At 62.9% G+C, this 56,578-nt stretch carries 53 protein-coding genes, 1 pseudogene and 1 CRISPR repeat array (1 of these 55 cut by a window edge); of the genes and pseudogenes, 26 read left to right on the top strand and 28 right to left on the bottom strand.

Annotated features, from left to right (window positions below):
• The first annotated feature begins 104 nt into the window (after positions 1–104).
• Positions 105–3,938: direct repeats of the CRISPR family, unit length 33 nt; unit sequence GTCGCGGCCCGCACGGGTCGCGCGGATAGAAAC.
• A gap of 156 nt (positions 3,939–4,094) precedes the next feature.
• Together KG088_RS15360 and brnA are read left to right on the top strand one after the other, a co-directional pair.
• Positions 4,095–4,358 (top strand): BrnT family toxin, encoded by a 264-nt coding sequence (locus KG088_RS15360; protein WP_213826812.1) that lies wholly within the window; start codon positions 4,095–4,097, stop codon positions 4,356–4,358.
• The gene (gene brnA, locus KG088_RS15365; RefSeq protein WP_213826814.1) at positions 4,348–4,617 is read left to right on the top strand and encodes a type II toxin-antitoxin system BrnA family antitoxin; all 270 of its coding nucleotides are present in this window, start codon (positions 4,348–4,350) and stop codon (positions 4,615–4,617) included. Before KG088_RS15360 ends, brnA begins: the two co-directional genes overlap by 11 nt.
• A gap of 44 nt (positions 4,618–4,661) precedes the next feature.
• Here brnA and KG088_RS15370 read toward each other — a convergent pair whose 3' ends face one another.
• Complete coding sequence (locus KG088_RS15370) at positions 4,662–5,684, bottom strand: aldo/keto reductase (protein ID WP_213826816.1); 1,023 nt, start codon at positions 5,682–5,684, stop codon at positions 4,662–4,664.
• Positions 5,685–5,884: 200 nt separating this feature from the next.
• Here KG088_RS15370 and KG088_RS15375 point away from each other — a divergent pair, with 200 nt between their 5' ends.
• Positions 5,885–6,919 (top strand): glycosyltransferase family 9 protein, encoded by a 1,035-nt coding sequence (locus KG088_RS15375; protein ID WP_213826818.1) that lies wholly within the window; start codon positions 5,885–5,887, stop codon positions 6,917–6,919.
• 32 nt (positions 6,920–6,951) lie between these two features.
• Here KG088_RS15375 and KG088_RS15380 read toward each other — a convergent pair whose 3' ends face one another.
• The 3 genes and pseudogenes from KG088_RS15380 to KG088_RS15395 form a co-directional block, all read right to left on the bottom strand.
• On the bottom strand, positions 6,952–7,356 hold the full coding sequence (locus KG088_RS15380) for a hypothetical protein (RefSeq protein ID WP_213826820.1): 405 nt from the start codon (positions 7,354–7,356) through the stop codon (positions 6,952–6,954).
• Between the two features lie 305 nt (positions 7,357–7,661).
• A pseudogene (locus KG088_RS15390) lies at positions 7,662–8,168 on the bottom strand (aldo/keto reductase); the annotation flags it as partial.
• A 616-nt stretch (positions 8,169–8,784) separates the two neighbouring features.
• Positions 8,785–9,141, bottom strand: coding sequence for a hypothetical protein (locus KG088_RS15395; RefSeq protein WP_213826823.1), 357 nt, complete (start codon positions 9,139–9,141; stop codon positions 8,785–8,787).
• 82 nt (positions 9,142–9,223) lie between these two features.
• On the opposite strand from KG088_RS15395, the gene KG088_RS15400 reads away from it, so the two are divergent.
• The 3 genes from KG088_RS15400 (at position 9,224) to KG088_RS15410 (ending at position 12,146) form a co-directional block, all read left to right on the top strand.
• Positions 9,224–10,501: a C45 family autoproteolytic acyltransferase/hydolase gene (locus KG088_RS15400; RefSeq protein WP_213826826.1), complete on the top strand. Its 1,278-nt coding sequence runs from the start codon at positions 9,224–9,226 to the stop codon at positions 10,499–10,501.
• A gap of 32 nt (positions 10,502–10,533) precedes the next feature.
• A complete protein-coding gene (locus tag KG088_RS15405) occupies positions 10,534–10,722 on the top strand; it encodes a HigA family addiction module antitoxin (RefSeq protein ID WP_319941452.1) in 189 nt (62 codons plus the stop codon).
• A 345-nt stretch (positions 10,723–11,067) separates the two neighbouring features.
• Positions 11,068–12,146 (top strand): IS3 family transposase gene (locus KG088_RS15410; protein WP_213826828.1). Its coding sequence is split into 2 segments (ribosomal slippage): positions 11,068–11,323 and positions 11,323–12,146, totalling 1,080 coding nucleotides; the frame shifts between segments, so codons are not numbered across the junction.
• Positions 12,147–12,353: 207 nt separating this feature from the next.
• Here the strand turns inward: KG088_RS15410 and KG088_RS15415 are convergent.
• The 3 genes from KG088_RS15415 to fabI are packed head-to-tail and all read right to left on the bottom strand — an operon-like array spanning position 12,354 to position 15,823.
• The gene (locus tag KG088_RS15415; protein ID WP_213826830.1) at positions 12,354–13,580 is read right to left on the bottom strand and encodes an acetate/propionate family kinase; all 1,227 of its coding nucleotides are present in this window, start codon (positions 13,578–13,580) and stop codon (positions 12,354–12,356) included.
• Position 13,581: 1 nt separating this feature from the next.
• A complete protein-coding gene (locus KG088_RS15420; RefSeq protein WP_213826832.1) occupies positions 13,582–15,009 on the bottom strand; it encodes a bifunctional enoyl-CoA hydratase/phosphate acetyltransferase in 1,428 nt (475 codons plus the stop codon).
• A 40-nt stretch (positions 15,010–15,049) separates the two neighbouring features.
• Positions 15,050–15,823, bottom strand: coding sequence for an enoyl-ACP reductase FabI (gene fabI / locus KG088_RS15425; protein WP_213826833.1), 774 nt, complete (start codon positions 15,821–15,823; stop codon positions 15,050–15,052).
• Between the two features lie 189 nt (positions 15,824–16,012).
• On the opposite strand from fabI, the gene KG088_RS15430 reads away from it, so the two are divergent.
• The gene (locus tag KG088_RS15430; protein ID WP_213826835.1) at positions 16,013–16,627 is read left to right on the top strand and encodes a DUF4202 domain-containing protein; all 615 of its coding nucleotides are present in this window, start codon (positions 16,013–16,015) and stop codon (positions 16,625–16,627) included.
• A 47-nt stretch (positions 16,628–16,674) separates the two neighbouring features.
• Here the strand turns inward: KG088_RS15430 and KG088_RS15435 are convergent, their stop codons facing one another.
• The 3 genes from KG088_RS15435 to KG088_RS15445 form a co-directional block, all read right to left on the bottom strand.
• A complete protein-coding gene (locus tag KG088_RS15435; RefSeq protein ID WP_213826837.1) occupies positions 16,675–17,049 on the bottom strand; it encodes a DUF6746 family protein in 375 nt (124 codons plus the stop codon).
• Positions 17,050–17,170: 121 nt separating this feature from the next.
• Positions 17,171–18,262: a C45 family autoproteolytic acyltransferase/hydolase gene (locus tag KG088_RS15440; protein ID WP_213826839.1), complete on the bottom strand. Its 1,092-nt coding sequence runs from the start codon at positions 18,260–18,262 to the stop codon at positions 17,171–17,173.
• Positions 18,259–19,023, bottom strand: a complete 765-nt coding sequence (locus KG088_RS15445) for a dienelactone hydrolase family protein (RefSeq protein WP_213826841.1) — start codon at positions 19,021–19,023, stop codon at positions 18,259–18,261. The genes KG088_RS15440 and KG088_RS15445 overlap by 4 nt, the downstream gene beginning before the upstream one ends.
• 138 nt (positions 19,024–19,161) lie before the next feature.
• Here KG088_RS15445 and KG088_RS15450 point away from each other — a divergent pair, with 138 nt between their 5' ends.
• Positions 19,162–20,367 carry an ABC transporter substrate-binding protein gene (locus KG088_RS15450; protein ID WP_213826842.1) on the top strand — a complete coding sequence of 402 codons (1,206 nt, stop codon included), beginning with the start codon at positions 19,162–19,164 and terminating at the stop codon, positions 20,365–20,367.
• Positions 20,368–20,465: 98 nt separating this feature from the next.
• On the opposite strand, the gene KG088_RS15455 is transcribed toward KG088_RS15450, so the two are convergent.
• From KG088_RS15455 to KG088_RS15490, 8 genes are all read right to left on the bottom strand, one after another.
• A complete protein-coding gene (locus KG088_RS15455; RefSeq protein ID WP_213826844.1) occupies positions 20,466–21,764 on the bottom strand; it encodes a branched-chain amino acid ABC transporter permease in 1,299 nt (432 codons plus the stop codon).
• On the bottom strand, positions 21,764–22,768 hold the full coding sequence (locus KG088_RS15460) for a branched-chain amino acid ABC transporter permease (protein WP_213826846.1): 1,005 nt from the start codon (positions 22,766–22,768) through the stop codon (positions 21,764–21,766). The genes KG088_RS15455 and KG088_RS15460 overlap by 1 nt, the downstream gene beginning before the upstream one ends.
• A gap of 30 nt (positions 22,769–22,798) precedes the next feature.
• A complete protein-coding gene (locus KG088_RS15465; protein ID WP_213826848.1) occupies positions 22,799–23,503 on the bottom strand; it encodes an ABC transporter ATP-binding protein in 705 nt (234 codons plus the stop codon).
• A 57-nt stretch (positions 23,504–23,560) separates the two neighbouring features.
• A complete protein-coding gene (locus KG088_RS15470; RefSeq protein ID WP_213826850.1) occupies positions 23,561–24,325 on the bottom strand; it encodes an ABC transporter ATP-binding protein in 765 nt (254 codons plus the stop codon).
• An 88-nt stretch (positions 24,326–24,413) separates the two neighbouring features.
• On the bottom strand, positions 24,414–25,859 hold the full coding sequence (locus KG088_RS15475; protein WP_213826852.1) for a sodium-dependent transporter: 1,446 nt from the start codon (positions 25,857–25,859) through the stop codon (positions 24,414–24,416).
• A 131-nt stretch (positions 25,860–25,990) separates the two neighbouring features.
• Positions 25,991–26,305, bottom strand: coding sequence for a hypothetical protein (locus KG088_RS15480; RefSeq protein WP_213826854.1), 315 nt, complete (start codon positions 26,303–26,305; stop codon positions 25,991–25,993).
• A 132-nt stretch (positions 26,306–26,437) separates the two neighbouring features.
• Positions 26,438–28,288, bottom strand: a complete 1,851-nt coding sequence (gene typA, locus KG088_RS15485) for a translational GTPase TypA (protein WP_213826855.1) — start codon at positions 28,286–28,288, stop codon at positions 26,438–26,440.
• Positions 28,289–28,506: 218 nt separating this feature from the next.
• A complete protein-coding gene (locus KG088_RS15490; RefSeq protein ID WP_213826857.1) occupies positions 28,507–29,046 on the bottom strand; it encodes a glycosyltransferase in 540 nt (179 codons plus the stop codon).
• Between the two features lie 567 nt (positions 29,047–29,613).
• On the opposite strand from KG088_RS15490, the gene glnA reads away from it, so the two are divergent.
• The 6 genes from glnA (at position 29,614) to KG088_RS15520 (ending at position 36,928) form a co-directional block, all read left to right on the top strand.
• Entirely contained in the window at positions 29,614–31,020 is a 1,407-nt protein-coding gene (gene glnA, locus KG088_RS15495) for a glutamate--ammonia ligase (protein WP_213826859.1), read from the top strand.
• A gap of 185 nt (positions 31,021–31,205) precedes the next feature.
• A complete protein-coding gene (locus KG088_RS15500) occupies positions 31,206–31,790 on the top strand; it encodes a DUF4124 domain-containing protein (RefSeq protein WP_213826861.1) in 585 nt (194 codons plus the stop codon).
• A gap of 497 nt (positions 31,791–32,287) precedes the next feature.
• Positions 32,288–33,331, top strand: coding sequence for a nitrogen regulation protein NR(II) (gene glnL, locus KG088_RS15505; RefSeq protein ID WP_213826863.1), 1,044 nt, complete (start codon positions 32,288–32,290; stop codon positions 33,329–33,331).
• On the top strand, positions 33,324–34,736 hold the full coding sequence (gene ntrC, locus KG088_RS15510; protein WP_213826865.1) for a nitrogen regulation protein NR(I): 1,413 nt from the start codon (positions 33,324–33,326) through the stop codon (positions 34,734–34,736). Before glnL ends, ntrC begins: the two co-directional genes overlap by 8 nt.
• Positions 34,737–34,796: 60 nt before the next feature.
• Positions 34,797–36,143 (top strand): deoxyguanosinetriphosphate triphosphohydrolase, encoded by a 1,347-nt coding sequence (locus tag KG088_RS15515; RefSeq protein ID WP_213826867.1) that lies wholly within the window; start codon positions 34,797–34,799, stop codon positions 36,141–36,143.
• Between the two features lie 2 nt (positions 36,144–36,145).
• The gene (locus KG088_RS15520) at positions 36,146–36,928 is read left to right on the top strand and encodes a ribonuclease T2 family protein (protein ID WP_213826869.1); all 783 of its coding nucleotides are present in this window, start codon (positions 36,146–36,148) and stop codon (positions 36,926–36,928) included.
• A 1-nt stretch (position 36,929) separates the two neighbouring features.
• Here KG088_RS15520 and KG088_RS15525 read toward each other — a convergent pair whose 3' ends face one another.
• The gene (locus KG088_RS15525; RefSeq protein WP_213826871.1) at positions 36,930–37,841 is read right to left on the bottom strand and encodes a nuclease-related domain-containing protein; all 912 of its coding nucleotides are present in this window, start codon (positions 37,839–37,841) and stop codon (positions 36,930–36,932) included.
• Between the two features lie 107 nt (positions 37,842–37,948).
• On the opposite strand from KG088_RS15525, the gene KG088_RS15530 reads away from it, so the two are divergent.
• A complete protein-coding gene (locus tag KG088_RS15530) occupies positions 37,949–38,824 on the top strand; it encodes an NAD-dependent protein deacetylase (protein WP_213826873.1) in 876 nt (291 codons plus the stop codon).
• Positions 38,825–38,826: 2 nt separating this feature from the next.
• On the opposite strand, the gene KG088_RS15535 is transcribed toward KG088_RS15530, so the two are convergent.
• Positions 38,827–39,201, bottom strand: coding sequence for a translation initiation factor Sui1 (locus KG088_RS15535; RefSeq protein ID WP_213826875.1), 375 nt, complete (start codon positions 39,199–39,201; stop codon positions 38,827–38,829).
• Between the two features lie 191 nt (positions 39,202–39,392).
• Between KG088_RS15535 and KG088_RS15540 the strand changes: the two genes are divergently transcribed.
• The 4 genes from KG088_RS15540 to KG088_RS15555 all read left to right on the top strand — a co-directional run bounded on the left by KG088_RS15540 (position 39,393) and on the right by KG088_RS15555 (position 43,228).
• A complete protein-coding gene (locus KG088_RS15540; RefSeq protein ID WP_213826877.1) occupies positions 39,393–39,527 on the top strand; it encodes an ion channel in 135 nt (44 codons plus the stop codon).
• Positions 39,528–39,708: 181 nt separating this feature from the next.
• Positions 39,709–40,905 carry a hypothetical protein gene (locus tag KG088_RS15545; protein WP_213826879.1) on the top strand — a complete coding sequence of 399 codons (1,197 nt, stop codon included), beginning with the start codon at positions 39,709–39,711 and terminating at the stop codon, positions 40,903–40,905.
• 112 nt (positions 40,906–41,017) lie between these two features.
• Positions 41,018–41,401: a DUF6394 family protein gene (locus tag KG088_RS15550; RefSeq protein WP_213826881.1), complete on the top strand. Its 384-nt coding sequence runs from the start codon at positions 41,018–41,020 to the stop codon at positions 41,399–41,401.
• Positions 41,402–41,467: 66 nt separating this feature from the next.
• Positions 41,468–43,228: a potassium channel family protein gene (locus KG088_RS15555; RefSeq protein ID WP_213826883.1), complete on the top strand. Its 1,761-nt coding sequence runs from the start codon at positions 41,468–41,470 to the stop codon at positions 43,226–43,228.
• A gap of 94 nt (positions 43,229–43,322) precedes the next feature.
• Here KG088_RS15555 and KG088_RS15560 read toward each other — a convergent pair whose 3' ends face one another.
• On the bottom strand, positions 43,323–44,360 hold the full coding sequence (locus KG088_RS15560; protein WP_213826884.1) for a sodium:calcium antiporter: 1,038 nt from the start codon (positions 44,358–44,360) through the stop codon (positions 43,323–43,325).
• A gap of 203 nt (positions 44,361–44,563) precedes the next feature.
• Positions 44,564–45,247 carry an HAD family hydrolase gene (locus KG088_RS15565; RefSeq protein WP_213826885.1) on the bottom strand — a complete coding sequence of 228 codons (684 nt, stop codon included), beginning with the start codon at positions 45,245–45,247 and terminating at the stop codon, positions 44,564–44,566.
• A 307-nt stretch (positions 45,248–45,554) separates the two neighbouring features.
• Here KG088_RS15565 and KG088_RS15570 point away from each other — a divergent pair, with 307 nt between their 5' ends.
• Complete coding sequence (locus KG088_RS15570) at positions 45,555–45,983, top strand: hypothetical protein (protein WP_213826886.1); 429 nt, start codon at positions 45,555–45,557, stop codon at positions 45,981–45,983.
• On the top strand, positions 45,904–46,569 hold the full coding sequence (locus tag KG088_RS15575) for a histidine phosphatase family protein (RefSeq protein ID WP_250148303.1): 666 nt from the start codon (positions 45,904–45,906) through the stop codon (positions 46,567–46,569). The genes KG088_RS15570 and KG088_RS15575 overlap by 80 nt, the downstream gene beginning before the upstream one ends.
• A gap of 39 nt (positions 46,570–46,608) precedes the next feature.
• Here KG088_RS15575 and KG088_RS15580 read toward each other — a convergent pair whose 3' ends face one another.
• Positions 46,609–46,890, bottom strand: coding sequence for a hypothetical protein (locus KG088_RS15580; protein ID WP_319941453.1), 282 nt, complete (start codon positions 46,888–46,890; stop codon positions 46,609–46,611).
• Positions 46,891–47,155: 265 nt separating this feature from the next.
• Here KG088_RS15580 and KG088_RS15585 point away from each other — a divergent pair, with 265 nt between their 5' ends.
• A complete protein-coding gene (locus KG088_RS15585) occupies positions 47,156–47,446 on the top strand; it encodes a DUF4235 domain-containing protein (protein ID WP_213826889.1) in 291 nt (96 codons plus the stop codon).
• A 34-nt stretch (positions 47,447–47,480) separates the two neighbouring features.
• Here KG088_RS15585 and KG088_RS15590 read toward each other — a convergent pair whose 3' ends face one another.
• The 4 genes from KG088_RS15590 to KG088_RS15605 form a co-directional block, all read right to left on the bottom strand.
• Positions 47,481–48,647: a phosphoglycerate kinase gene (locus KG088_RS15590; protein WP_213826891.1), complete on the bottom strand. Its 1,167-nt coding sequence runs from the start codon at positions 48,645–48,647 to the stop codon at positions 47,481–47,483.
• A gap of 64 nt (positions 48,648–48,711) precedes the next feature.
• Positions 48,712–49,770: a type I glyceraldehyde-3-phosphate dehydrogenase gene (locus tag KG088_RS15595; protein ID WP_213826893.1), complete on the bottom strand. Its 1,059-nt coding sequence runs from the start codon at positions 49,768–49,770 to the stop codon at positions 48,712–48,714.
• A 72-nt stretch (positions 49,771–49,842) separates the two neighbouring features.
• Positions 49,843–50,565, bottom strand: coding sequence for an LrgB family protein (locus KG088_RS15600; RefSeq protein WP_213826895.1), 723 nt, complete (start codon positions 50,563–50,565; stop codon positions 49,843–49,845).
• Positions 50,558–50,914 carry a CidA/LrgA family protein gene (locus KG088_RS15605; RefSeq protein ID WP_213826897.1) on the bottom strand — a complete coding sequence of 119 codons (357 nt, stop codon included), beginning with the start codon at positions 50,912–50,914 and terminating at the stop codon, positions 50,558–50,560. The genes KG088_RS15600 and KG088_RS15605 overlap by 8 nt, the downstream gene beginning before the upstream one ends.
• 155 nt (positions 50,915–51,069) lie before the next feature.
• Here KG088_RS15605 and KG088_RS15610 point away from each other — a divergent pair, with 155 nt between their 5' ends.
• From KG088_RS15610 to KG088_RS15620, 3 genes are all read left to right on the top strand, one after another.
• Complete coding sequence (locus KG088_RS15610; RefSeq protein ID WP_213826899.1) at positions 51,070–51,540, top strand: Hsp20/alpha crystallin family protein; 471 nt, start codon at positions 51,070–51,072, stop codon at positions 51,538–51,540.
• 75 nt (positions 51,541–51,615) lie between these two features.
• Positions 51,616–52,005 carry an Hsp20/alpha crystallin family protein gene (locus tag KG088_RS15615; protein WP_213826901.1) on the top strand — a complete coding sequence of 130 codons (390 nt, stop codon included), beginning with the start codon at positions 51,616–51,618 and terminating at the stop codon, positions 52,003–52,005.
• Positions 52,006–52,161: 156 nt separating this feature from the next.
• Entirely contained in the window at positions 52,162–53,214 is a 1,053-nt protein-coding gene (locus tag KG088_RS15620) for a class I fructose-bisphosphate aldolase (RefSeq protein WP_213826903.1), read from the top strand.
• 95 nt (positions 53,215–53,309) lie between these two features.
• Here the strand turns inward: KG088_RS15620 and tkt are convergent, their stop codons facing one another.
• Entirely contained in the window at positions 53,310–55,364 is a 2,055-nt protein-coding gene (gene tkt, locus KG088_RS15625; protein WP_213826905.1) for a transketolase, read from the bottom strand.
• 223 nt (positions 55,365–55,587) lie between these two features.
• On the opposite strand from tkt, the gene metK reads away from it, so the two are divergent.
• On the top strand, positions 55,588–56,578 hold the 5' portion of the coding sequence (metK, locus tag KG088_RS15630; RefSeq protein ID WP_213826907.1) for a methionine adenosyltransferase. It continues 230 nt past the right edge of the window; the window shows 991 of its 1,221 coding nt (coding positions 1–991); its start codon is at positions 55,588–55,590; the stop codon falls past the right edge of the window.

Below are 56,578 nucleotides of genomic sequence, written 5' to 3' on the forward strand. Positions count from 1 at the left end.
CCAACAAGGAAAGGTCATGCGGGTCGGGGGGACAATCTGTTGTGATGATTTACGGACTTATAGCGCCGGCGTCGACACGGGCACGTCCACCACCACAACATCGGGTCGCGGCCCGCACGGGTCGCGCGGATAGAAACTGCCTCGGCGGTTTGGTGCTCTTGCCACATCTGAGGTCGCGGCCCGCACGGGTCGCGCGGATAGAAACGTTCGCAGCTCGGGCCGATCCTCGAGGAGTTGGAGTCGCGGCCCGCACGGGTCGCGCGGATAGAAACTTTGCCGGTGACATGCGCTCGGCCTTGACCTACCGTCGCGGCCCGCACGGGTCGCGCGGATAGAAACGTTAATCTTGCTGTTGAGGTGTCCCATGAATGATGTCGCGGCCCGCACGGGTCGCGCGGATAGAAACATGGCCAGGGCCGCACCCTCTACATAGGCAAGCGGTCGCGGCCCGCACGGGTCGCGCGGATAGAAACATCTACCCTGATCGGCGTGACTTTAAACCCGAGTCGTCGCGGCCCGCACGGGTCGCGCGGATAGAAACCTCCTCATGTTGTTTCAAACATCATACATGAAGGTCGCGGCCCGCACGGGTCGCGCGGATAGAAACGGTCATCACAGGCTCGCCGGCCTTATCGGTCACCGCGTCGCGGCCCGCACGGGTCGCGCGGATAGAAACAAGGCGTGGTTGGTCGCGATCTACCGCAGCATCAAGTCGCGGCCCGCACGGGTCGCGCGGATAGAAACGCCGGCTGAGTCGAACTGATTACCACCGCTCTCCTGTCGCGGCCCGCACGGGTCGCGCGGATAGAAACTACAACGAGGAGACGGGGCAGCTCACGCGGCGCTGGAGTCGCGGCCCGCACGGGTCGCGCGGATAGAAACGCCATCACCCTCGGAGTCAAATGCAGTCACACCGAGTCGCGGCCCGCACGGGTCGCGCGGATAGAAACGGGATCGAGCAGGGCCGGCTGACCAGTAGCTTGCAGGTCGCGGCCCGCACGGGTCGCGCGGATAGAAACTGACAGCGAGGACGATGTTTACAGCAAGTTCAGCAGTGTCGCGGCCCGCACGGGTCGCGCGGATAGAAACGAGGACCCCTCTATCTGGCTGAGCCAGGAAAACGCGTCGCGGCCCGCACGGGTCGCGCGGATAGAAACTTGACCTGGATGGCATCGATACCGACGGTAATCCCGGTCGCGGCCCGCACGGGTCGCGCGGATAGAAACGCCTCGTCGATGCGGGCGATGGACAGCGCGCCAGGTCGCGGCCCGCACGGGTCGCGCGGATAGAAACTCGCCCAGCTCGTCTTCCCATGTCTCGCCGAGCGGTCGCGGCCCGCACGGGTCGCGCGGATAGAAACCTTCGCGATGCGCGTAACCATCCCCCGGTCGGCAGGGTGGTCGCGGCCCGCACGGGTCGCGCGGATAGAAACGCCGAGATCAGCACCAAGCCATCCACGCTGCGTGAAAGTCGCGGCCCGCACGGGTCGCGCGGATAGAAACGCCTGCCATGCCTGTCATGACGCGCTCGATGGGGTCGCGGCCCGCACGGGTCGCGCGGATAGAAACGTACAGGTCTTTACCAATGACGGCATCGGGGCAAGTCGCGGCCCGCACGGGTCGCGCGGATAGAAACTTCACAGGAACCTCGTAAACGCGATGCCAGGATGTCGCGGCCCGCACGGGTCGCGCGGATAGAAACATGCCGTCACCGGCGCCGCATCCTGAACAGAAATAGTCGCGGCCCGCACGGGTCGCGCGGATAGAAACGTCTAGTTGTGCAATTAGATCGCCAGAACCGCCGAGTCGCGGCCCGCACGGGTCGCGCGGATAGAAACAGGACTTACGGAGGCAATTATGCCACAGCAGCTCAGGTCGCGGCCCGCACGGGTCGCGCGGATAGAAACGCCGATCCGCAGGGCGCCGAATCCCACGAGATCAAGTCGCGGCCCGCACGGGTCGCGCGGATAGAAACCCTGCTCGCTTTGCGGGATGACGCCGTGTGACGCGTCGCGGCCCGCACGGGTCGCGCGGATAGAAACTTTGCCTGCTCTTTGCTGTCGTGAAAGCCCAGCCGTCGCGGCCCGCACGGGTCGCGCGGATAGAAACCTAAACGGTGCCGGCTTCGATGTGACGGCCGTTGCCGTCGCGGCCCGCACGGGTCGCGCGGATAGAAACCACTACTCTCCGTGTCCTTTGCGCTCCGCCACGGGTCGCGGCCCGCACGGGTCGCGCGGATAGAAACGGGCCGCAAGCTCAACGGCTACGCTGATAGCGCGCCGTCGCGGCCCGCACGGGTCGCGCGGATAGAAACTTCCTGATTTAGTTCGCACTGCTACTACATGGGAGTCGCGGCCCGCACGGGTCGCGCGGATAGAAACTGGTGCGTAGTCTTCGTGACATCTCACGGCGCTGGGTCGCGGCCCGCACGGGTCGCGCGGATAGAAACTCCCTGGACGCGTTACGAATTGGAGCTGCACAGCCGTCGCGGCCCGCACGGGTCGCGCGGATAGAAACACCTGTACGTTGACCTGTCCGATCTGACGAACAGGTCGCGGCCCGCACGGGTCGCGCGGATAGAAACGTTCTCAAAATAATGAGGTTCTAACTATGGCTGTGTCGCGGCCCGCACGGGTCGCGCGGATAGAAACATCGCCCTCGCCGCCGTCGCGGTCTCGATCTCGGGTCGCGGCCCGCACGGGTCGCGCGGATAGAAACTGGCTCTCCTGTATTTCAGCGGGCAAATGATAACGGGTCGCGGCCCGCACGGGTCGCGCGGATAGAAACGGCGCGGACCAGCGAGCGCATCTCCTGCTCAAGCTGTCGCGGCCCGCACGGGTCGCGCGGATAGAAACGCATACGCCCACATGGGCCACCTGCACCACATCGAGTCGCGGCCCGCACGGGTCGCGCGGATAGAAACGCCGTGGTAGACGCAATACACCAGCGCTCCGTACTGGTCGCGGCCCGCACGGGTCGCGCGGATAGAAACCTCAGACACCAAAGGCGCCACAGACCCGACCAGCGTCGCGGCCCGCACGGGTCGCGCGGATAGAAACTTTTACAGCATTGTCTTCTAGCGCATCTTTATACAGGTCGCGGCCCGCACGGGTCGCGCGGATAGAAACGGGCCGATCAACTCGGGAAGATAGATATCCAGATTGTCGCGGCCCGCACGGGTCGCGCGGATAGAAACACGCAGCACGATCTGCGAGCAAAGGTAGGCAGCGAGTCGCGGCCCGCACGGGTCGCGCGGATAGAAACAACACGCCCGTGCTGTACGGCACGACTGATGCGTTGTCGCGGCCCGCACGGGTCGCGCGGATAGAAACGCCCGGCAAGCCGAGGTCGAGATCGTCAGCGGCGGTCGCGGCCCGCACGGGTCGCGCGGATAGAAACGCTCTGCGCTTCTTGTTCTTAAGGTTGCTGTACTGGTCGCGGCCCGCACGGGTCGCGCGGATAGAAACGACGCCATGGTCGAGAGCGCCTGGAAGCAATCCGAGTCGCGGCCCGCACGGGTCGCGCGGATAGAAACATATCGGCATCCTTAATGTTATGCGGATAACTGCATGTCGCGGCCCGCACGGGTCGCGCGGATAGAAACGCCGTCGGCCCGCTGATCCGCACCATCGGCGAGGTCGCGGCCCGCACGGGTCGCGCGGATAGAAACGTGCAACTCGCGGGTTTCGATATTGCGCTGTCCTCGTCGCGGCCCGCACGGGTCGCGCGGATAGAAACGTCGTGCGGCGGCTAAAATTACACGTTTAGACATGTCGCGGCCCGCACGGGTCGTGCGGATAGAAACACGGCCCTCAGATAACCATTGCAGGATATCAAACCGTCGCGGCCCGCACGGGTCGCGCGGATAGAAACTGTCATACCGGAGAACATCGAACGACGCCCCGCGTCGCGGCCCGCACGGGTCGCGCGGATAGAAACCGTGTCGCCTATGTCGAGACGGCCAAGGGGTCCGGGTCGCGACCCTTGCGGGCTGCAGTTCGCTGCCGCCCAGGCAGCTCAGACATCCGTGTCCGCGGCCAATGACGCTCTTCATTCGCCTTGCTAGAATGAGTAAAAAAGGAATACTTTATACTCATGAGCGATTTCGAATTCGACGACGCCAAGAGCCAGGCCAATCTGGAAAAGCATGGGATTGACTTCCATACGGCTCAGGAACTCTGGAAAGATCCTGATCTTCTGGAGTTCAAGGCTAACTTTGACGATGAACCCCGGTTTCTTGTCATCGGCTGTATTGCTAAAAAACACTGGTCTGCCGTGATCACTTACAGGAACCAGAGAGTTCGCCTGATCTCTGTCAGACGCTCCCGCAAGAAAGAGGTAGAGCTATATGAAAGCTAAGGACTTCGATAAAAAATTTGATGAAGGCAACGAAGACATTGTTGATGACCTTGAGCTTTCGAGCGGCCGTCGCGTCAACCAAGTCCAAAAGCGTATCAATGTCGACTTTCCGACTTGGGTCGTCGAGTCTCTGGATCGTGAAGCCGCTCGTATAGGGGTTACTCGGCAATCAATCATCAAAGTCTGGTTGGTGGAGCGCCTACAGGCCGAAGCTGCTAACAAGCCGCTGGAGAGTGAGGGCTCAGACGGAGCAAATTAGTGGGGCGACATATTGCCATCGCGCAAGCAGATGAGATAAAGCCATTATCCTGTTGATGTTTCTGACGCCGCAAACTCCTCGGTATCGATCTCCGCTTGCTGGGCATCACTGTAGCGGCCGCCGGCCACCTGGTCTGGTGTCATCATGGTGTTCAGGCGGACAACGGTCTCTGGCGCCAGGCGGATATCCTCCGCCGCCAGGTTCTCGCGCATATGCGCGCTGGAGCGCGAGCCGGGAATCGGAATGATGTCGTCTCCCTGCGCCTTGAGCCAGGCCAGCGCCAGTTGCCCCGGCGTCACGCCGAGTTCCTGCGCGATGGCTGTGAAGTCCGTCAGCAGGCTCAGGTTACGGGGATAGTTCTCATCACTGAAGCGCGGCATGTTGCGGCGCATGTCGCTCTCCTCGAGGCTTGCCGGCTCCTTGACGGTACCAGTAAGGAAACCTCTGCCCAACGGGCTGAAAGCGACCAGCGCGATGCCTAACGTTCGGCAGGCGTCGATCAGCGCGATCTCGGGGTTGCGTGTCCATAGGGAGTATTCGGACTGCACCACCGCAACGGGATGCTCGGCATTGGCGCGGCGCAGGGTAGTCGCTGACACTTCGGATAGCCCGACGGCGCGTATCTTGCCTTCCTGCACCAGGCGCCCCAGTGCCCCGACGCTCTCCTCGATGGGCACCTGGCGGTCCAGGCGGTGGAGGTAATACACGTCTAGATGGTCGGTGCGCAGGCGCTGCAGGCTTGCCTCGCACTGGTGTCGGATCGTGTCGGGACGACCGTCGACGACTTTCTTGCCGATCTCGGGATCGATGGCCATGCCGCACTTGCTGGCCAGCAACACCTGGTGACGCTTGCCCTGGAACGCCCGGCCCACTAGGCGTTCGTTGGCGGTGGCGCCATAAAGGGTCGCGGTATCGAAGTGGCGATAGCCCATCTCGAAGGCGGCATCGAGGGCGCGCAGCGCCTCAGGCTCGGGGACGGGCGTACCGTAGCCATGGGAGAGGTTCATGCAGCCCAGGCCGATGGTGGGTGAGGCAACGTCCTTGAGACGAGCAAAGAGTGTCGACATGGCAATCCCTGTAAGGCGGCAGACAAGAGACACACCGGGAGGGCGGTGTGCGTATCTTGCCATCATGCCGAGGCGGGCCAATATGTTGCAAGAGCAAGGACGTCACTGGGTGAGTGCGTTAGAGTGTTTCCCCGCGTGCCAACGAACGACTATCGGCAGAGTTCCACCAACGCCGGTTGGGAAAGCGAAACGGAGTTGATGTGATCCATTCCATCTGCATTATGCGACTCTCCGCCATCGGCGATGTCACCCACGTGGTGCCGGTCGTGCTGAGCCTGCAGGAACAAGTGCCGGGCATCGAGATCACCTGGGTAATTGGCAAATTGGAAGCCAAGCTGATTGGCGATTTGCCCGGGGTAGAGTTCGTCGTTTTTGACAAGAAAGCCGGCCGCGAAGGCTATCGGGATTTACGCCGTGCCATGAAGGGCCGGCATTTCGATGCCTTGCTGCATATGCAGGTGTCGATGCGTGCCAATCTGGCCGCTGCCCTGATTCCGGCGGCGATCAAGGTCGGCTACGACAAGGCCCGCAGCAAGGACCTGCACAGCCTGTTTATCAATCGCCGTATCCCGGCGCAGCCGCAACAGCATGTTCGCGATTGCCTGGCGAGTTTTCTTGAACCCCTCGGCCTGGCGCCGGCGCCGCCGGCATGGCAGATACCTCTGACAGATGCCGACCATGCGTTCGCTCGCCAACACCTGGCGCAGGACCGGATGAACCTGGTGATCAGCCCCTGTGCCAGCCACACCTTGCGCAACTGGCCATCGGAGCGCTATGCCGCGCTGGCCGACCATGCCAAGGCAGCGCATAACGCTAACGTGATTCTGGTAGGTAGCCCGGCGGCGTTTGAAAAAACCGTCTGCCAGGAGATCGAAAACCAGATGAGCGAGGATGTCGTCAATCTCTGTGGCCAGGACACCCTCAAACAGCTCGCGGCCCTGCTGGCCGGTGCGGATTTGCTGGTTTCACCAGACACTGGCCCGGCCCACATCGCCAGTGCCATGGGCACGGATGTACTCGGGCTTTATGCCGCCAGTAATCCCGATCGCTCGGGACCTTATCAATCACTGCCCTGGTGTGTGAACCGCTACCCGGAGGCGTTGGAGACCTTCACCGGCAAAACCGTTTCACAGGCTCGCTGGGGGGCAAAAGCTGAGTTCGAAGGGGCGATGGAAATGATTTCGATCAACGATGCGACCGACATGCTGGATCGGTGGGTGACGGCAAGACGTTAACGGTAAATTGCCGCGACTCCCCTGGCGAGCCGTCATTTCCTTGCGGTGTAATCCTGATAGGACTTTTCTTCCACGAACCGCGAGCCAAGGGCCAGGTTCACTGCTTTCTTGATGGCGGCCCGTTGATCATTGGTGACATAGACGGCACGCGCCAGTTCGATAAAGCGGGGGCCGAAATCCTGCGCCGCTTCCTGGTCGCGGATGTCGTCCTCGATCACCCACAGCTCTTCATTGACGGCCTTGAGTCGGGCGCGCAACTCGGCAATTGCCGATGGGTCTTGAACCGCTTCATCCCAGGTGCGGCTCAACTCTTCCAGTTCCAGCCGCACGTTCCTGACCTTGGCTGGGTCAGCGATGCGCTCGGATTTGATTTCCAGAATGGTCATTTTATCAAGCACTTCGCCGAAGGAGACCGGCACTTGGATGACATCTTTCATAGGGGGTCCTTTGGGTCGTTGGGGGTTCAATTCGCCTCAGGGACGAAGGCCATTGCCTCGTCAAAGCTATATAGGCATCTTTCGGGAAAGTCGCTCAGATCGATTTCAGCCTCAATGGCGGCTGCTCTCCTGGCGTCATCGTAGTCCGTCGGCATCTCTCGGCTCCCGAGGACTCATCGGTGATGTCCATTGACCCATGGTAAGCGCCGTGGCGCCGTCGGACCACGAGAAGACATCTTGCGATCGCGAGGAGCACAACACCCGATCCCCGCCCGCGGGCTTCATCGTACTCGGTGTCAGGATGACCCGCTGGCTGCCGCCATCAGTCGGCTGACGCCATCAGTTGATTGGCATGCCAAGCGATCATGCGTTCCTCGTCGGTGGGGATGACCCAGCGCGCCGACGATTTCCTCGATGGGTACCCGGCGATCCAGGCGGTGAAGGTAATAGAGGTCCAGATGATCGGTGCGCAGGCGCTGAAGGCTGGCTTCGCACTGGCGTCGAATCGTGTCGGGTCGCCCGTCGGTCACCTTCTTGCCGAGCTCAGGGTCGATAGCCATGCCGCACTTGCTGGCCAGCAGGGCCTGGTCACGCTTGCCCTGGAGCGCCCGGCCCAGCAGTTGCTCGTTGGCGGTGGCCCCGAAGAGGGTCGCGGTATCGAAGTGGCGATAGCCCATGTCGAAGGCCGCATCGAGGGCGCGCAGCGCCTCGGGCTCGGGAACGGGGGTTCCGTAGCCATGGGAGAGGTTCATGCAGCCCAGGCCGATGGTGGGCGAGGAAACATCCTTGAGGCGGGCAAAGAGAGTCGACATGGTGATCCTCGTCAGGGGGGGCAGATAATTTTGCCGGCCGGCCGGCAAAGGGTCGAGCCATCATGCCGAGGTGAATGCAGGAGACGCAATATGACGGTAAAGGTGGCTTCCCGCTCTTGCTGCCAAGCCTGATAAAAGAGAACTCTCAGCTCCACAGAACCCAAGGCGTCACCGCGTCGCGGTTGGCGATCTCAATTTGCTGGGCACGAGGTTCTGCTTCCGCATGATGCGGGTTAACGCCCAATTCGCGCAGTGCATAGAGTACCAGGGGACCAGGGCAGTTCAGTTGCAGCTTTACCTGAATCCGTGAAGTCGGCGCTGGCACTCTCCCTATCACCGACAGCGAGCATTTTTTGATCACTCGACCCGCATATCGCGAAATACGCGAGCCTGATGTCACCGACAATGCCTGGGCCCATCGCTCCGGATGGCCCGTTTTTTCACGCTTTTCTATCGCCCAGCGTGGTGGGAAAGCGGCCGTCGATGCTGTCGACGCCGGCAATTTCGAAGCACTGCCCGATGATTGACAGCCCGGCATGGCTGGTGAAGGAGATATTGGCTATATTGCCATGAAGATCAGCGGGTTAGAAGGCTTTCAGGGTGCCAGCTTCACGGATTACAGTTTGTAATAAGCTTCCCCCAGCCTTCTGACGCCTACTTCTTCCAGATCATTGACGACTTGCCAGCGCGAGATGCCCTGCTCACGCAACCATATTTCCAGCCGGTCCAGATTACTCCATTCACGACCCTGGCCACGCGCGTTGTGCACGCGCGCCCAAAGGCCATCGACCAGTAAGGCCACGGCCCAGACATAGGGATGTTTTTCCGGGTTACCGAAGCCGCCGCTCTGGTGCTCACGTTCGGTGCGGTAAACCGTGGCGGTGTTCTGGATGCGCCACAAACTGAATAGGCCAGGAATATCAGTCGATTTTACGCGTCGTTGTGGCGGGCCCTGAAAATCAATATGATCCATAGTGTTGACAGTCTCCCCATAAGCACCTACAGTATGCATCATAGTGACAGCCAACCTGTTACGCAAATACCAGGAGAAGAAAATGCTACCCACTACTTTTCGCGCACGTAAAATCGAGACGATCGATACGCAATGGCATGCTGTTTTTGATGACTACTGGCCAGCTTATAAAGCTTGGTATGGTCAAAAAAAGCGTGATGATATTAACCCGAGTGCACTCAAACAGGGGCATCGACAGCTTGTGGCGATTATGCCGGAAATGCGGCCGCTCTACGAAAGTTTTTTGGAGGCAAGTAATGATTGCCCTGTCGCGGCCCAGTTTTTGACGGGATATCAGCCACCGGCATATCTGGTGAGCTGTTCACAAGCGGTGTTACTGAATGAAGAACCGTTACTAATACGTAATTATGACCTTAGTCCAGATTTGTCCGAGAACCTGCTGACGCAATCGAATTGGTTGGGGAAAGAGATTATCGGTACCAATGAGTGCCTTTGGGGGCTGAATGATGGCATGAACAAGTCAGGGCTTGTCGCTTCGCTGACCTTTGGCGGAAGCAACAAGGTGGGAAAGGGTTTCGGCATCCCATTCATAATGCGCTATGTGCTGCAGACCTGCGAGAACGTCAAGCAAGCTATAAAGGCACTGCAACGGGTACCTTCACACATGGCATACAATGTCACCCTTGTCGACAAGCAGGGGGATTTGGCGACCGTGATGTTAGCCCCTGGTCAGCCCTCGATCGTTACCCGCGAACGTTGTATTACCAATCATCAGGCACGAGTAACCTGGCCACAGCAGGCAGTGTTTTCAAAAACGCTTGAGCGCAAACAGTTTCTGGATGAATCGCTAGCAAGCGGCAAAATGAATGAGCAGCAACTTCGCAACGCATTTTTAGCCGCGCCATTGCTTTCTGGCAACTATCCGCAACAGTTCGGGACGGTTTACACTGCTGTCTACAAACCATTGAGTGGAACGATGTCGTACCACTGGCCTGGGGAAAAAGCTTGGCAACATAGCTTTGCCGATTTCCGGGCATCGGCTAAAACGGTCAGCCTTGGTAAGCAAGCAAACCTTGGTAAGCAAGCAAACCTTGGTAAGCAAGCAAACCTTGGGAAGCAAGCAAACCTGGGGATGGTTCATGCTGATCTTATCGAGAATGCTGATTCGGATCACAGTTTGCCGGCGAGTATTCGACAGCAGCTGTTGCAAAGTCTCGTGTACTTACCAGTCTCGGTGGTAGGGCAGCCGGATGCACTGGACAAACTGAAACAGCATCTTCAGGCAGATAATTCTTTTTGTTGGAAAGGCTATGCTGAGCAGATAGCACAGGTCTGGCATTATCCTGTGCCTACAAATTAGCCTTACCAACCGTAATAAAGCGCACATACGGCGTGAGCCGAAAGACGCTTAGCGCTGTTCTCAATGACAACACGGGTATCAGTCCTGAAATGGCTATTCGGCTATCCATCGCCTTTGATACTTCGGCGGAAAGCTGGCTCAATCAGCAGTCCCAATACGAGCTTTGGCATGCCGAACAGCATCGCCATGAGTTGCGTGTCAAAAAGTTGTCTGCTGCCTGATAAAGAGACATAACCAGTCACGCCAGCGGACGTGCTAACGCGCACCACTGCGTTCAGCGTTGGGCGTCTAAGGAATAGCTCATGGAATCTGCCATCTTCGGACTTGTGGGTGTCGATCTCGGTGCATTGCTGACTGTTGCCAGAGAATGATGGTTCCAACCTCGAAAGACTCGAAAGGATGCCGAGTACTTGTCAATTCAGGTTTCGTGCGAACTCGAACGGTATATAGCCAAGTGCGTGGAAGTAGTTGGCAACGATGGTTTATGCAGACCTTTCCCCCAGAAGATGGTCCACCGCCAATGTGAGATTTCCGCTACGTTTACCCTGATAGCAGGAAATCTCGCGATGAAGCGTAACCGACATACCGAAGAGCAGATAATCAGCATCCTCAAGGCCAACGAGCGCGGCGTCTCGGTCGCCGAGCTGGCCCGACAGAACGGCGTGACCGAGCAGACCCTTTACCGCTGGAAGGCCAAGTACAGCGGTATGGAAGTCTCGGAGGCCAAACGTCTGCGTGAGCTGGAGGCCGAGAACGCCCGGCTCAAGAAGCTGCTGGCCGAAAGCGCCCTCGACAATGCCGCGCTCAAGGAGATCGTTGCGGGAAAGTGGTGACGCCCGAAGCGAAGCGGCGTGCGGTGAAGCACCTGGTGACAGGCGGCTGGCTCAGCCAGCGAGGCGCCTGCCGATTGCTGGGCCTGGCGAGATCCGTGGCTCGGTACCAGGCCATGCCGCGTGACGATGAGCCGCTTCGGGCACATCTCCAGACCTTGGCGACCTGTTATCCCCGCTACGGCTACTTGCTGCTGCATGCCTTGTTGCGTCAGGAGGAGCTGGTGATCAATCGCAAGCGTACCTACCGGCTGTACTGCGAGCATGGCCTTCAGGTTCGGACCCGGCGGCGCAAGCGGCTGATCCGGCCGAGGACACCGATGCCACTGCCGGACCGCCCCAACCAGCGCTGGTCGATGGACTTCGTGTCGGATCAATTGGCCTCGGGACGCCGGTTTCGCGTGCTGAACATCGTGGACGACTTCAGCCGGGAGTGTGTCGGGCAACTGGCGGATACGTCGATTTCAGGACGGCGCCTGGCCCGGTTTCTGGACGAGATTGCTCAACAGCGCTCACTGCCGGCCTCGATTATCTGCGATAACGGGCCGGAGTTGACCAGCAAGGCACTGTTCTTCTGGGCGCATGAGCGGAAGGTGACGCTGGCCTTCATCCAGCCGGGCAAGCCGACGCAGAATGCATTCATCGAAAGCTTCAACGGCAAGTTCAGGGACGGCTGTCTCAATCAGCACTGGTTCCTGAGCCTGGCGGATGCACGACACGAAATCACGCAATGGAGAACCCACTACAACCACGTCAGACCGCACAGCTCGCTGGGCTATTTACCACCGGTAGCCTATGCCGAGCAGCGCGCATAAAGGAGCGGTTTCTCACATTGTTAGCGGACCTAAACCAGGGGGAAGGTCACTGAGGACTCATCGGTGATGTCCTTTGAACATGATAAGCGCCGTGGCGCCGTCGGACCACGAGAAGACGCCTCGCTATGGCGGGGAGCTCGGCGCCTGGTCTTACGCAGTCGCGGGCTCAATCGTAGCGTCTTCAGGATGACCCGTTGGTTACCGCCATCAGTCGGCTGACGCTATCAATTGATTGGCATGCCAGGCGATCATGCGTTCCTCGTCGGTGGGGATGACCCAGGCGCCGACGCGGCTGTCGGTGCGGGAAATGCAGGCCGCATCGCGATGATTGGCGTCATCATCCAGCTCGACGCCGAGCCAGGCGCAACCCTGGCCGATGGCCTGGCGCACCGGCGCCGCCCGCTCGCCGATGCCGGCGGTGAACACCAGATGATCCAGCCCACCCATGGCAGCGGCGAGGCTGCCGATCTCGCGGACGATGCGATACACGAACAGGTCGATCGCCTCCCGGGCCTCGGCGGTATCGCTTTCCAGCAGTTGGCGCATGTCGCTGCTGATGCCGGAAACACCGAGCAGGCCGGAGCGTGAGTAGAGCAGCTCGCTGACCTCGTCGACGCTCATGCCTTCTTCGCCGAGCAGGTGCAGGACCAGGCCGGCATCCAGGCTGCCGCAGCGGGTGCCCATGGGCAGGCCGTCGAGTGCGGTGAAGCCCATGGTCGAGGCCATGCTCCGGCCGTTGTGTATGGCGCACAGGCTGGCACCGTTGCCCAGGTGGGCGACCACGACGCGCCCGGCGGATTGGCCGTTCAAGTGACGCGGCAACATGCGATTGATGTAGTCGTAGGAGAGCCCGTGAAAGCCATAGCGAATCAGGCCTCTTTCCGTCAGTTCGCGGGGCAGGGCGAAGTGCCTGGCCACGGCCGGCTGGGTGGTGTGAAAGGCGGTGTCGAAACAGGCGACCTGGGTGACCTCGGGGAGGCGCTTGGCCAAGCGCCGGATCGGCTCGAGGCCATAGGGCTGGTGCAGCGGGGCCAGGGGCTCGAGGGTCTGCAGTTCATCGACGATGTCCGCGTCGAGGACCACCGGGTCGTGGAAGCGGCGACCGCCGTGCACCACGCGATGGCCGACCACGGCGATATCGTCGAGATCGGGACGCTCGCCGATCCAGTCGAGCAGACGCATCAGCGCATCGTGGTGATCCAGTGTGGGGGGCAGGTCACTGAAGTGACCGGCCTGCACCGTCTGGCTTTCAGCGTCTTTCAGGCGAGCGGCGGAGGCTGACTGGCCTTCGCCTAGCCCCTCGCCCAGCCCGGTGAGCTTGCCTTGATAACGCAGCACAAGGCTGTCGAGGTCGTCTTTGTCCGCGCTGGGCGGGGTAAACAGGGCGAACTTGAGGCTAGACGAGCCGCTGTTGATGACCAGAATGTCGCCCATGTCATTTCTCCTGTTTCCGTGCGCTGCCCTGGTGTTGCTGGTAGTCGGCCAGCAGCAATGCCAGGGCGCAGGAGGCCATGCGCGTGATGGCTTCGTCGGCGCGGCTGGTCAGCACGATCGGTACCCTGGCGCCCAGCACGATGCCGGCGCCGGTGGCGTCGGCGAGGTAGGTGAGCTGCTTCATCAACATATTGGCCGCCTCGAGGTCCGGGGCGACCAGGATGTCGGCGCGCCCGGCCACCGGCGAGACGATGTGCTTGGCCTCGGCGGCGGCCTCGGAGACGGCGTTGTCGAAGGCCAGCGGGCCATCGAGAGTGCCGCCGGTGATCTGGCCGCGCTCGGCCATCTTGCACAGCGCGGCGGCGTCCAGGGTGGAGGTGATCTTGGGGTTGACGGTTTCGACCGCCGAGAGGATCGCCACCTTGGGATCGTCGTTGCCCAGCGCATGGGCGAGTTCGATGACGTTCTGCACGATGTCGCGCTTGTGGGCCAGAGTGGGGTAAATGTTGATGGCGGCATCGGTAATGAATAGCGGACGCGGATAGGTCGGCACGTCGAAGGCCATCACGTGGCTGATGCAGCGTTCGGTGCGCAGGCCGCTCTCGCGCTTGAAGACCTCGCGCATCAGCTCGTCGGTATGCAGGGCACCCTTCATCAGCGAGGCGGCGCGACCTTCGCGGACCAGGGCCACGGCCTTTTCCGCCGCGGCGTGGCTGTGCGGCGTGTCGATCACCTCGACGTCACGGATATCGACCTCGGCGGCGTCGGCGGCCGCCTGGATCTTGGCGGCAGGCCCCACCAGCAGGGGTTTGATCAGCCCGTGCTCGGTGGCGGCGACGGCACCCAGCAGCGATTCGCGATCCACCGGGTGGACCACGGCCATGCTGATGGGCTCGGGGTGATCGGCGGCGGTGAGGATCTCGTGCAGGCGGCCGCGCTCGGCGAGACGCACCTCGGGCATGGCGGTGCGCGGCCGCCGGATCTTCTCGGTTGGGGCGAGCACGTGGGCCTGGCCCTCGATGACCGCTTTGCCCTTCTGATTTTCACAGCGGCAATCCAGGTCGAGCTGCTTTTTCGCCTCGTCCTTCGCCGTGACCCTGACACACACCTTGAGCACGTCGCCGAGATTGACCGGCGCGTGAAACGTCAACGTCTGCCCCAAGTAGATGGTGCCGGGCCCGGGCAGCCGGGTGCCGAGCACCGTGGAGATCAGCGCGCCGCCCCACATGCCGTGGGCGATCACCTCCTGGAAGCGCGTACTACGGGCGAAGTCGTCGTCGACATGCGCGGGGTTGATGTCGCCGGACATGATGGCAAACAGCTTGATGTCGTCCATGGTCAGGCGCTTCTCGAGACATGCCTGGTCGCCGACCTGGATCTCGTCGAAGGTGCGGTTCTCGATATAGCCATCGTCGTGTGTTGCGTCCATCGGTCTCTCCTTGATCGCTTAGTTCGCTGCAACACCCGCTTTAGTAACGGATGTGGTCGCCGGCATCGACATAGTGCAACGAGCCTGTCGTCGCGGCGCCGGCCGGGGAGGCCAGGTAGACGACCGCGTTGCCGACGTCGCGCACCGTGGCCAGCCGGCGCAGCGGGGCATGTTCTTCGCTTTCCTGGGCCAGTGCCTCGAAATCCTTGAGGCCAGAGGCCGCGCGGGTGCGTATCGGCCCGGGGGAGACGGCATGCACGCGAATGCCCTGGGGACCCAGCTCGGCGGCCAGGTAACGGGTGGCGGACTCCAGTGCGGCCTTCACCGGGCCCATCAGGTTATAGTTGTCCACGACCCGCTCGGCACCGTAGTAGGACATGCACACCAAGGTGCCGCCATGTGGCATCAGTGACTCGGCGCGTTTCGCCATGCGCAGGAAGGAGTGGCAGGAGACGTCCATCGCCAACTTGAAACCATCCCGCGAGCAGTCCACCACCCGGCCATGCAGGTCATCCAGTGGGGCAAAGGCAATCGAGTGCACCACGAAGTCCAGACGCCCCCAGCGCTCGTGGGCTCGGTCGAAGAGGGCGTTAAGTTGGTCGTCGTCCTGCACATCGCAGAGCCGCAGTTCAGGGTGGCCCATCTCGCCACTCAGCGGGGTGACGAAGCGCTCGGCCTTGGGGCTGGCGTAGGTGACCAGCATTTCGGCGCCTGCCTCGTGCAGGGCCTGGGCGCAACCGTAGGCGATACTGTCCTGGTTGGCCAGGCCGGTGACGATGCCGACCTTGCCTTGCAGAGAGAAAGGATGCGTCATGAGTGGCTCCACGATTCGTTGCATTGCAGCATAGGCTAGCCTAGTAATGTGACCGCTGCAGTACATGGATGTGAATCATGCATTGATGTGAATCAAGAGATTCATGCCATATTGCAAGCTTCGCAACTTATCAACAAGATAGGTTGGCTCCCCACCCCCTGCGATCCATGCGACTCGAGGAACTTTGATATGGCTTCCGACACGGTTTCGGACATCGAATCAGCGACGCCCTTCGACAAGACCCTAGCCGCCCTGGACGCTCTCCACGCCGAAGACCCGCGAAAGGTCGAGGTGGACGGCGAGCGCCTTCCCCAGGAGTTATGGCACGGGTGGCGCATGAGCGCCTGGCTCGAGCGGTTGCACGCCTCGCCGGATGAGCTCACGCAGTTGGCGGTCCGCGGGCAGCACCTGCAGCGATGGCAGGTATCGCGCCACGAGTACCCCGAAGGCCGGGTGGGCTATCTCACCTGGCGGCGCGATCAGGGCAAGCGTGCCGGTGAAACGACGGCAAGACTCATGCAGGAGGCCGGCTACGCGCCCGATGAGGCCGACCGGGTGTCAGGCATGATCCGCAAGCAGGGGCTGGGTCGCGACGCGGGCACCCAGGCGGTGGAGGATTGCGCCTGCCTGATGTTTCTTGAGAACTATTTCGGCGACTTCGCGAAGACCATCGAGCACGATCATCTGGTGCGCATCGTGCAGATGACCTGGAAAAAGATGTCGCCGCGCGCCCATGAGCTGGCGCTGGGGCTGCCGATGAGTGACGAGGCGCGCGGGCTGGTCGAAGAGGCGCTGGCGGGTTGATGCCTGGCCCGAGACTGGTCCGAGAGAGTAGTGGGCCGGGCGAGGGATCATTCGATCAGGGTCCGGGCGGCCTCGAGGTAGGCACTGCCGTGGGTGTGAACGCGTTCTGCATCCATTGTCTCGGAGCCTAGGTGTACCTCCTCCAGATCGACGGCCATGGCATCGAGTTCCTCGTCGATCTTGGCCAGGGCGTTCTCCAGGGTGTAGGTGAGCTCGTGGATGGTGCCGAACTCCGCATCGCTCAGCTCGTCCTGAGCGAGCAATTCGGCCAGTTGTTGGTTGGTTTCGGAGAAGTTGGCCACGGCCTCGCCAAGGGTGACGGCTGCCTCGCCTTCGAAGTGGTCGGGGCGCTCTTGTTCTTCGGCGTTGGCGGCGGTACCCAGCAGGCCGAAGCACAGGGCGGTGAACAGCAGCTTTTTCATGAGGCGTCCTCGCTGTAGGTGAGAATCGTTTACAGAAAGAACTCTAGCGCCTTGCTCGCTTGATAACAAGCTTTATCGTTTGCGCCTGCGTTTCATTTGGTATATGTTGCGCCCCGCCGAGTCAGGCCGCCGGCAGGGTCACGGCGAGACTGGTGTCGGTTTCGCAGGGCTTGCCATGGCGCAGAGTGAGGCGGCGCGCCCCGAGATTCATGACCACCGAGAAGAGGGTTTCCATGCGTTCTTCCGGCGGCTGGTCGGGGTCGTAATGACGACAGATCGACAGCGGGGCGCCCCGGTGGTCGCTGAGGATATCGAACAGTCGCGATTCCACCACGGCGTCCTCAGCCGGAAGCCGCTCTCGAAGCAAGTGGTCGAGCCGGGCCAGCCGGGGTCGCGAGTCGGGTCGCGGGAAATCCTCGACCTGGCAGGCCTCGCCGCGGGCGAAGAGGTGGTTGGTGTGGGTGAGCACGTCGCGCTCGGGTGCCAGGCGGCCTGGCTCGCCAGGATGGACCTCGAGCCCCACGGCCTGGCCCTTTTCACTGTCAACTGGGGCGCTGGCGATCAGGAAATGGGCCGGGGCGCAGACGCGATCGCGGGTGGCCACCGCCACCGCGCCTTCCATGTCGTGGCATTCGAGGATCTTGCGCAGGGCGACGTGAATCGGCAGGCCTTCGCCACAGGTGCGCGAGCGGATGGCATTGAGGCAGACGCCGACGCCGGCGGCGTTCATGCCGATCTTGGCGACCATGCCGGCCTCGCCGATGCTGATCAGCGGTGCGGCCTGCTCGCCGCGGATGTCGAGGGCCACCACGTTATGTAGCTGGTCGGCTCGCCAGTCCCAGTTCTGGGCCAGCCACTGGGTGCCACCGCGGGCCAAGGCGAAGGCCGAACAGCCGCCGCTCGCCCGGGTCAACGAGATTTCGCTACGACAGTTGAGGGTGAGGACATCCGCCAGCTCGACCCCGGCACCGCGGGCGATGCCGTCCATCTCGTCGAGAATCGCGGGAAAGCCGCGCTCGATCATACGCTCGAAGCGCCCGACCTCACCCCGCGCCTGGGCCCAGTCCAGGCCGACGAAGTCGAAAAACAGCCGATCGTAGACCTCGATGCTGCGTTGTATGAGACCGGCATGGGCGAGGCCGTGGGCCTCGCCCATTTCCCGCCGAGAACCGGAAAGCTCGGTCACGCGAAGGGCCGTCGTGGGCTGAGTCATAGGGCCTCGTCGAGCAGGTCGAGGAAGGCCGCCCAGGATTTATCGTCGGCGCGTTCCTGGTAGCTGTCGTTGCCGAAGACGGTGAAGGCGTGGGGTGCTCCGGAATAGACCTCGATCTCGTAGGTGGCGTCCGCTGCCTCGAGTTCCTCGCTCAGGGTGGCGACCTGACTCATGGGAATGGACTCGTCGGCACCGCCATGGGCGATCAGGATCGGACCGACGTCATCGGGCCATTCCTGGCCGTCGGGCGTGGACAGGCCACCATGGAAGCTGGCGTAACCGACCACTTCGTCGGCCTCTTCGGAACGCGCGATCTCGAGCACCACGGCGCCTCCGAAGCAGTAGCCCATTACCACGGTCGGCTCGGCGGCGCCCTGGGCGCGGGCCTCGGCCAGCCCGGCCAGCGTCAGCTCGCGCATGCGTTCGCGGTTTTCGTAGAGCCGGGCGGTCTCGGCCTTGCGATCCTCAGCCGCATCGGGACGATTGCCCTGACCATAGAGGTCCACGACGAAGGCATCAAAGCCCAGTTCGGCGAGCATGTCGGCGCGGCGGCGCTCGTAGTCGGTCAAGCCGGCCCAGTCGTGAACAATCAGCACGGTGCCCTTGGCCTCGCCCTCGGCGCTGGAAAAATAGCCCTCGAAGGTCTCGTCGTCGACGTCGTAGGTGATGTCATCGCCGGCGGGGCTTGCCGCGTGGGCATTCAGGGCCAAGGCACCGAGGGTGGCCGCCAGCGCCAGGGAAGCGCGAGTTGAAAGAATCATGGTGTCTCCTGAGTCAGTCCGTCATCGACAGTATAGGCCTCGTGGCCGAAGCGTTGGCGTTGATCGCTTGTGTTTTACTGACAAGACTTCCAGATTAGGAAGGTGTGTATTCCCTGTCACTAAAGCGAGACAAGAACCATGAAAAAACGCGTATTGGCGATGGCAGTTACCGCCTCCACCATGGCACTGTCAGGCATGGCCCAGGCCGAGGTGAAAATCGGCTTCCTGGGGGGATTCACCGGCGGGATCGAGAGCCTGACCCCGCCTATCTTCGACGGTGCGCAGTTGGCGGTGAGCCAGATCAACGAGCAGGGCGGACTCCTGGATGGCCAGCAAATCGAGATGCCTACCGGTGACACCACCTGCAGCGATTCCTCGGCCGCCTCGAACGCCGCCGACCGTATGGTCAATAGCGAAGAAGTGACGGCCATCGTCGGTGCCCTGTGCACCGGCGCTACCATCGCGGCGGCCAACAACGCGGCGATTCCCGGCGGTGTGACAATGGTATCGCCGGCCTCCACGGCGCCGGCGGTCAGCGAATTGGACGACAACGACCTGGTGTTTCGCACCGTACCCTCGGATGCCTTCCAGGGTGAGATGCTGGCCAAGCTGCTGCTCGAAAAGGGCATCGAGGAAGTGGCCGTCACCTACGTCAACAATGACTACGGCCGCGGCCTGTCGGATGCCTTCACCGCGGCATACGAGGATGGCGGTGGCATGGTGGCCGAGAACCTTGCCCACGAGGACAATCGCGCCGATTACCGTTCCGAGCTCGGCACGCTGTCTGCCACGGGGGTGCCGAACCTGGTAGTGCTGGCCTATGCCGACACATCCGGTCAGACGGTCCTGCGACAGGCCTACGAGAGCGGCATGTTCACCCAGTACGTGGGCGCCGACGGCATGGTCGGCGACAGCCTGGTCGAGGCCATCGGCGCAGACGTGCTGGAGGGCATGATCGCCACTCGTCCGGGAAGCCCGGACCTTCCCGGCACCGACATGTTCATCGAGCAGGCCGAGGCGGCGGGTATCGACCCCAGCGCGGTGTTTGCCGCTCAGGCCTACGATGCCGCCTTCCTGCTGGCTCTGGCCATCGAGCAGAACGGCAGCGCCGAGCGCGAGGGTCTGTCCGAGGCGCTGCGCAGCGTGGCGATGGAGCCCGGTGAGGTGATCCTGCCCGGCGAGTGGGAGAAGGCGAAGGAGCTGATCGCTGCTGGCACCGAGATCAACTATGAGGGCGCTTCCGGCACCCACGAGTTCGACGAGAACGGCGACGTGCCGGGCGTGGTGGTCGAAATGGTCGTGGAGGACGGTAGCTTCGTCAGCAAGGGTGAAGTGGACCTGTAACGTCAGAACCGGCAATGTCCCAGGCAAGGCCTGAGAGAACCTGGAAAACCCCTGGCGGTTGCCCGCTAGGGGTTTTCTCGTCTACGACTCAGCCGGGCTCAGCCGTGGTGCTTGACCTTCTCGGGTAGCAGTCCCTTGGGCGCGAAGCGCAGCACCAGGGTGATCAACAGGCCGATCACGAACACTCGGGCCTGCAGGGCGCGGCTGTCCATGTTGGTCGGGGTGTCCCAGCCAAGGCCGGCGCCGAGGGCCATCGCCATGTCCATCAGGAACAGCGCCATGGGCGCCGACATGATCCAGATGATATAGACCGCCACAGCGCCGAAGATGGTGCCCAGATTGTTGCCGGGCCCGCCGAGAATCACCATGACCAGCACCAGGAAGGTGTGGTTGAGCGGCAGATAGCCCTGGGGGTCGAAGATGCTGTTGAAGCTCGCCAGCGCCGCACCGCCGATGCCCATCAGGATGCAGCCCAGGACGAAAATCTCCAGTCGCCGCTTGTTGATGTCCTTGCCCATCGCGGCGGCGGACACCTCGTTGTCGCGGATGGCGCGGATCATGCGGCCCCAGGGGGCATGATAGGCGCGCGTCAGCAGGAAGAAGATCACCGCGATCATCACCGCCGTGATCGAGAAATACAGGGCCCGCGCCAGGGTGAAGCCTACCTCGCCTGGCCCGGGGACTGGCCATGGCAGCGGCGACACGGTGGCGGTGCCGCGGGTCAGCCAGTCGGAATTCTTGAGGAAGGCCTTGATGATCTCGGCGATGCCCAGGGTGGCGATGGCCAGATAATCGCTGCGCAGCCCCAGGCAGATTCGACCGATGAAGTAGCCGACGCCGCCGGCCAGCGCCCCGCCGACCACCCAGCCGACCCCGACCGGCAGGCCTAGGCCGCCGATGAAGCCCGCGCGCGACTCGATCTGGCCGGTGACGTCGCGGAACACATTGATCACCACCAGGTAGAGCACCACTGCCAGCAACACGGCGATGACGGTGCGCAGAACTTTCGGCACCCCCACCCGGTCGAGACGCGTGGCACCGAACACCAGCAGCACCGCCCCGATCATGTAGAGCAGCGCCAGGCCCAGTTCGCCGGGCAGTTCGGAGTCCCAGAACGCCGGGTTGACCGGAATGCTGAAGAACATGGCACAGAAGCCACCCAGGGCCACGAAGCCCATGACCCCGGCGTTGAACTGGCCCGCATAGCCCCACTGAATGGTCAGGCCCAGCGCCAGGATGGCATAGCAGGCCGCCTCCACCAGCATGCGGGTGCCGTAGGCGCTGCCCATCACGGCATAGACGCCCAGCACGGCCACCAGCACCGCGGCGAACAACACCACCTCGCGCATGGGGAAGCGGCGTGGAGCGGTGACGGTATCGGCGCGTTTCGTTTCCATCAGATCACCTTGCCCTTGAAGATGCCGGTGGGACGCCAGATCAGGATGGCGACCAGGATAAAGAAGGGCACCACGATCTTGTACTCGGTGCCGACGAAGGCCAGGTTACCGGATTGCAGCAGCCATTCCGGCAGGCTGTCGCGGAAGGGCCGCAGCATCACGCTCCAGTTGAATACCGCCAGGGTCTCGGCGAAGCCGACCACGAAGCCGCCGGCGATGGCGCCGTAGGGCCGGCCGACGCCGCCGACGATGGCCGCGGCGAAGATCGGCAACAGCAGGAAGAAGCTCAGGTCGGGCTTGAAGGTGACATCGAGCGACAGCAGCGTGCCGGCGATGGCAGCGAGCCCCCCGACGATTACCCAGGTCACGGCGACAATGGTGTTGGTGTTGATGCCCGAGGCTTGTGCCAGGTCGGGGTTGTCAGACATGGCGCGCATCGCCTTGCCCAATCGCGAGCGGCTGAGGAAGAGATGCAGCGCCACCACGGCGACGATGGTCAGTACGAACAGGTAGAACTGCGGCTCGGTGATCACCACCGGGACTCGCACGCCCTCGATGGGCAGGGCGAGCCGAAAGATCTCCTTGCGGTCATCCACGTAAAGACTCTGGCCACCGGTGCCGGAAAACAGCCGGATGAGGCCCTGGAGCATCAGCGTCACGCCGAGAGAGCCGATCACCAGCACGATCGGCTTGACCCCGTGGGCCCTCAGCGGCTTGTAGAAGGCGCGGTCGATGCCCACGGCGAGCAGCGCCGTCAGTGCCATGGCCAGGGGCAGCATGACCAGCGCCGTCGGCACGCCGAATGCCGCCCCCGCGCCGGGAAACACGCTGGTCAGCAACAGCACCATGAAGGCGCCGAAAGTCATCATGTCAGCATGGGCGAAGTGGGCGAAGCGCATGATGCTGAACACCAGGGTCACCCCGACCGCGCCGATGGCATAGATCGAGCCCGATACGCTGCCGGAGACCAGCACATTGTTGATGAAAAAGACGAGTTCATTCACGAGATGGATCTCCAGTACTGGCGTCGAGGACTAGCCACCGAGGAAGCTCTTGGCGACTTCCGGGTCGGCCAGCAAGGCGGCGCCGGTATCGGTGAAACGGTTCTGGCCGGCGGCCAGCACGAAGCCCTTGTCGGCGATGGCCAGCGCCTGCTTGGCGTTCTGCTCGACCATGAGGATGCCAACGCCGGCGGCGTTTATCTCCTTCACTCGCTCCAATATCTCGTTCATGTACAGCGGCGAGAGCCCGGCCGTGGGCTCGTCGAGCAGCAGCACGTCGGGCTCGGCCATCAGTGCCCGGCCCATGGCGACCATCTGACGTTGGCCGCCGGAAAGCTCACCCGCCGGCTGATGGCGCTTTTCAAAGAGTGGCGGGAAAAAGCCGTAGACCTTGTCGAGCATGCGCTTGACATTGCCGGGCTTGAGATAAGCGCCCATCTCCAGGTTTTCCTTCACCGTCAGGCTCGGGAAGACATTGTTCTCCTGGGGGACGAAGCCCATGCCCCGTTCCACCAGCTGGTTGGGTGGCAGGTTGTGGATCGGCTCGCCGCGCAGCAGGATCTGGCCCTGATTGACGAACAGCAGGCCGAACACGGCCTTGAGCATGGTTGACTTGCCGGCACCGTTGGGCCCGACGATGACCCCGATGTCGTCGGCTTCGATGGTCATGTTCACCCCGTTGAGGATGTTCATGCCGCCATAGCCGCCATGCACGTCGCGTGCGTCGAGTAATGGCATGTCTCTGCGTTCTCTTTATGTTGTCGGTATTATCTTGGCGATTTGTTGGCGGGTGCGTCAGGCCGTGCCGAAATAGGCTTCGATGACCTCGGGGTTGTTCTGGATGTCCTCGATGCTGCCCTCGACCATCACACTACCTTGAGCGAGCACGATTACCGGGTCGCAGAGCCGCGCGATCATGTCCATGTCGTGTTCGATGACCAGGAAGGTGTAGCCCATCTCGCGGTTGAGGCGTTCGATGTTGTTGACCAGATCACCCAGCAGGGTGCGGTTGACCCCGGCGGCGATCTCGTCGAGCAGCACGACACGGGCGTCGGTCATCATGGTGCGGCCGAGTTCCAGCAGCTTCTTCTGGCCGCCGGAGAGGTTGCCGGCCAGTTCGTTGCGCACATGATCGAGGCCGATGAAGTCAATCACTTCCAGCGCTCGTCTACGCACTTCGGTCTCCAGCATGCCCACCAGTGAGGGCTTGAACCAGGCATTGAACAGGCTCTCGCCGGGCTGGTGGGGGGGGACCATCATCAGGTTCTCCAGGGCGGTCATCTCTGAGAACTCGTGAGCGATCTGGAAGGTGCGCAGCAGCCCCTTGTGGAAGAGCTCGTTGGCGGGACGGTTGGTGATGTCCTCGCCGTCGAGCAGCACTCGGCCGCTGTCCAGCGGCAGGGCGCCGGCGACGATGTTGAACAAAGTGGACTTGCCGGCACCGTTGGGGCCGATCAAGCCGGTGATCGATCCCTGTTCCACCTGAATCGAGCAATCATTGATGACCTTGAGGCCGCCGAAGGCCTTGTTGACGTGCTGCACGTCGATGATGGCTGCCATGGTCTGTTCCGCCAGGTTGTCTTTTCGTCATCAATCCCTCTCCGCGGGGCGAGCCCCAGACCGCCGCCTTGGGCGGCGGCAAGAGGGGTCACTTCTCTTGGCTGGATTCCACCACGAAGGTGCGGCCGGCAGCGAAGGCGCCAACGATCACAATGGCGCCGATGGTCGGGATCAGGTAGCCCTCGACCTGAGGGATGGTACGCAGGAAGACGAAGGAGACGGCGGCCGGGCCGACGAAGCGCACCAGGAAGCGCCAGAGGCTGAACCAGCGCTGGTTGGTGCGAAGCTCCATCATGACCTCGCTCTGCGTCAGTGCCCAGCCGGCGAACAGCGCGATCAGCAGGCCGCCCAGCGGCATGAAGATGTTGGTCAGCAGTTCGATGAACTCGAAGGCGCTGCGCCCGAACAGGGTGTGGAACAGCGTGCCCTCGGCCCAGAGGTTAAAGCTGAGCACGGTGAGCAGCCCCATCGCCCAACTGGCCACGACCATGAGCGCGACCGCCTGGGGGCGGGTCATGTCGAAGCGCTCGACGAGATAGGCCGCCACCGGTTCGATCAACGAGATCGAGGAGCTGATGGCCGCACCCAGCACCAGGATGAAGAACACGCCGCCCACCAGGGCACCGAACGGCATCTCGGCGAAGGCCAGCGGCAGGGTGACGAACATCAGCCCCGGGCCCTGTCCGGCGTCGAGGTCGGCGCCGAATACCAGCGCAAAGATCGCCAGGCCGGCGACCATCGCCACGGCGGTGTCGACAAACGCCACGGCGATGGCGGTGCGGGTCAGCGAGGCCGCGCTGGACATGTAGGCGCCGTAGGCCATGATCGCGCCCATGCCGAGGCTTAGCGTAAAGAACGACTGGCCCATGGCCTCGAGCCAGCCTTCCAGGCTCAGGTCAGCAAGGTTGAAGGTGAACAGGAAACTCGCCGCCGCGCCGATGTCGCCATTGGCGATGCTGTAGAAGAGCACCACCAGCAGGATCACGAACAGCGCTGGCATCATGATGCGCAGGCCACTCTCGATACCCTTGTGGATGCCCATGCCGACGATCAGCCCCGAGGCGATGATGAACAGGGTGTGATAGAGCGTCAGCAGGCCCGGCGAGGCCAGCAGCGCATCGAAGCCGGCACTGATGGTTTCGGCATCGGCACCCACCAGGCTGCCCGTGAACATCTGCCAGGTGTAATGCAGCGCCCAGCCGGCGATCACCGAATAGAAACTCAGAATCAGGAAGGCCGAGGCGGCACCCAGCCAGCCGATGGTTTCCCAGGCGCGCGAGGTGTTGTGCGTCCGGGTCAGATGGCGCATGCCCATGATCGGGCTTAGCCGACTGGCGCGTCCCAGCATGGTTTCGGCGATCAGGATGGGGATGCCGACGGCGAAGATGGTCAGGGCATAGATCAGGATGAAGGCGCCACCGCCGTTCTCGCCGGCCAGGTAAGGAAAGCGCCAAAGATTGCCCAGCCCGACCGCCGAGCCCACGGCGGCCAGCAGGAAGGTGCCCTTGTGTGTCCAGACGTTGTGCGTGCTCATGGAGTTTCCGGGTGATGATGTATGTCAGCCTTGTGGGCCAGACGTGCAACTTTGCGATATCAGCCCCGCCATGGCTAGTGGGCAAGCGTTTAGCGCGCGTTTAGGGCGACTAATGGCCTCGTCTGGCGCGATCAGTCCTCGTCGTTGCTGGCATCGTGTTGTGGCTCTAGCGCGCGGCTGGCATCGGGTAGGCGCACGGTATCGCCCAGGACGAGCTTGCCATGGGATTTCAGCCGGCGGCCATTGTCGGCCGAGATCAACGCCACCACCTCGCCGATGCTGGTGCCATCGATATAGGCCTCGACCTTGACGCGCACGATGGCGCCTTCATGGCGGGCCGAGAGAATGTCGCCGGGTCCCGGCTCGTCGAAGCCGACGGGATTATTCGCGAAGTGCTGAAGGACACTGTTGGCGCCGGGGTCATCCCAGTCCACGTGCTTGTGCATAGTCTCGCTCCCTTAACATGATGGGCTTAACGTGATCGGACAGCCTCCAGCATAGCTGCCCGATTCCCAAACGCCATGGTAAACCCGCGAGCCCACCGGGAGTGGGCTCGGACAGGCGGTGCAGCGCGTGGGTTACTTCTTGCTGGCGCGCTTGCGCTCGTTCTCGGTGAGGTGCTTCTTGCGCAGACGAATGTGATACGGCGTGATCTCGACCAGTTCGTCGTCATCGAGAAACTCGATGGCTTGTTCCAGCGAGAACTTCACCGGCGGGGTCAACACGATGTTCTCGTCATTGCCCGTGGAGCGCATGTTGTCGAGTTTCTTGCCCTTGGTGGGGTTGACCACCATGTCGTTGGCGCGGTTGTTGATGCCGATCAGCATGCCTTCATAGACTTCGGTGGCATGGTCGATGATCAGCTTGCCGCGCTCCTGAAGGGCGAACAGCGCATAGGCCAGGGCCTTGCCGCCGACCATGGAGACCAGCACGCCGTTGCGACGCTCGACCGCGGCGTCCGGTTTGAGCGGGCCATAGTGATCGAAGCGGCTGGTAAGAATGCCGGTGCCGGAGGTCAGAGTCAGGAACTGGCCGCGAAAGCCGATTAGCCCACGGGCGGGGATGATGAAGTCCAGGCGCACGCGGCCCTTGCCGTCGGGGTTCATGTTGGAGAGCTCGCCCTTGCGATAGCCGATCTCCTCCATGATGGCGCCCTGGTGCTGCTCTTCGCAGTCGATGATCACTTCCTCGTACGGCTCCTGCTTGACGCCGTCGATCTCGCGGATGATTACCTCGGGACGACCCACGGCCAGCTCGAAACCTTCGCGACGCATACTTTCGATCAGCACCGAGAGGTGCAGCTCGCCGCGGCCGGAGACCTTGAACTTCTCCGGGGTTTCGCCTTGCTCGACACGCAGCGCGACGTTGTGGATCAGCTCCTGCTCCAGGCGCTCCTTGATGTTGCGGCTGGTGACGAACTTGCCGTCCTTGCCAGCGAACGGTGAGTCGTTGACCTGAAAGCTCATGGAAACGGTTGGTTCATCCACCGACAACGGCGGCAGCGCCTCGACGTTGTTGGTGTCGCAGAGGGTGTCGGAGATCGCCAGGTTATCGATGCCGGTGATGCAGACGATATCGCCGGCGGTGGCCTCGTCGGTCTGCACGCGCTCCAGGCCCATGTGCGTCATCACTTGGCCGATCTTGCCCTTGCGGACATTGCCTTCCTTGCTGATGATGCTGACCTGCTGATTGGGCTTCACCGAGCCGCGGCTGATACGCCCCAGGCCGATGACGCCTACGTAGCTGGAGTAATCGAGGGCCGAGATCTGCATCTGGAAGGTGCCATCGAGCTCGACCTTGGGCGGCTCGACGATATCGACGATCGACTGGAACATGGGGGTCATGTCCTCGGCCAGTTCGTCGGGGTCGGGGCCGGCGACGCCGTTGAGCGCCGAGCAGTAGATGATCGGAAAGTCGAGCTGCTCGTCGGACGCGCCGAGATTGTCGAAGAGATCGAAGATCTGGTCGATGACCCAGTCGGGGCGCGCGCCGGGACGGTCGATCTTGTTGACTACCACGATGGGCTTGAGGCCCTTGTCGAACGCCTTCTGGGTGACGAAGCGCGTCTGCGGCATCGGGCCGTCGACGGCATCAACCAGCAGCAGCACGGAGTCGACCATCGACATGACTCGCTCGACCTCGCCACCGAAGTCGGCGTGTCCTGGCGTGTCGACGATGTTGATGTGGTAATACTCGCCGCTCGGGGCCTGCCAGCGTATCGCCGTGTTCTTGGCCAGGATGGTGATGCCACGTTCCTTTTCCTGGTCATTGGAGTCCATGATGCGCTCCTGCCCCTCGGCCTTGCGGTCCAGGGTGCCGGACTGGCTGAGGAGCTTGTCGACCAGGGTGGTCTTGCCGTGGTCGACGTGGGCGATAATGGCGATATTCCTCAGCGCGTTGATATCGCTGAGGTTTTGAGCGTTACTCATTGACGATGTTCCGAATCATGTACGCAGTGCGTTACAGCAGGTGATGTGGCTGCCTGGCACGGTGCTGGTGAGAAGTGTGAGGATTGTACAGCCAAGCGCGGCAAGGCGCTACGCTATCGGCGGGCGATATTCAAGCGGTGATGCGTAATTCGCCCGGTTATGCATGGCCAAGAATTGCCCACAACCATGCGGGTGACTACCTTAGGCGGCGGGACCATTCAGCCGGGGTCGTTATCCACGCGAGCCTGGCAGGCGCGGAGCCGCTCGATCAGGTCGGGGAGGGCGTCGGCATCCAGCGACGGGTCGCAGCCGCCGATGCGGTCGAACCACACGCGCGAAACACACAGGGTGTCACTGAACGGATGAGAATGCAGTCGTCGCCACAGGCGTGCCAGACGACTTGAGGGTTGCCTTGTTATGACCACTGCATCGCGCTCATGATGCTCTATGCTTTCGATTGTCCGGATGAGCCAGTCTGCGGTCAAAGTGGTGCTCTGTACCGGGAAGAGCAGCACTTCTCCTTGGCTGTGCGTTACGGCCAGGTTGAGGCGATCGCCGAGTGGCGTGCCTTCGGCGTGAATCAGTATCGCCCTATGATGTTTTGTCAGAACCGCCAGACGGCGATCCCCGGTGTCATCTACCACCAGTAACTCGAGACGATTGTCGAGACGCTGCAAGATTTCCTTCAATGCCGCCAGCCGTTGCGGAATTCCCGCGCCGGAGGAACGTGCATCGAGAAAAATGCTGCAGATGAACATGTACGAGAGGGCTCCGCTAGGTCGGTCAGCATGCCGAGACGCTGGGGACGAAATTGGTGAGCTAGTCGACCGGCGCTTTAATGTAATAAAGAGTATCTATTAGTTGTCAATTGTTTCAATAAGCTCTTGGATTGATTTTCCTGACAAATGGCAAGGGGAGGTATCCCTAGATCATGATGAGCCAGGCCATCATGATGGTGACACGCTAGATGCCAACTGGTTCTGCGCAAATTTAGTGCATTGAGGTGTTTAACTGCACCAAATAAGTGCAATCAGGCAGTTTAACTCTATACTCAACGTTTGTGAGCCCTACTAAACCCTATGCTTCCTGAAATGCCTCGTCTGGAAAGTGCATTATATTCAACATATTAAAAGCATTTCACGCTATGCTGGTGCAGAGTTGGCATGTTGCCTGCATTATTCTGGACAATGCCATGCACATTCATGGCGACCGTGGGCAGCAGGTCTGCGGCATGCTACAAAAGACAGCCGATATCATCGGCTCCCATTAATCATCCCGTCGGTCGACCCGTCGTCGATCGAGCCAAGCTCACTGTGGAGGACTTCATGTCTGCCAAGACTCTTGCCCTGATTGAAGAACACGACATCAAATGGGTTGACCTGCGCTTTACCGATACCCGCGGCAAGGAGCAGCACGTCACGATTCCTGCCCGCGATGTCGACGAGGAATTTTTCGAGAACGGCCAGATGTTCGATGGTTCTTCCATCAATGGCTGGAAGGGCATCAACGAGTCGGACATGATCCTGCGTCCGGAAGATGGCACCGCCTTCCTCGACCCCTTCACCGAAGACGCGACCCTGGTCTTGCGCTGCGACATCATCGAGCCGGCCACCATGCAGGGCTACGAGCGTGACCCGCGCTCGATCGCCAAGCGTGCCGAGGCGTATCTGCAGTCCACCGGCCTGGGCGACACCGCCTTCTTCGGCCCTGAGCCCGAGTTCTTCATCTTTGATGAAGTGCACTGGAAGGCCGACATCGAAGGCGCCATGTACAAGATCACCTCCGAAGAGGGTGCCTGGTCAACCGATCGTCAGGTCGAAGGCGGCAACCTGGGCCACCGTCCACGGGTGAAAGGCGGCTACTTCCCGGTGCCTCCGGTCGATAGCTTCCACGACATCCGTGGCGCCATGTGTAACACCCTGGAGGCCATCGGTCAGAGCGTCGAGGTGCATCATCACGAGGTCTCCAACGCTGGCCAGAACGAAATCGGTGTAAAGTTCAACACTCTGGTCAAGAAGGCCGACGAAGTTCAGGAAATGAAGTACGTGATCCACAATGTGGCCCACGCCTATGGCAAGACCGCTACCTTCATGCCCAAGCCGCTGGTCGGCGACAATGGTTCGGGCATGCACGTCCACCAGTCGTTCTGGAAGGATGGCACCAACCAGTTCGCCGGTGACGAGTACGCGGGCTTGTCCGAAATGGCGCTCTACTACATCGGCGGCGTCATCAAGCACGCGCGCGCCCTGAACGCCTTCACCAACGCCTCGACTAACTCTTACAAGCGTTTGGTACCCGGCTTCGAAGCGCCGGTGATGTTGGCTTACAGCGCCCGCAATCGCTCAGCGTCGATCCGTATTCCCTACACCGCGAGCCCCAAGGGCAAGCGTGTCGAGCTTCGTTTCCCGGACCCGACCGCCAACCCCTACCTGTGCTTCGGTGCGATGCTGATGGCCGGCATCGACGGCATCAAGAACAAGATCCATCCCGGCGATGCCATGGACAAGAACCTCTACGATCTGCCGCCGGAAGAGGGCAAGTCCGTGCCAACCGTAGCCGAAAGCTTCGATCAGGCTCTGGCGGCACTTGACGCCGATCGCGCCTTCCTGACAGAAGGGGGTGTGTTCACCGACGACATGATCGACGCTTACATCGAGCTCAAGATGGAAGACGTGGAGCGTATCCGTATGACCACGCATCCGATCGAGTTCGACATGTACTACAGCTGCTGATCACATGACTGCCTGCCGAGTCGGCTCTTAGCGGGGCCGGCCGAGAGTGAGAGGCGTGTCGTTATGAAAAAGGGGTTCCGCCATGGCGGAACCCCTTTCTTTGGGTCAGTATCCTATCCAGTAGTGACGAATTTTGCAGATCGCTGGCGTCATCGAGGGCGGCGGTGACAGTTCAGGAGAGAGAAATGTACAAGGCAGTCGCGACGCTGGCGCTGGGACTCTCGGTAAGCCTTGTTGTCCATGCCCAGACCATTTATCGCAGCACCGACGCTCAAGGCAATGTGGTCTTCACCGACAATCCGGAGCGTGGCGGTGAAGAGGTCGACCTCGAGCCGCTTACCGTCGTGCCCTCAACGGGAGAGGTGCGCGATGAGGAGACCGTGATACGGGTCGAGAGCGGCGGCACGAGTGCCTCCCGGGATGGTCCCGGCGAGCCCTTCATGCCCTACGACAGCTTCCGGATCGCCTCGCCCGGCAATGAGGAAACGCTTCCCAGCGGGGCCGCTGGCAACCTGGAAGTGGCACTGGGGATCGAACCCCGGCTGCGCGAGGATCATCGCGTACGTCTGCTGGTGGATGGCCGCGTCAGCCAGTCGGCGATGCATACCGAGGCGTTCCTGCTCACTGACCTGGCGCGCGGAGAGCATGTCCTGCAGGCCGAGCTGATCGATGGCAGCGGCGAGGTTCGGCATCGTACCTCCCCCGTGACGCTGTACGTCCAGCGCGCCAGCGTTAATTTGCCCCAGAACCCCAACAACCCCGCCAATTAGCTGCCCCTTCGCCGGGCGCCTCGGCCGCTGTGTCCGGACGGCAGTCTCAGGCCTTGTCGCGAGCCAGCGAGCCGCGGCGACGGTCATTTTGATGCCTTCGATCATGCCGACAGGGTGAGCGAGGGCAGTGCCCTCGACTATCGCCCCGGCGACCAGCTTCGTCGTCAAGAGACAAGGCGCGCCGCCGAGCGTGAACAGCGGCGTGACCGCCGATGGGACAAGGAGCATTTCCTTCGGGATCGCTGAGTCGCCGACAAGGGCAAATCGGTGCGTTCTTCACGGGGCGCGCCATTTCACCGTGCGTTGGAAATGTCGGTGCACTATCTTGGTGCGTTAAATCGGTGCAGGGTGGCACTGTGATGACGCCAAGCCGTGATTTACGCGACTGGCCTGCTTCTTGCAAATCTCTTGGGCAGGTAGGCGGTGAGACGGCGAGATAACGTTGTCTCAGAGAGTTTTCGGCAGCATGGGATCTTGCCAAGACACGAGAGGGCCCGATGTACCAACGCTTGATGGAACATCTCACCATCGCGGTTCTGCTGCTAGACGCACAGCTGCGCGTTCATTGGATGAATCCCGCTGCCGAAGCCCTGCTGGCGCTGAGCCTGAGCCGAGTAAAAGGCCTCTCGCTGACGGCGCTGCTCGGCCAGGAACATATCGGGGAGGTCTTGAAGAAGGCACGCGATGCCTACCATCCGTTTACCCAGCGCGAGGCGCGGCTGACATTGGCCACCGGTGAGGTGCTCACCGTGGATTACACTGTCTCACCACTCTCTGAAGATGAATTGCTGCTGGAGATCGAGCCGCGCGACAGGTTGTTGCGCATCTCTCGTGAGGAGGCGCTGCACAGCCGTCAGGAAACCATCAAGGTTCTGGCACGTGGCTTGGCCCACGAAGTCAAGAACCCGCTGGGCGGTATCCGTGGCGCGGCCCAGCTACTGGAGCGCGATCTCGACGATCCGAGCCTCAGGGAGTTCACGCGAATCATCATTGAGGAAGTCGACCGGCTGCGCGATCTGGTTGACTCGATGCTGGGGCCCAATCGGATGTCCCGTCATGAGGCACTGAGCATTCACAAGGTGCTGGAGCGCGTGCGTTCGCTGCTGATCGTCGAGCAGCCCCGTGTACATATCGAACGTGACTACGACCCCAGCCTGCCCGATCTTGCCGGGGACGAGGCGCAGATGATCCAGGCGGTGCTCAACGTGGCGCGCAACGCCGTGGAGGCAATGACCGAGGCTGGCACCGATCAGCCTCGGCTGATACTGCGGACACGCGCCCGGCGTCAGTTCACCCTGGGCGCCGAACGCCACCGGCTCGTCTGTGAAGTGGGCATGATCGATAACGGCCCAGGTATCCCCTCGTCACTGCGCGATACGCTCTTCTACCCCATGGTGTCGGGCCGCGCAGAGGGCAGTGGGCTGGGCCTTTCCATCGCCCAGTCGATCCTGCATCAACACCACGGGCTGATCGAATGCGAGTCCGCCCCCGGCCATACCGAATTCCGCTTGCTGATTCCGCTGGAGAATCGCCATGACTGATAACGCCCGCGTGATGGTCGTCGACGATGACCGCGCTATTCGCTGGGTGCTCGAACGGGCCCTGGCGCAACCCGACCTGGAGGTTGAGTGCATCGAACGCGCTGACACCGTGCTGGGTCGTCTGCTCGACGATCCGCCCGATGTGCTGGTTACCGATATCCGTATGCCGGGAATCGATGGCCTGGACCTGATGGCCCGGGTGCGCGAGGCGCATCCCGACCTGCCGGTGATCGTGATGACCGCGCACTCGGATCTCGACAGCGCCGTGGCCTCCTACCAGGGCGGTGCCTTCGAATACCTGCCCAAGCCCTTCGATGTCGACGAAGCGCTGGCGCTGGTACGTCGCGCGGTGGCTCACGCCCGCGAACGCAAACGCCCGGTCACCGTGCCCGAGGGCTTGGATGCCGAGATCATCGGCGAAGCGCCGGCCATGCAGGAAGTCTTTCGCGCTATCGGCAGGCTATCGCACTCGCATATCACGGTGATGATCAATGGCGAATCGGGGACCGGCAAGGAGCGGGTCGCTCGCGCCCTGCATCAGCACAGCCCGCGGACCGGCAAGCCGTTCATCGCCCTGAACATGGCAGCGATCCCCCGCGACCTGATCGAGTCGGAGCTGTTCGGTCACGAGAAGGGCGCCTTCACCGGCGCGACCTCGCAGCGGCTGGGCCGCTTCGAGCAGTCTAACGGCGGCACCCTGTTTCTGGACGAGATTGGTGACATGCCGGCTGAAACCCAGACCCGGCTGCTGCGGGTGTTGGCAGACGGTGAGTTTTATCGTGTCGGGGGGCATACCCCGGTGCGGGTCGATGTGCGCATTATCGCGGCGACCCACCAGAATCTCGAGATCCTGGTGGACGACGGTCGCTTCCGCGAGGATCTCTTCCACCGCCTGAATGTCATTCGCGTCCATCTGCCGAAGCTCGCCGAGCGCCGCGAAGACATCCCGAGGCTGGCACGGCATTTTCTGGCCGAGGCGGCCAAGGAGCTCTCCACCGACGGGAAGGTGCTGACCGCCGAGGCCGAGACGCATCTCACCCAGCAGCCCTGGCCCGGCAACGTGCGTCAGCTCGAGAATACCTGTCGCTGGTTGACCGTAATGGCCTCGGGGCGCGAAGTGCTGGTCGAGGATCTACCCCCGGAGCTGCGCAACAGCGATGGCGCTGAAGCCGCCAATGGCGACTGGCGCAGCGCCTTCCGCGATTGGGCCGATCGGGCGCTGGCCGCCGGCCATACGCATCTGCTTGAGCAGGCGGTTCCCGATTTCGAACGCATTCTCGTCGAAACCGCCCTCAAGCATACCGGCGGGCGCAAGGGCGAAGCCGCCGAGCTGCTTGGCTGGGGCAGGAACACCCTTACCCGCAAGCTCAAGACCCTGCTGCCGGCGCTGGCGGACGGCGACTGAGTCATCGGGCTGGGCGCCGACGATGTGTGCTGCCAGAATGGGCTCTCAAGGAGTTTACCCATGACGCAGATGAGCTGGGAGCGGCTGCTCGACACGGGCCGACTGCACGACACACGCGACACGCCGCCCACCAGCGGTCGCGACGAGATCGGCCGCAGCCCTTTCCACAAGGACCACGACCGGATCGTCTTCGCCGGTTCTTTCCGGCGCCTGGGGCGCAAGACCCAGGTGCACCCGCTGACCGACAACGATCATATCCACACCCGCCTGACCCATTCGCTGGAGGTCGGGTGCGTGGGCCGCTCGCTGGGCATGATCGTCGGCGAGCGCCTGCATGCGCGACTGCCCGCCTGGATCACCCCGGCGGATCTTGGCGTCATCGTCCAGGCCGCCTGCCTGGGGCACGACATCGGCAACCCGCCCTTCGGCCATGCCGGCGAGTACGCCATCCGCGACTGGTTCTCGAGCGCCGGTGGCAACGGCAGCGGGCTGCTGGACGGCTTGTCCGCGTTGGAGCGCGAGGACCTGCTGACCTACGAGGGCAACGCCCAGGGCTTTCGCATCGTCACCCAGATCGAGTACAACCAGTTTCGCGGCGGCATGCGCCTGACCACGGCGACGCTCGGCACCCTGCTCAAGTACCCCTGGACCGTGGAACACGGCGGGTCAGCCGGCAAGTTCGGCTGCTACCAGAGCGAGCGCGCTTTATTGTCGGAGGTCGCCGAGCGGCTGGGGCTGCTGCCCAGAGGCGAGGGACGCTGGTGTCGCCACCCGCTGGCCTGGCTGGTCGAGGCGGCGGACGACATCTGTTATGCCCTGCTCGATCTCGAAGACGGCCTGGAGATGGGCATCCTGCGCTTCGATGAAGTGGCCGAGGTGCTGATTCAGATCGCCGGCGGCGTGCCGGCGGATTACGATGAGATGCAGCGTAGCGGTGTCTCGCAGCGACGGCGTATCGCCGCCCTGCGCGGGGCCGCCATGGAGCGGGCGGTGAACGACGTCGGGGCGGTCTTCGTCCAGCACGAAAGCGAGTTGCGCAGCGGCGCGCTCAGTCAGGACCTGCTCGATCTCTGCCATCCGGACCTGGGCTGGGGGGTGAGTGCCGCCAAGCAGCTGGCCCGCGAGCGCATCTTCCAGAACGAGCGCAAGGCCAAGCTGGAGATCGGCGCCTACACCACGCTGGGCATCCTGCTCGAGGCGTTCATCGGGGCGGCCCACGAGCTTCATTACACGGGACGTTCCACCTTCAAGCATCAGCGCGTACTGGCACTGATCGGCGAGAACACCCCGCGCCCCTCCTGGAGCCTCTACGACAGCTACCGACGCATGCTCGACTTCATCGGTGGCATGACGGATCACTACGCGGTCGACCTCGCCCAGGAGATGGGCGGTCGGTTGCGGGGATGATCATGATCCGTCACTGCTTTCGTCGCATCTCGCGGCTCGGCCTGCTGGCGCTGGTGTGGAGCGGCGTCGCTATCGCCGAGACGCCACTGGCGCGGCTCGACGCCGAGGGCTTCGACCACTACACCCTGGCGCTGACCTGGCACGCGGGCTTCTGCGCGAGTCGCTCGTCCCCGCCGCGCGAGTGTCGCGACCCCTCGCTGCGCGAAGGCACCGATCTGGGGTTCGTGCTGCACGGCCTCTGGCCCTCGCTGCCCGAGCGCCTGGCCGAACGCGGCGTCGAGCGGCGCGAGTGGTGGCGGGACGGCTGCTTTATTGAACAGCCCCGCGCCGAGGGAAGTTTCTGTCGCGCCCATCCGCCCTTTGCGCTATCCGATAGCCTTGATGCAGAGCTGAATGAAGCGATGCCGGGGCGGGCCAGCTGTCTGGAGCGCTACCAGTACGCCAAGCATGCCGCCTGTTTCGCGATGCCCGAGGAGGACTATTTCGCTGCCTCAGTGGCCTTGGTCGAGGCCGTCAACGCCAGCGCCTTCGGCGGTTTCGTGACGCTCAATCAGGGCGGCGAGGTGGCGCGCAACGACCTGATCGAGGCCTTCGAGTCGGCCTTTGGCGATGCAACCGGCCGGGCGCTGCGGCTCGAATGCGACGGGCGTGGCAATCGGCTGTTGACCGAGGTACGCATCGGTATCGACGCCGAGCGCCTGGACGCCTTTCCCGACGCCGACAGCCTGGTATCGCTGGGGCGCGGCGACTGCGCGACGCGGGTCCGGATCGTCACCTTCGACTGAATCAGACCGAAGGCGCCTGCAAATGGGTGAGTTCGAGCAGGGCGGCGCGTTCGAGCAGGGCGGCGATGATCACATCGTGAGTAGGCGCGTCGATCTCGCCGAGCCGGGTCTGGACGAGCTGACGGGCCAGTGCCTCGCCGCTCACCACCAGCAGGTCGCCGTCGGCCGCCTGGGTGTCGATCTCCCAGCCGGGCAGGGCCAGCACGCCCATGACCGGCACCGCCTGCCCGGCTCGCTCCTCGAGCCAATGGCTCAGCCAGCGGGTGGCCTGGCGGGTCTTCTGCAAGGGAATGTGCTCGTTCCAGCCGGGGAAACGCAGCCGGTCACGCTCCACGGCGACGCGATTGATCTCGCTGCCATCGGCGGCGCAGGCCGGGGTTCGGGCACGGGTCTCGACCACGAATACGCCGTGGGGCGTTACCGCCACGTGGTCGATGGTGGTGGTATCGGTGGGCACGTCATGAAACACGTAATAGGGGTGGGCCTCGGGCCGGATCATGGCCTCGAGTTCCTGCCCCACGGCCAGTTCGCAGGCCAGGCCTAGTTTTAGGCGGCGTATGCGCTGGAAGTCGCGTATCAGCAGAAAGCAGAACAGCAGCATCAGCAAGGTGCTCATCAGGCCGTAGAGCGCCCACTCCAGCCAGTTCTGCTGGTTGGCGAAGAGCATGCGCCCCATACCGTAGACCAGGGGCGTCATCGTGATGATGGGCCCCAGCGCGCCGTCGAGGAAGAGCCCGGCGAAGGCCCGGTCGAGTCGGTCGCGCAATGCCTGGCCCGGCTCACGCAGCGGGTGGGCGTCGAAGGGCGAGCGCACCCGGGCATCGTGAAGATTGCGCAGCGCGACAACAATCACCCCCGTGGCGGCTAGCGGGAAAAGAAAGATCAGCGGTAACAGGTATTCCAGCCAGGCCATTGTTGTTGTCCTTGCCCGTCGGGGTGGGTACGGCAACCCATTCTAGACAAGCATGTCCCTTGAGGGCCATGCTCTGAGTCGTTTGTGGCCGAATGGACCCCCCTTCGATGCAATCATCCTTGTCTGTCTCCAGAGAGCCGGACCTGACGGCACTGGTCGACTTTGTGGCACAGTTCCCGCGATTGGCGGTCTTGACCGGCGCGGGCATCAGCACGGCCAGCGGCATCCCCGACTACCGCGACGAGTCCGGCGACTGGAAACGCTCGCCGCCGATGCAGCACCAGCAGTTCATGACCAGTCAGGCGGCGCGTCAGCGCTACTGGGCCCGAGCGCTGGTGGGCTTTCGGGCGTTGCAGAACGCGCGTCCCAATGCCGCCCACCATTCGCTGGCGGGTCTCGAGGCCAGCGGCCACGTCATGGGCGTGATTACCCAGAATGTGGATGGCCTTCACCAGCGGGCAGGCTCGCGAAACGTGATCGACCTTCACGGCCGCGCCGACATGGTGCGCTGCATGAGTTGCCACGCCAAGCGCATGCGTCACGATCTGCATGCCGAACTCATGGCTCGCAACCCCCAGTGGTCGACCCACGGCGCACTGGCCGGACCCGATGGCGATGCCGATCTGGAGGTCGATTTTTCCGGCTTCGAGGTGCCGAGTTGCTCGCGCTGCGGCGACGGTATCTGGAAGCCGGACGTGGTGTTCTTCGGCGACAGCGTGCCGCGCCGTGCGGTGGAGCGCGCCTTCGCCTTGCTGGAGGCGAGCGATGCACTGCTGGTGGTGGGCTCGTCGCTGATGGTCTTTTCGGGATTTCGCTTCGCCCGGGCCGCCGCCAAGCAGGCCAAGCCGATCGCCTGCCTGAATCTCGGCCGCACCCGGGCCGACGCGCTTTATGCCGTGAAGGTTTCGGCGTCTGCCGAGGTGGGGCTCGAGCGTCTGGTGGCGTCCCTCTCCGGCGCTGCTGCCAAAACAGACAAGGCTTAGCCTCAGCCGCCGGCGAGCTTGACCGTGTAGCCGCGGTTTTCCAGTTCGGCCTTGAGCCGCTCGCGGTGATCGCCCTGGATTTCGATGACCCCGTCCTTGAGCGCCCCGCCGGTACCGCAGCGTTTCTTGAGCTCCTTGGCCAGCGCCTTGAGGTCGTCGGCAGACAAGGGAAGCCCGCTAACGGTTGTCACCCCCTTGCCCTTGCGCCCGCTGGTTTCACGGCGAATGCGCACGATACCGTCGAGTTCGGCCAGACGCGCCTGGTCGGCCTGCTTGGCACAGTGGCACTCGGCAAGGGGGCGGCGGCAGTCCGGACAGGTATCGCCATGCTCGGTGGAGTAGACCAGGCCGCCGAGCTGGTCCTTCAGGGGTGCCATGTCGGCCTCCTCATGTTCGCACGTGTCTGGGCGATGATAGCCCTGCAGCCGTCGGCCTGCATCCGTAGTAGTGGCCTACCGGACCAGGCGAAGAGGCGCTGCCCGAGCCCACCCGGCAGTGACGTTCGGGGTCACCGAAGGCTCATGCCTTTACTGACGGCGCATCCCGGCCAGGAGCAGGCTTAGCGCTGATGCCAGGCCGGGTCGTCGATGGTGAGACGACCTACATGAATCTCTTCCACGCTTTCTATTTCTTCACTTATACGGCGACCACGACCGGTTTCGGTGAACTGCCGAATGACTACAGCGACGAGCAGCGCCTGTGAGCGATCTTCTGCCTTTATACCGGCGCCCTCGCCTGGTTCTATGCAATCGGTTCCCTGATTCGCCCGCTGCTGCGAAGGTGTAGTTCGTAAATGCATGCCGATCATAAAGCCTGGCATTTTACTCGAGACGAAGTAAAATTAAAGTGCAAAAAAAGACAACAATAGGAGCGGAGGTATCGGTATGCAGACGTTCGGCAAGCTGCGGCTCTCTGTGCTTTCACTATCGTTTTCCGCTATTGCTCACGCTGGTCCGCCGTGTTTTCCGGACATCGATTCGCTGCCGGAGGAGTGGCGACCGGGGGCGGAGGTGGCCGAGAGCCTGGATCCCAAACCGTGGTCCCCGAGCGAGGCGCAGGACGCGGTGCGCTCGATCTGGCTCGGGGTGGAGGAGATGATCGCCCTCTACGAACGGAACCCGGCCGCGGCGGAAGACCTCTGGGAGGATTCGGTCGCCTCCCTGATCGAGGTGACCTATTCCAGCGCCAACGATCCCGAACTGGACAGGAGCGCGCGCGAGGCCGCGTTGAGGAACCTGTCTCGGCTGCTTTCGCCCTATCTCGATCGCACGCCGGACTCCATGGATTGCGACGAGTATGAGGACGTGGTGCCGCTCGCGGTCTACGCACACACGCAGCTCGGACCGGATGACCCGCATACGGGCAAGATTGTCGATCTGACCAACGCCGCGCTTCGGGATTGTGAACCGTCTCTGGAAGCAGCGATGGGTATCGATTACCAGCCGGTCTTGGACGGGACCGACGAGACGGACGACGAGGAGGTCTTCGACCTCGTCATCTGGAGTCTGATCTTCATCGAGGCGCAGACGGTTCCCGGCCTAGAGACAACGGAGGAAATGAGGGCCTTCGCGCCTGCCCTCTGGGAGTATCTGAAGACCTACCCGCTTGACGACGTGGAGACCTTCGAGGACGGCGCGGAGGACGAGGACTTTATCGACCAGGCCTATCTCGCCACCCATATCGCCTACATCCCCACCGGAAATCACCGCTTCCCTCTCTATGTCGAGGACTCCCCAAGGCTCTTCGACTACCACCGTCGGCACTTCTATCCGGTGCTCGAGATGGGCGAGCTCGATCTCGTCGCGGAATTCGTCGACTCGCTCCGACAGTACGGCTGCACCCCGGAGAACGATGTACAGGTGCGCGACGGCACGCGCTACCTGCTCGATGTCTTCCATGCGGGAGACGATAGCTGGATGGCATATCGCGAGACCGGCGAGACCGACGACGACGTCGACAGCTACGACCTCATCCACAAGGCATGGACCGGGGTCCTCGGCGTCAGGGGCCGGGCCATCGAGCCGGCCGAACCGGGAACCTATGGCGGCGTCGTCCGGAGTTGGCTTCCCGCCCCGCACTGAGAGGGTCCCTGCCGGACACCGGACGCTGCCTGAGTCCAGCACGGCGGTGGCGTTCGCAGTCGCGGGGGCTTCATGCCTATACTGACGGCGCGTCCCGGCCAGGAGCAGGCTTATGAATCTCGAACGCGTGGTTTTCGGTTTTTTCATCATCCTTACCCTGAGCCTCAATTACGCCTTCGTCGCGGGAGGCATCGAGTCTCCCGCCCACCACAATGTGTGGATTCTTACGCTCACCATCATCGTCAACCTGGTCGCGATCGGCCTGAAACTTGGGGATCGCTCTCAGACCGGGGCCTTGCTGCTGGCCTCCGGCCTGGTTGCCGGCCTTCTACTGATCACGGCTCGCGTCGTCTGGATCGTCGCGGATGCCGGTGGCGGGGGCGCACCGGGGCCAGGAGACATGGCTGATATCGTCTCGCTCGCAACAGGAGCGCTGGTCGCGAATATCATCGCGACGGCGATCCTGGTCGGCGATACGCTGCTCTCCCGTCGCTAGCACAGAGCGCGGATCGATTCAGCGTGACAGCCGCGATTCTCAACAGGCAGAGGGGGGGTTGAACGCGTGACGCCGACGTCCGATCTTGACCGTGTGACGATGATCGTCCTGCGCTATATGCGCCGGCCGCTATTCGCGCTGCTGTTCGTGTATTCGGTGGGCGTCATGGGCATGGCGCTTATGCCAGGCCGGGTCGTCGATGGTGAGACGACCTACATGAATCTCTTCCATGCTTTCTATTTCTTCACCTATACGGCGACCACGACCGGTTTCGGTGAACTGCCGAATGACTACAGCGACGAGCAGCGCCTGTGGGCGATCTTCTGCCTTTATACCGGCGCCGTCGCCTGGTTCTATGCAATCGGTTCCCTGATTCGCCTGGTGCAGAATCCCCACTTCATCCAGGCCATGGAGGGGTTTCGGTTCGCTCGCAAGGTCCGAGGCAATGTGGACCCCTTCGTCATCCTGTGCGGTTTCGGCGATACCGGCAGCCTGCTGGCTCGGGGTCTGAGCGACCACCGCATGCGCGCCGTGATACTCGATTTCGACCCGGAACGCATCAAGGCACTGGGCGTGCGCGATTACACAGTCGCGATGCCGGGGCTCTGCGCGGACGCCAGTACGCCGAAACACCTCCTGGCCGCGGGGGTGGAACACCCCACATGCCGGGCCCTGGTCGCGCTGACGAACGATGACGACGTCAATCTGAAGATCGCGGTGATGGCCCGGCATCTTAACCCGCAGCTCCGGGTCATCTGCCGTTCGACCTCGGCCCGCCATGAGGCCAATCTGCGAGCGCTGGACAATGTGACGGTCGTTGACCCCTTCGAGATCTTCTCCCAACTCGTCTACTGGGCGATCGCACGCTCCGAGCTACACAACCTCAATGCGTGGTTCGTGGGTGCTCGCGGCGTAGAACTCGGGGTGCCGGTGTACGTGCCGCGGGGCGACTGGATTCTGTGCGGGTACGGGCGGATGGGACGGTGGATCAATCGCTGTCTCCGGGAGCATGGCATCGGCGTACGCATCATCGATCCGGACGTGGACACAAACCTGGCCCGAGAGGGAACGGTCATGGTCCAGTCCAATGCCGATCTTTCGGCCCTGAAGGAGGCGGGCATCCACGATGCGGCCGGGGTCATCGCCGCGACGAATCGCGATGCCGATAATCTCAGTACACTGTTGTCGGTGACGGAGCTCAATCCGGATACGTTCCGCATCGTGCGCCAGAACAGTCACGAGAATCAGGTGGCGTTCGATGCCGCGCGGGCCGATCTGGTCCTCCAGCACAGCCTGACGACGGCGCGCCGGATACTGAAGCTGCTGATCTCGCCTCTCGTCCAGGATCTGATCGACTGGCTCGCACAACGCGAACCGGCCCAGACGAAAGCACTGGTAAGCCGTCTGCAGGCGACCATGGTCAAGGCCCCCCCGCATCTGTGGTCGGTCAAGCTGGTCCCGGGCGAAGCCCCGGCGGTGACCGACTATCTGGAAGCCGGGGGAACGGTGGTGTTGGGGGCGCTGTGCCGGGATGCCCGCTCGTTCCCGGAAGCGCTACCGTGTGGGGCGCTCGCCATTCGTCGGGAAGGCCAGGCGGTCATGCTGCCGGACGAGGATTTTCCGCTTGGTGTCGGCGACGAGGTCCTATTCTGCGGCGTCAAGTGGGTGGAGCCGATGTTGCAGGCGACACTACATAATCCCTACACGCTTCGGTATGTGATCACGGGGTTCGATGAGTCGCGCGGGTACCTGTTTGCATGGCTTGAAGACAGGCTTAGGCGTCGTCGTAGCGATGCTAGGCGGAATGGTCGTCGGCCACGGCCATGAAATCATCGGCCGCGTGAGGACCGCTGGACCTCGCAGTTACGGCCAGGCTGGGCCAGCGTGGTCGCCATCGACGCATCGGGCAAACCCTGGCGTCTCACGGGACCAGCAGCAGTGCCAGCACCCCGGCCACATAGCAGCCGATGATACATACACTCTCGAAGCCGATATGCCCGGGTCCCTGACGCTCGCGATGGAGCATCCCGACCATCAGGATCGCGGTCATCAACAGCGACAAGGCGACCCAGAGCGAGACCGAGTCGGGGATGGCGTGATAGATGGAGCCACCCCGATAAGCGACATCGGCAGCGGCGACGAACAGGGTATCGAAGGCATTGCCGCCGATGATGCCGGCCACCGCGAGCGTCAACGCCCCCCGGCGCACCGCGGCCACCGAGGTGACCAGCTCCGGCAATGAAGTCACCACGGCGGTCATCAGCGCACCCACCACGGAGTGGCCCAGGCCGGTCGCATCGGCGATGATGGCAGCGCTACGCTCGAGCAGCCAGCCACTGATGGCCAGCGCTGCCGCCAGTGCCACGAAGGCCAGCCAGAGCCGCGCTGCCGATTGCTGCATGGCCTGTTCGTCGGGCACATCGGGCTGGGTATCGCGGGTCTGGGCCGGGCTCCACATGGGGTGGTCGCGGCTGCGGTCCACCAGGCGCAGGCCGAACAGGTAGCCCAGCAACAGCAAGGGTGTGATGGGGTGCACCTGCCAGAGCGTCCACTCGGGGGCGAAGCGGCCGACCAGTACCAGTGACAGCAGACACAGCAGCAGTCCACCCTGCATCATATTGCCGAGGGAGGCGGCGGCATGTTCCAGATTGGCGCGCCGATGGGTGATGTCGGCGATGGTCAGAAACAAGGTCTGCACGGCGATACCGCCAAGGGCGTTGCTCATCGCCAGGGTCGGGCGGTCGGCGAATGCCGCCGACACCGATACCACCAAGCCAGACAGCGAAGTGGCCATGCCCAGCAATACGGCCCCGGCGATGGCCTCGCCAAGCCCGGTGCGATCGGCCAGGTCGTCGACGAGCCGAGCCAAGCGTGTCCCCACGATTCCGATCACCAGGGTGCAGCCCGCGAACAGCAGTAGGGCCATTCCCAATGGCATTGCGCCGAGAGCCTGACTCATGAGGCAAACGCAAGGTACATGAATGCAGGGACCACAAGTGGATCTGGCATCAGGACGACTCTTGAAAGGACACCCTTCACTCTAGGTGGACAAGGTGAATCCTTTCAAGGCGCAGCCAGGCAGCACGCAAGCATCACGCCCCAGCGAGATACCATGAGCGTGACAGGCAGTGGTGAACACGCTTGCCAGCACGGCGGGTTCGTTCAGCCGAAGGCGGCCATCCGCCGAGCCGCCGTCAAGTGGGTGATGACCGTGGGTAGCTGGTACATGCTGCTGACCATGATGGCCCCCGAAGGGGTCTGCTCGGCATCGGGGAAACGGTTGAGATGGATCACCGTCATGCCCGCTGCCAGTGCCGCCCGCACCCCGACGATGGAGTCGTCGATGGCGACGCAATCTTCCGGCGCATAGCCCATGAGGCTCGCGGCATGCAGGAACAGGCAGGGGTCGGGTTTCCAGCACTTGGCGGTGTAGCCGCTGAACAGGCGGTCGCCGAAATACTCGGCTAGTCCGCTGCTGCTCAACGAGGCACGAATCTTTGCCTCTGGGCCATTGGAAACCACCGCCATGGGATAGCCAACCAGCGCTGTGAGGGCTTCCGGCGCGCCCGGCAGGGGGATCAGTTCGGTTTCCAGTCGCTGCATCAACTTGCGACGCATCTGAGTTTCCATGACCTCGAGGTGGTCGGGGTCGACTTCACCGTGGCGGCGCTGGAGTTCGGCGACGATCTGGCGAAAGCGGGAACCCCGGAACTCTCCCATATAGTCACTGGCAAGGAATGGTAGACCCACGCCACTCAACGCGATGGCCATCTCGGTGGCAAGGAGCGGTTCGCTGTCGACCAGCGTACCGTCACAGTCGAAAAGCAAGCAGGGAGGATGTGCCATCGTCGGGCATCTCGCGCAGGTCAGGGAATCGGTAAGTCCGTGTCATGGCTATTAGCATATCAGGGCTAACATTGAGGCTTGTGCAAAAATCAAGACTTTGTGAACGGTGTTTCTAAATAGTGTTGTCGCATATCCTTCATCCTTCAAGGGCACCGGTGAGGATGTTGACGACGCTCCCGAGGGGACTTGGTTACCCCGGCTTGCGTTGGGTAACGAGATTCCTAAGCCAGGGCAGGTGCGCTAGTCTGAGGAGGCGCCGTGGATGCGGTGCAGAGATGTCCTCCATCGCCTACAGGAGTAACGCCGGATGCGATTTCACCCCTCGCTTACCACGCTCTGTATCGCTGTCGCCTTGACGGCAGGCGGTCTTGGCACGCATGCCATGGCCTCGGAACATGATGAATCATCGTCGGATGAGTCGCAGGACAGCGCTCAGGAAGGCAGCCAGGCCCTCGATGACGACGCCTTGCAAGAGAAGTACGGCATCACGCCCGGCGCGTTGAAGCGAGACGAGCCGGCATCGGAAGACGAAAGCGGTGGTGGAGGCCAAGCCTCCGAGCAAGATACCGCCCAGGAGGCCGAGCAAGATACCGCCCAGGAGGCCGAGCAAGATGCTGAGCAGGACCCGACCGAAGAGCAGGAAGGAGATTCGGGTGATGTCGTTACCGACGTTACCGAAGTCGAATCGGGTGATGAAGGCGTCGACGAGACGGAAGAAGGAATGCCTACGAACTGAGCGATACGCCGTTTCAGCAGGCTGCCGGAACGCTGGCAGCCTGCTGATCGGGGTTCTGCTCGCCGTAACGCCCATCGCCTCGGCAGCTGCCGACAGCCCTTCCGCGGCGTGGGAGGCGCTGGCGCAAGGCGGTCATGTGGCCTTGATCCGTCATGCGCTGGCTCCCGGTATCGGCGACCCGCCGGACTTTGCCCTCGAGCGTTGCGAGACCCAACGTAACCTCTCCGCGCAAGGTCGCCAACAGGCTCGCGCACTGGGCGAAGCCTTTCGTGAGCGTGACATCGAGATTGCCGCCGTGTACTCGAGTCGCTGGTGTCGCAGCCTCGACACCGCCCGTTTGCTCGATCTCGGTGATGTTGTCCCGACCCCTTCGCTGGATTCCTTCTTTCGTGACCGCAGCGATGCCGATGAGCAGACCGCCCGTACCCGCCAGCTCATAGCGGCGTGGGACCGGCAGGCGACCTTGGTGATGGTCACTCATCAGGTCAATATATCGGCGTTGACCAACAGCGGTGTCGGCTCCGGCGATATTGTCGTGGTCAGGCCGAGTGGCGATCGTCTGGACGTCGTCGGCAGGATTCGCTGACGACCAGGTAGCGTGGCGTTGGTGACTCGTGCCGGTTACTTACTTGCGCCGGGAAAGACGGCGTGAATTGGCGCTGCTGCGCCGATGGTACGGCACCATCGCCTTGCGGCCGGTGACCCACCACGGCGTCTGTTGGCCGAAGGCCATACCCAGCATGGCCTTTTGCATCTCGAGCCCGGTTTCCATGGCGGCCTCGAGCTTCTCGGACACCATGCGCTGGTTTTCCTTCATCATGCTTGCGCTATTTGGCTGCTTGGTCTGCCAGAGGTTCTGGCGCATGTTGATGGTGGAAAGCGATGTCGACCATAGCTCGAAGGCCATGATCCCAAGTTTCCAGACATCCATCATGGCTGCCGGGGTCTGCGGAACTAGGGCAGGGTGAGACGTGTTATTCATGGGAGTGGGACCTTTTCGATGTAAAAATGGAGCGCTGGGTGGACGAAACAATGCGGGCAGTATCACGCATATTGCATCGCAACACGATAACCTGTGATGTGTTTACGCCCGAGAACGTCAATAAAGCCGGCTCGTGAGGGGCGCTGGGTAAGTAATCGCTAACATAATGTCGAGACGGATGAGGTGCATCATGAAGCAGGACGATATCTGGTCACTGGTTGGCTCCGTTGCCGCGGTGGCCGCCAGTGTCATGGCTCGCAAGACCGCCGACAAGGCCTATCGGCGCGAGGTTGGCAAGGCCCCGCCGGCCAATCCCGACCAGCCCGATGTGGGCTGGCGCCAGGCTCTGCTTTGGGGGGCCGGTACCGGCATGCTGGTCGGGGTGGCCCGTGTGGTGGGGCGCCGTGCCGGCAGGGAGGTCATGCGAAAGGCCCCCGGCTCGCGGCCAGGCCGACAGGTACGCCGGTTACTGGGCCGATAGTGCCGAGCGACATCTGTCAGTATGTGTTGCGGCGTCAGCGTGTGGCCGCCTCTTCCAGCGCCTTGACCGCCGGCAGGGTCTTGCCTTCCACGTACTCGAGGAAGGCGCCGCCGCCGGTGGAGATATAGGAGACGCGATCGGCGATGCAGTATTTGTCGATCGCCGCGAGGGTGTCGCCGCCCCCAGCGATCGAGAAGCCGTGGCTTTCGGCAATGGCCAACGATAGTGCCTCGGTGCCCTTGCCGAACTGATCGATCTCGAACACGCCCACCGGGCCGTTCCAGAGAATGGTGCCGGCATCCTTGAGTAGCCCACCCAGGCGACCGGCGGTGTCCGGACCGATATCGAGGATCATCTCGTCATCGGCGACCTGGTCGACAGGCTTGACCACCGCTTGCGCGGATTCAGAGAACTCGGTGGCCACTACCACGTCGGTGGGCAATGGGATCTCGACCTTGGCCATCAGTGCCTTGGCCTGGTCGATCAGGTCCGCCTCATGCAACGACTTGCCAACGTTGTAGCCGGCCGCGGCGATGAAGGTATTGGCGATGCCGCCGCCCACGATCAACTGGTCGCAGCGCTCGGAGAGGGCGTTGAGCACCTCGAGCTTGGTCGACACCTTGGAGCCGCCGACGATGGCGGCCATCGGGCGCTTGGGCGTGGCCAGCGCCTTCTCCAGCGCGTCGAGTTCAGCGGCCAGCAGCGGGCCGGCACACGCCGTGGGGGCGAAACGCGCCACGCCATGGGTGGAGGCCTGGGCGCGGTGGGCAGTACCGAAGGCGTCCATGACGAAGATATCGCAGAGCTCGGCGTACTGCCTGGCGAGCGTCTCGTCGTCCTTCTTCTCGCCCGCGTTGAAACGCACGTTCTCGAGCAGCACGACTTCGCCATCAGCCAGATCCAGGGCGATATCCAGATACTCGCTGACCAGGCGGACGGGACGGCCAAGCAGCTCACCGAGATGCTCCGCCACCGGTGCCAACGAGAACTCCTCGGCGGGTTCGCCTTCGGTGGGGCGGCCCAGGTGGCTCATCAGCATCAGTTTGGCGCCGGCATCGACGGCGGCCTGAATGGTTGGCAGGCAGGCCCGCAGGCGGGCATCGCTGGTCACCTTGCCATGCTTGATGGGGACGTTCAGGTCCTCGCGGATCAGCACGCGCTGCCCGCCGAGGTCGAGGTCGGTCATCTTGCGAACATTCATGGGGGCGTGATCCTCATTTGGGGAAACCGAAACAGGGTCACCGGAACAGTTCACCAAAGCAGCGTCATCGGCCGGGCGGAGCCAGGGCCGCCAGCTGTCGACTCACGTCGAGCATGCGGTTGGCGAAGCCCCACTCGTTGTCGAACCAACAAAGCAGCTTGATGAGGCGGGTTCCGGCCACCCGGGTCTGGGTGGCATCCACGATACCCGAGCGGGGGTCGTGGTTGAAGTCGACCGAGGCCATGGGCTCCTCAGTATAGCCGAGCAACCCGGCAAGGCGGTCACGACTGGCTTCGTGCAACAGGTCATTGATCTCGGCCGTCGAGGTGTCTCGGCGCACCGTAATCGCCAGGTCCATGGCCGAGACGTTGATGGTCGGCACGCGCATATGCAGGCATTCGAAGCGTCCGGTCAGGTGCGGCATCAGGCGACTGATCCCACGTGCAAGGCCGGTGTCCACCGGCACGATGGAATGCATCGCCGAACGCGTCAGGCGCAGGTCGGTCTGGTGATAGGCGTCGATCACCGGCTGGTCATTCATCGCCGAATGGATGGTGGTGGTGACGCCGTGTTCGATGCCGAGTGCCTCGTCGAGCACGGTGAGTACCGGCACCAGGCAGTGGGTCGTGCATGAGGCCGCTGAGACGATTCGATGCTGGGGCGACAGTTCATGGTCATTGATGCCGGTGACGATGGTGGCATCGACGTCGTTTTCCGCTGGTTGGGAGAACAGCAGCCGGCCGGCGCCGGCCGCGATATGCCGCTCGGCGGTAGCGCGATCGCGGAAGCTGCCCGAGCATTCCAGTATCAGGTCGATGCCGAGTTCACGCCAAGGCAACCGGGCCGGGTCGGGTTCGCAGAGCACGCGGATGGCGTGGTCGTTGACCATCAGGCAGTCGCCTTGTGCTTCCACCTGGCCGGGGAAGAGGCCGTGGGTGGTGTCGTAGCGCGTGAGGTAGGCGATGGTGGCCAGGTCCGAAAGCTCGTTGATCGCCACGATTTCGAGTGCCTTGTCTCCTCCGCTAGGGTCGCTGGAGTCGAGTCGCGTCTGTCTCTCGACAAGCGCGCGCAGCACGCACTGGCCGATGCGGCCGTAACCGTTGATGGCGATTCGATAGGCCATGGCGGTGCCTGGAACTCCCGGTAGCGTGTGCGAGCCGGGCATTCTAGCGCACTTGCATGCGGATCGTCTGCTCTACAGGCCCAGCAACCGCCAGGCAAGCGGCAGGAACAGAGCGCTGAAGATGCCGGTCAGGCTCATGCCCAGCGAGGCGAAGGCGCCGGCGGTGGGGCCGAGCTCGAAGGCGCGTACCGTGCCGATGACGTGGCCGTTGACGCCCAGCACGAAGCCCAGCACCCGTGGATCGCGTATCGCCAGATGCTTTGCCATCATCCCGACGCAGGCCGTCGACATCACGCCGGTGATCAGCAGGCCGCCCATCATCAGGGGAATCACGCCGCCCAGCTGCTCGGTGATGCCGATGGCGATTGGCGCGGTCACCGACTTGGGCGCCAGCGACGCCAGTACCTCGGGCGATGCGCCAAGCACCCAGGCCAGGCCCACCGAATAGAAGGCGGCCAGCATCGCCGCCGGAGGCAGGCTGAGCAGGATAGGGCGCCACAGGGCGCGGATACGCGGCCACTGCTGAAAAAGCGGTACGCCGAGGGCCACCGTGGCTGGGCCGAGCAACAACATCATCCAGCCAGCCCCGGCGCGATAATCGGCGTAATCGATGCCGAGCAAGGCAAGGCTGGCGGCGAGCAGCATGGCGGCGATCAGGATCGCTGGGCACCCGCTCGGCCGATTGAGACGCAGGAATAGCCGGTTGCCGGCGAGAAAGGCCGCCAGCGTCAAGGCGATGGCCGGCATCGGAGTGGCCAGCAGATGCTCGCGTAGCGGTGCCAGGCTTTCAGTCATCGGGCGTATCCATCGGCATGAAGCGCAGCATCAGCCATAGCGTGGTCGCCACACTGAGCAGGGTGCCGAGCACCAACGCCACACCGACGGCCAGCCACTGGCCGGCGAAGGCCTCGGCAATGAAGAACACGCCTACCACCCCGGGCATGATCAGCATTGCCAGCACCGCGATCAGTGGCTGGCTGGCGGCCTGAATATCCTCGCTGACCCGCCCACGCAGGATGAGCCACAGGGTCATGGCCAGCATTCCCACTACGCCGGGTGACACCGGGAGGCGCAGTGACCACACCAGTGCCTGGCCAAGAAGCAGGAACCCGACCAACCACAGAAACCCGCGCAATGCCGGCATAAGCGTCCTTGTCAGGTAAGGTGAAAAATTGTTCGCTCGGGCCTTGAAACCTTACCGAGCGATCCTATTTTGCAGATTAACGGGGCAATGTCAGCAGGCATCGACTATTCCCGTGATTGAACACATGGAGCTTGATGTCAGAGGAGGTGTTTGTGATGTTCGGAGATCTCAGACGTTTCGATGTCGGCCAGCCTCAGGGTCTGGACTGGTTCCGGCAATGGATGGACGAGGTGTTTCCCGACACTGCGGCGACGGATATCCGTTCGGTGCCGCGCGGGAGCTATCCGATGATCAACGTGGGACGCACCGATGATGCGGTGCGCGTCTACGTCTTCGCGGCGGGACTGACCGCGGATCAGCTGGAGGTGAGCATTCAGGACAATGTCCTGACCGTCAGCGGCAAGCGTGAAGCCCCTGATGTCGCGGCAGAGGGGCAGGCGGCGCGTACCGATTTTCGCCGCGAGCGTTACCAGGGTGAGTTCAGCCGCTCCCTGGCCTTGCCGGATGGCCTGGACGTCGACCGCACCGAAGCGCATTTCCGCGACGGGATCTTTGAGGTGCGGCTGCCCAAGCGCGAGGAGCTCAAGCCGCGGCGGATCGAGATCCAGTCGCAGGAGGCTAGCTGACGCGGTAAGCCATCGAGACGCAGTGAAAACGGGTGCAAAGTAAACAGCAAATAAAGCAAACGGAGGTGAATGGTCATGAATGAGGTGACCCGGCGTGATGCCTCGCGGGAACCGGCCAAGCGTGAAGAGCGAGAGGAGTCTCTGGTGCCTGCGGTGGATATCTTCGAGCAGAGCAATGCACTGCATGTCATCGCCGACATGCCGGGAGTGACGCGCGAGTCGCTGAGTATCGAGGTGGACGACAATATACTCACGCTGGAAGGCGAGGTACGGCTGAACATGCCCGAGGGGTTGTCAGCCATCTATGCCGAGGTGCGTGCTCAGCGGTTCATGCGTCGCTTCACGCTTAGCCACGAGATCGAAGCCGACGCCATCGAGGCGCGCATCGAAAACGGCGTGGTGCATCTGGTGCTCCCCAAGAAAGAGACCCATCGCCGTCGACGCATCGACGTCAAGGCGGCTTGACGGCCGCCAAGCGACAAGCGCCCTTCCGAACGGGAAGGGCGCTTACGTTTATCTTGGTGGTGTCATAGGGGGGCCCTCTTCCGCTACCCTTGGAGGAGCGCTCGGCGCGATCAATCAAAGGAGGGCGTTGCCACGCCCAAGGAAGAGGAAAGTAATATGAGTGATATCGCCAGGTGGCTGGGTGACGAGGCCGAGGCATTACTGGGGCATGTCTGCACCGGGGTCCCGAAAGAGCAGCTGCACCCGCCCGGACCGGATTTCATTGACCGGGTGATGGCCGCCAGCGACCGCCGCCCCAATGTGCTGCGCAACATGCAGGCATTGTTTGACCACGGTCGGCTGGCCGGTACCGGCTACGTGAGCATCCTGCCGGTGGATCAGGGCATCGAGCATTCTGCAGGGGCTTCCTTCGCGCCCAACCCTCTCTACTTCGATCCGGCCAACATCATTGAGCTGGCCCTTGAAGGGGGGTGCAACGCCGTGGCGTCCACGCTCGGCGGACTGGCGTCGGTCGCACGGCGCTATGCCCACAAGATCCCGATGATCCTAAAGCTGAACCACAATGAAACACTGACCTACCCGGCCATCTATGACCAGACGCTGTTCGCGCAGGTCGAGCAGGCCTTCGAGATGGGCTGCATAGGGGTGGGAGCGACCATCTACTTCGGCTCGCCGGAAAGCCGGCGCCAGGTCATGGAGATCAGCGAGGCCTTCGAGCGCGCCCATGAGTTGGGCATGGTCACGGTGCTCTGGGCCTACCTGCGTAACTCGGACTTCAAGAAGGATGGCACCGACTATCACGTGGCTGCTGATCTGACCGGCCAGGCCAATCACCTGGCGGCGACTCTCAAGGCCGATATCGTCAAACAGAAGCTGCCCGAGACTAACGGTGGCTTCCGCGACATCGGCTTCGGCCATACCCACGACAAGGTCTACAGCAAGCTCACCTCGGACAACCCGATCGACCTGGCTCGCTACCAGGTGGCCAACTGCTACCTGGGTCGCGCCGGGCTGATCAATTCCGGTGGTGGTTCCAAGGGTGCCTCCGACATGGGAGAGGCGGTACGTACCGCGGTAATCAACAAGCGGGCCGGTGGCATGGGGCTGATCTCCGGCCGCAAGGCGTTTCAGAAGCCGATGGCGGAGGGCGTCGAACTGCTCAATGCCATCCAGGACGTCTACCTGTCCCGGGATATCACCATCGCCTGACGGACCTGGCGGCAGAGGGTGGTTGGAACAACTCGGGCCCGGCAATTGCCGGGCCCGAGTTGTATTGAGAAGACGTGTTGAGAGGACAAGCTGTCTCAGCCCAGTAGCGCGGTGGCCCTGGCCACCACGTTGGCGACGGTAAAGCCGAAGTGCTTGAACAGATCGCCGGCGGGGGCGGATTCGCCGAAGGTGTTCATGCCGATGATGTCGCCGTCCAGGCCGACGTACTTGTACCAGACGTCGCGGTGGCCGGCTTCAACAGCCAGGCGCTTGGTCACGGCCCTGGGCAACACGCTCTCGCGATATGCGTCGTCCTGACCGTCGAAGCGGTAGGTGGAGGGCATGGATACCACACGCACGGCACGGCCCTGAGTTTCCAGCTCGGTGGCGGCGTCCATGGCCAGGCCCACTTCCGAGCCGGTAGCGATCAGGATAAGGTCCGGCGTCACCACCTTGTCCTTGCGGACACTGTTCTTCAGGACGTACCCACCGCGCTGGATATTGGCCAGCTGCTGTGTGGTGCGCGCCTGGTGGGGCAAGGTCTGGCGTGACAGCACCAGCGCCGTGGGACCGGCGTGGCGCTTGATGGCAGCGTTCCAGGCGGCGGCGGTTTCCACGGCGTCGCAGGGGCGCCAGGTGGCGAGGTTGGGCGTCGAGCGCAGGGTGGTGAGCTGCTCGATGGGCTGGTGAGTGGGGCCGTCCTCCCCCAGCCCGATAGAGTCGTGGGTGAAGACGTAGATCACCTGGGTGCCCATCAGCGCCGCCATGCGTACGGCATTGCGCATGTATTCCATGAAGATCAGGAAGGTGGCGCCATAGGGAATGAACCCACCGTGCAGGGCGATGCCGTTCATGATCGCCGCCATACCGAACTCGCGCACCCCGTAGTGCAGATAGCTACCGTCCGGAGAGCCCTCAGCGGAGTTGTTGGAAGAGCCCTCAGCGGGGTTGTTGGACGAGCCGGCGCCGATCACCTTGACGCCATTCCAGACCGTCAGGTTGGAGGGTGCCAGGTCGGCGCTGCCGCCGAGCAGCTCGGGCAGTTGCGGGCCGAGGGCGTTGAGACAGGCCAGCGACGCCTTGCGGCTCGCCAGGTTCTCGCCGGCTTCCTGCGCCTGCTGGATCAGCCGCTCGCTGCCGAGTTCGACTGGCAGCTCGCCCTTGAGGCGTCGCTGCAGCTCTGCTGCCTCGCTGGGATAGGCCGCGGCGTAACGCTCGAAGCGCGCCTGCCAGTCGGCCTGGCGAGTACTGCCGGCGTCGTGGGCGTCCCAGCCCTGGTAGATTTCTTCGGGGATATGGAAGGGCTTGTGCGGCCAGTCGAGCTGCTTGCGCGCCGCGGCGACCTCGTCCTCGCCGAGTGCCGCGCCGTGGCTCTCCTCCTTGCCCTGCTTGTTGGGCGCGCCGAAGCCGATAATGGTCTTGCAGATGATCAGGCTGGGCTTGTCGTCCTGGGTCTTGGCAAGCTCGATGGCGGCCTGGATTTCCTCGGGCTTGTGCCCGTCGACGTTGGCTACCACGTGCCAGCCGTAAGCCTCGAAGCGTTTGGCGGTGTCGTCGGTGAACCAGCCATCGACCTCGCCATCGATCGAGATGCCGTTGTCGTCATAGAAGGTGATCAGCTTGCCGAGCCGCTGGGTGCCGGCCAGCGATGCCACCTCATGGGAAATACCCTCCATCAGGCAGCCGTCGCCCACGAAGCACCAGGTGTGATGATCGACGATGGCGTGGCCGGGGCGATTGAACTGCGCCGCCAGGGTGCGCTCGGCCAGTGCCAGGCCCACGGCATTGGCCAGGCCCTGGCCCAGTGGGCCGGTCGTGGTCTCGATGCCCGGCGTGTAACCCAGCTCGGGATGGCCCGGGGTACGCGAGTGCAGCTGGCGGAAGTTCTGCAGCTCCTCCAGACTCAGCTCGTAGCCGGTCAGATGCAGCAGCGAATAGAGCAGCATCGAGCCATGACCGTTGGACAACACGAAGCGGTCGCGGTCGGGCCAGGTCGGGTCGGCCGGATTATGCTTGAAATGATCGTTCCACAGGACCTCGGCGATATCGGCCATGCCCATGGGGGCGCCGGGATGCCCGGAATTGGCCTTCTGGACGGCATCCATGGACAGGGCGCGAATGGCGTTGGCCAGTTCGAAACGGGATGGCATGTAGAGCTCCTCGCCTGCGGCAGAAAGTGCTGGGCATTACCCGTCGGAGGGCGACGGGACGCGCGTTCTGGCTGGAAGCGCCACGGGACTCCGTGGCGCGGATAAAAACGGTCGCTATTGTCGCCGACTTGGCCGTCGGCGGCAAATGACGGGTGTCAGCCGTAAAGCCAGCGTGTAAACTGCGCCACTGCCTATTGCCGTTACACAGAGGGTCGAGAACGCCATGCGCGAATACTCCCTGTTCACCTCCGAGTCCGTGTCCGAAGGGCATCCGGACAAGATCGCCGACCAGATTTCCGATGCCGTGCTCGATGCCATTATCGCCCGCGACAAGCATGCCCGCGTGGCCTGCGAGACGCTGGTCAAGACCGGTGTCGCCATCGTCGCCGGCGAGATCAGCACCTCGGCCTGGGTCGACCTGGAAGCGCTGGTGCGCGAGGTGATCACCGGCATCGGCTACACCTCCTCGGACGTCGGTTTCGATGGCGAGACCTGTGGCGTGCTCAATCTGATCGGCAAGCAAAGCGTTGACATCGCCCAGGGCGTCGACCGGGCCAAGCCCGAGGATCAGGGAGCCGGGGATCAGGGATTGATGTTTGGCTATGCCACCAACGAGACCGACGCCTACATGCCGGCGCCGATCCACTATGCCCATCGTCTGGTGGAGCGCCAGGCCGAGCTGCGCAAACAGGGCCTGCTGCCCTGGCTGCGGCCCGACGCCAAGAGCCAGCTGACGTTTCGCTATGACGACAGCGGCAAGCCCTGCGGCGTCGACGCCGTGGTGCTGTCCACCCAGCACGACCCGGGCATCGACCAGAATGAGCTGCGCAAGATGGTCAAGCGCGAGATCATCGAGTCGGTGATCCCCGCCGAGTGGCTCACCGGCTCGACCAAGTATCACATCAACCCCACCGGCAAGTTTGTGATCGGTGGCCCGGTGGGCGACTGCGGCCTGACCGGGCGCAAGATCATCGTCGATACCTACGGCGGCATGGCGCGCCACGGCGGTGGGGCGTTCTCCGGCAAGGACCCGTCCAAGGTCGACCGCAGCGCAGCCTATGCCGGGCGCTACGTGGCCAAGAACCTGGTCGCCGCGGGACTGGCCGACAAGTGTGAGATCCAGATCTCCTACGCCATCGGCGTGGCCGAGCCGACCTCGGTTGCCATCGACACCTTCGGCACCGGCCGGATCGACGATGCGCGCATCATCGAAC

Origin of the sequence: Halomonas jincaotanensis (genome assembly GCF_018448785.1) — a bacterium.
In the GTDB taxonomy this organism is placed as follows: domain Bacteria; phylum Pseudomonadota; class Gammaproteobacteria; order Pseudomonadales; family Halomonadaceae; genus Halomonas; species Halomonas jincaotanensis.

Coding starts and splice junctions, on each gene's coding strand:
- KG088_RS15540 (WP_213826877.1), top strand. CDS start 39,393: ATGCCAGGCCGGGTCGTCGATGGTGAGACGACCTACATGAATCTCTTC.
- KG088_RS15430 (WP_213826835.1), top strand. CDS start 16,013: ATGGCTTCCGACACGGTTTCGGACATCGAATCAGCGACGCCCTTCGAC.
- KG088_RS15520 (WP_213826869.1), top strand. CDS start 36,146: ATGATCCGTCACTGCTTTCGTCGCATCTCGCGGCTCGGCCTGCTGGCG.
- KG088_RS15395 (WP_213826823.1), bottom strand. CDS start 9,141: ATGGATCATATTGATTTTCAGGGCCCGCCACAACGACGCGTAAAATCG.
- KG088_RS15475 (WP_213826852.1), bottom strand. CDS start 25,859: ATGAGCACGCACAACGTCTGGACACACAAGGGCACCTTCCTGCTGGCC.
- KG088_RS15535 (WP_213826875.1), bottom strand. CDS start 39,201: ATGGCACCCCTGAAGGACCAGCTCGGCGGCCTGGTCTACTCCACCGAG.
- KG088_RS15605 (WP_213826897.1), bottom strand. CDS start 50,914: ATGCCGGCATTGCGCGGGTTTCTGTGGTTGGTCGGGTTCCTGCTTCTT.
- KG088_RS15435 (WP_213826837.1), bottom strand. CDS start 17,049: ATGAAAAAGCTGCTGTTCACCGCCCTGTGCTTCGGCCTGCTGGGTACC.
- brnA (WP_213826814.1), top strand. CDS start 4,348: ATGAAAGCTAAGGACTTCGATAAAAAATTTGATGAAGGCAACGAAGAC.
- glnA (WP_213826859.1), top strand. CDS start 29,614: ATGTCTGCCAAGACTCTTGCCCTGATTGAAGAACACGACATCAAATGG.
- KG088_RS15615 (WP_213826901.1), top strand. CDS start 51,616: ATGAATGAGGTGACCCGGCGTGATGCCTCGCGGGAACCGGCCAAGCGT.
- KG088_RS15465 (WP_213826848.1), bottom strand. CDS start 23,503: ATGCCATTACTCGACGCACGCGACGTGCATGGCGGCTATGGCGGCATG.
- KG088_RS15455 (WP_213826844.1), bottom strand. CDS start 21,764: ATGGAAACGAAACGCGCCGATACCGTCACCGCTCCACGCCGCTTCCCC.
- KG088_RS15590 (WP_213826891.1), bottom strand. CDS start 48,647: ATGAATGTTCGCAAGATGACCGACCTCGACCTCGGCGGGCAGCGCGTG.
- tkt (WP_213826905.1), bottom strand. CDS start 55,364: ATGCCATCCCGTTTCGAACTGGCCAACGCCATTCGCGCCCTGTCCATG.
- KG088_RS15470 (WP_213826850.1), bottom strand. CDS start 24,325: ATGGCAGCCATCATCGACGTGCAGCACGTCAACAAGGCCTTCGGCGGC.
- KG088_RS15570 (WP_213826886.1), top strand. CDS start 45,555: ATGCGATTTCACCCCTCGCTTACCACGCTCTGTATCGCTGTCGCCTTG.
- KG088_RS15550 (WP_213826881.1), top strand. CDS start 41,018: ATGAATCTCGAACGCGTGGTTTTCGGTTTTTTCATCATCCTTACCCTG.
- ntrC (WP_213826865.1), top strand. CDS start 33,324: ATGACTGATAACGCCCGCGTGATGGTCGTCGACGATGACCGCGCTATT.
- KG088_RS15580 (WP_319941453.1), bottom strand. CDS start 46,890: ATGGCCTTCGAGCTATGGTCGACATCGCTTTCCACCATCAACATGCGC.
- KG088_RS15565 (WP_213826885.1), bottom strand. CDS start 45,247: ATGGCACATCCTCCCTGCTTGCTTTTCGACTGTGACGGTACGCTGGTC.
- KG088_RS15480 (WP_213826854.1), bottom strand. CDS start 26,305: ATGCACAAGCACGTGGACTGGGATGACCCCGGCGCCAACAGTGTCCTT.
- KG088_RS15450 (WP_213826842.1), top strand. CDS start 19,162: ATGAAAAAACGCGTATTGGCGATGGCAGTTACCGCCTCCACCATGGCA.
- KG088_RS15560 (WP_213826884.1), bottom strand. CDS start 44,360: ATGAGTCAGGCTCTCGGCGCAATGCCATTGGGAATGGCCCTACTGCTG.
- KG088_RS15440 (WP_213826839.1), bottom strand. CDS start 18,262: ATGACTCAGCCCACGACGGCCCTTCGCGTGACCGAGCTTTCCGGTTCT.
- KG088_RS15415 (WP_213826830.1), bottom strand. CDS start 13,580: ATGGGCGACATTCTGGTCATCAACAGCGGCTCGTCTAGCCTCAAGTTC.
- KG088_RS15500 (WP_213826861.1), top strand. CDS start 31,206: ATGTACAAGGCAGTCGCGACGCTGGCGCTGGGACTCTCGGTAAGCCTT.
- KG088_RS15545 (WP_213826879.1), top strand. CDS start 39,709: ATGCAGACGTTCGGCAAGCTGCGGCTCTCTGTGCTTTCACTATCGTTT.
- KG088_RS15380 (WP_213826820.1), bottom strand. CDS start 7,356: ATGAAAGATGTCATCCAAGTGCCGGTCTCCTTCGGCGAAGTGCTTGAT.
- KG088_RS15525 (WP_213826871.1), bottom strand. CDS start 37,841: ATGGCCTGGCTGGAATACCTGTTACCGCTGATCTTTCTTTTCCCGCTA.
- KG088_RS15515 (WP_213826867.1), top strand. CDS start 34,797: ATGACGCAGATGAGCTGGGAGCGGCTGCTCGACACGGGCCGACTGCAC.
- KG088_RS15610 (WP_213826899.1), top strand. CDS start 51,070: ATGTTCGGAGATCTCAGACGTTTCGATGTCGGCCAGCCTCAGGGTCTG.
- KG088_RS15530 (WP_213826873.1), top strand. CDS start 37,949: ATGCAATCATCCTTGTCTGTCTCCAGAGAGCCGGACCTGACGGCACTG.
- KG088_RS15445 (WP_213826841.1), bottom strand. CDS start 19,023: ATGATTCTTTCAACTCGCGCTTCCCTGGCGCTGGCGGCCACCCTCGGT.
- KG088_RS15575 (WP_250148303.1), top strand. CDS start 45,904: ATGTCGTTACCGACGTTACCGAAGTCGAATCGGGTGATGAAGGCGTCG.
- KG088_RS15370 (WP_213826816.1), bottom strand. CDS start 5,684: ATGTCGACACTCTTTGCTCGTCTCAAGGACGTTGCCTCACCCACCATC.
- glnL (WP_213826863.1), top strand. CDS start 32,288: ATGTACCAACGCTTGATGGAACATCTCACCATCGCGGTTCTGCTGCTA.
- typA (WP_213826855.1), bottom strand. CDS start 28,288: ATGAGTAACGCTCAAAACCTCAGCGATATCAACGCGCTGAGGAATATC.
- KG088_RS15400 (WP_213826826.1), top strand. CDS start 9,224: ATGCTACCCACTACTTTTCGCGCACGTAAAATCGAGACGATCGATACG.
- KG088_RS15420 (WP_213826832.1), bottom strand. CDS start 15,009: ATGGACGCAACACACGACGATGGCTATATCGAGAACCGCACCTTCGAC.
- KG088_RS15600 (WP_213826895.1), bottom strand. CDS start 50,565: ATGACTGAAAGCCTGGCACCGCTACGCGAGCATCTGCTGGCCACTCCG.
- KG088_RS15595 (WP_213826893.1), bottom strand. CDS start 49,770: ATGGCCTATCGAATCGCCATCAACGGTTACGGCCGCATCGGCCAGTGC.
- KG088_RS15490 (WP_213826857.1), bottom strand. CDS start 29,046: ATGTTCATCTGCAGCATTTTTCTCGATGCACGTTCCTCCGGCGCGGGA.
- fabI (WP_213826833.1), bottom strand. CDS start 15,823: ATGACGCATCCTTTCTCTCTGCAAGGCAAGGTCGGCATCGTCACCGGC.
- KG088_RS15585 (WP_213826889.1), top strand. CDS start 47,156: ATGAAGCAGGACGATATCTGGTCACTGGTTGGCTCCGTTGCCGCGGTG.
- KG088_RS15360 (WP_213826812.1), top strand. CDS start 4,095: ATGAGCGATTTCGAATTCGACGACGCCAAGAGCCAGGCCAATCTGGAA.
- KG088_RS15620 (WP_213826903.1), top strand. CDS start 52,162: ATGAGTGATATCGCCAGGTGGCTGGGTGACGAGGCCGAGGCATTACTG.